At 40.2% G+C, this 57,671-nt stretch carries 59 protein-coding genes and 2 pseudogenes (2 of these 61 only partly in view); 30 read left to right on the top strand and 31 right to left on the bottom strand.

Going from position 1 to position 57,671, the window contains the following annotated elements:
* The 5 genes from L0B17_RS06240 to L0B17_RS06260 all read left to right on the top strand — a co-directional run.
* A protein-coding gene (locus tag L0B17_RS06240; protein ID WP_235088401.1) for a SirB2 family protein crosses the window boundary here: on the top strand, positions 1-20 show its 3' end. It extends 376 nt beyond the left edge of the window; the window shows 20 of its 396 coding nt (coding positions 377-396); the start codon falls outside the window, past its left edge; the stop codon is at positions 18-20.
* 10 nt (positions 21-30) lie between these two features.
* A complete protein-coding gene (locus tag L0B17_RS06245; RefSeq protein WP_235088402.1) occupies positions 31-819 on the top strand; it encodes a transglutaminase family protein in 789 nt (262 codons plus the stop codon).
* A gap of 176 nt (positions 820-995) precedes the next feature.
* Positions 996-2,243, top strand: a complete 1,248-nt coding sequence (locus L0B17_RS06250) for a DUF819 family protein (protein ID WP_235088404.1) — start codon at positions 996-998, stop codon at positions 2,241-2,243.
* Positions 2,244-2,260: 17 nt separating this feature from the next.
* Positions 2,261-3,112 carry a 3-deoxy-8-phosphooctulonate synthase gene (kdsA, locus tag L0B17_RS06255; protein WP_235088405.1) on the top strand — a complete coding sequence of 284 codons (852 nt, stop codon included), beginning with the start codon at positions 2,261-2,263 and terminating at the stop codon, positions 3,110-3,112.
* Positions 3,113-3,197: 85 nt separating this feature from the next.
* Complete coding sequence (locus L0B17_RS06260; RefSeq protein ID WP_235089630.1) at positions 3,198-4,070, top strand: DMT family transporter; 873 nt, start codon at positions 3,198-3,200, stop codon at positions 4,068-4,070.
* 59 nt (positions 4,071-4,129) lie between these two features.
* On the opposite strand, the gene L0B17_RS06265 is transcribed toward L0B17_RS06260, so the two are convergent.
* Complete coding sequence (locus L0B17_RS06265; protein WP_235088407.1) at positions 4,130-5,062, bottom strand: ketopantoate reductase family protein; 933 nt, start codon at positions 5,060-5,062, stop codon at positions 4,130-4,132.
* Between the two features lie 16 nt (positions 5,063-5,078).
* Positions 5,079-5,444 carry a VanZ family protein gene (locus tag L0B17_RS06270; protein WP_235088408.1) on the bottom strand — a complete coding sequence of 122 codons (366 nt, stop codon included), beginning with the start codon at positions 5,442-5,444 and terminating at the stop codon, positions 5,079-5,081.
* 152 nt (positions 5,445-5,596) lie between these two features.
* Between L0B17_RS06270 and L0B17_RS06275 the strand changes: the two genes are divergently transcribed.
* Positions 5,597-6,082, top strand: coding sequence for a YajQ family cyclic di-GMP-binding protein (locus L0B17_RS06275; protein ID WP_226413779.1), 486 nt, complete (start codon positions 5,597-5,599; stop codon positions 6,080-6,082).
* Positions 6,083-6,139: 57 nt separating this feature from the next.
* Here the strand turns inward: L0B17_RS06275 and L0B17_RS06280 are convergent, their stop codons facing one another.
* The 4 genes from L0B17_RS06280 to L0B17_RS06295 form a co-directional block, all read right to left on the bottom strand.
* Positions 6,140-7,534 (bottom strand): AmpG family muropeptide MFS transporter, encoded by a 1,395-nt coding sequence (locus L0B17_RS06280; RefSeq protein ID WP_235088410.1) that lies wholly within the window; start codon positions 7,532-7,534, stop codon positions 6,140-6,142.
* A 130-nt stretch (positions 7,535-7,664) separates the two neighbouring features.
* Positions 7,665-7,997: a hypothetical protein gene (locus tag L0B17_RS06285; protein WP_235088412.1), complete on the bottom strand. Its 333-nt coding sequence runs from the start codon at positions 7,995-7,997 to the stop codon at positions 7,665-7,667.
* 314 nt (positions 7,998-8,311) lie between these two features.
* Positions 8,312-8,911: a peptidylprolyl isomerase gene (locus L0B17_RS06290; RefSeq protein WP_235088415.1), complete on the bottom strand. Its 600-nt coding sequence runs from the start codon at positions 8,909-8,911 to the stop codon at positions 8,312-8,314.
* Positions 8,912-8,958: 47 nt separating this feature from the next.
* Complete coding sequence (locus L0B17_RS06295) at positions 8,959-9,525, bottom strand: YajG family lipoprotein (RefSeq protein WP_235088417.1); 567 nt, start codon at positions 9,523-9,525, stop codon at positions 8,959-8,961.
* A 170-nt stretch (positions 9,526-9,695) separates the two neighbouring features.
* Between L0B17_RS06295 and L0B17_RS06300 the strand changes: the two genes are divergently transcribed.
* Both L0B17_RS06300 and L0B17_RS06305 read left to right on the top strand, forming a co-directional pair.
* Positions 9,696-10,721 (top strand): DUF2804 domain-containing protein, encoded by a 1,026-nt coding sequence (locus L0B17_RS06300; protein ID WP_235088419.1) that lies wholly within the window; start codon positions 9,696-9,698, stop codon positions 10,719-10,721.
* A 60-nt stretch (positions 10,722-10,781) separates the two neighbouring features.
* Entirely contained in the window at positions 10,782-11,684 is a 903-nt protein-coding gene (locus L0B17_RS06305) for a sterol desaturase family protein (protein ID WP_235088421.1), read from the top strand.
* Here L0B17_RS06305 and L0B17_RS06310 read toward each other — a convergent pair.
* Positions 11,674-12,807 (bottom strand): methyltransferase, encoded by a 1,134-nt coding sequence (locus tag L0B17_RS06310; protein ID WP_235088423.1) that lies wholly within the window; start codon positions 12,805-12,807, stop codon positions 11,674-11,676. The genes L0B17_RS06305 and L0B17_RS06310 overlap by 11 nt on opposite strands.
* 267 nt (positions 12,808-13,074) lie before the next feature.
* Here L0B17_RS06310 and L0B17_RS06315 point away from each other — a divergent pair, with 267 nt between their 5' ends.
* Together L0B17_RS06315 and L0B17_RS06320 are read left to right on the top strand one after the other, a co-directional pair.
* The gene (locus L0B17_RS06315; RefSeq protein ID WP_235088425.1) at positions 13,075-13,485 is read left to right on the top strand and encodes a hypothetical protein; all 411 of its coding nucleotides are present in this window, start codon (positions 13,075-13,077) and stop codon (positions 13,483-13,485) included.
* Between the two features lie 276 nt (positions 13,486-13,761).
* Positions 13,762-15,558, top strand: coding sequence for an ABC transporter transmembrane domain-containing protein (locus L0B17_RS06320; protein WP_235089634.1), 1,797 nt, complete (start codon positions 13,762-13,764; stop codon positions 15,556-15,558).
* Between the two features lie 183 nt (positions 15,559-15,741).
* Here L0B17_RS06320 and L0B17_RS06325 read toward each other — a convergent pair whose 3' ends face one another.
* The gene (locus L0B17_RS06325; RefSeq protein WP_235088427.1) at positions 15,742-17,340 is read right to left on the bottom strand and encodes an AMP-binding protein; all 1,599 of its coding nucleotides are present in this window, start codon (positions 17,338-17,340) and stop codon (positions 15,742-15,744) included.
* A gap of 580 nt (positions 17,341-17,920) precedes the next feature.
* On the opposite strand from L0B17_RS06325, the gene L0B17_RS06330 reads away from it, so the two are divergent.
* Complete coding sequence (locus L0B17_RS06330) at positions 17,921-20,485, top strand: TonB-dependent receptor plug domain-containing protein (protein WP_235088428.1); 2,565 nt, start codon at positions 17,921-17,923, stop codon at positions 20,483-20,485.
* Between the two features lie 74 nt (positions 20,486-20,559).
* Here the strand turns inward: L0B17_RS06330 and L0B17_RS06335 are convergent.
* Together L0B17_RS06335 and L0B17_RS06340 are read right to left on the bottom strand one after the other, a co-directional pair.
* Positions 20,560-21,884 (bottom strand): annotated as a pseudogene (locus tag L0B17_RS06335) (IS4 family transposase).
* A 145-nt stretch (positions 21,885-22,029) separates the two neighbouring features.
* Entirely contained in the window at positions 22,030-22,596 is a 567-nt protein-coding gene (locus L0B17_RS06340; protein ID WP_235088430.1) for a thioredoxin family protein, read from the bottom strand.
* A gap of 77 nt (positions 22,597-22,673) precedes the next feature.
* On the opposite strand from L0B17_RS06340, the gene L0B17_RS06345 reads away from it, so the two are divergent.
* A complete protein-coding gene (locus L0B17_RS06345; protein ID WP_235088431.1) occupies positions 22,674-23,291 on the top strand; it encodes a LysE family translocator in 618 nt (205 codons plus the stop codon).
* Positions 23,292-23,414: 123 nt separating this feature from the next.
* On the opposite strand, the gene L0B17_RS06350 is transcribed toward L0B17_RS06345, so the two are convergent.
* Together L0B17_RS06350 and L0B17_RS06355 are read right to left on the bottom strand one after the other, a co-directional pair.
* Positions 23,415-23,768, bottom strand: a complete 354-nt coding sequence (locus L0B17_RS06350; protein WP_235088433.1) for a DUF3144 domain-containing protein — start codon at positions 23,766-23,768, stop codon at positions 23,415-23,417.
* A gap of 68 nt (positions 23,769-23,836) precedes the next feature.
* Complete coding sequence (locus L0B17_RS06355; RefSeq protein WP_235088434.1) at positions 23,837-24,379, bottom strand: prepilin-type N-terminal cleavage/methylation domain-containing protein; 543 nt, start codon at positions 24,377-24,379, stop codon at positions 23,837-23,839.
* 82 nt (positions 24,380-24,461) lie between these two features.
* On the opposite strand from L0B17_RS06355, the gene ung reads away from it, so the two are divergent.
* A complete protein-coding gene (ung, locus tag L0B17_RS06360) occupies positions 24,462-25,127 on the top strand; it encodes a uracil-DNA glycosylase (protein ID WP_443019941.1) in 666 nt (221 codons plus the stop codon).
* 59 nt (positions 25,128-25,186) lie between these two features.
* Here the strand turns inward: ung and ispB are convergent, their stop codons facing one another.
* A complete protein-coding gene (gene ispB / locus L0B17_RS06365; RefSeq protein WP_235088437.1) occupies positions 25,187-26,158 on the bottom strand; it encodes an octaprenyl diphosphate synthase in 972 nt (323 codons plus the stop codon).
* A gap of 554 nt (positions 26,159-26,712) precedes the next feature.
* Here ispB and rplU point away from each other — a divergent pair.
* The 6 genes from rplU (at position 26,713) to L0B17_RS06395 (ending at position 30,381) form a co-directional block, all read left to right on the top strand.
* Positions 26,713-27,024 carry a 50S ribosomal protein L21 gene (rplU, locus tag L0B17_RS06370; protein ID WP_235088445.1) on the top strand — a complete coding sequence of 104 codons (312 nt, stop codon included), beginning with the start codon at positions 26,713-26,715 and terminating at the stop codon, positions 27,022-27,024.
* Positions 27,025-27,040: 16 nt separating this feature from the next.
* Positions 27,041-27,295 (top strand): 50S ribosomal protein L27, encoded by a 255-nt coding sequence (gene rpmA / locus L0B17_RS06375; RefSeq protein ID WP_006080527.1) that lies wholly within the window; start codon positions 27,041-27,043, stop codon positions 27,293-27,295.
* A gap of 308 nt (positions 27,296-27,603) precedes the next feature.
* On the top strand, positions 27,604-28,779 hold the full coding sequence (gene cgtA, locus L0B17_RS06380) for an Obg family GTPase CgtA (RefSeq protein WP_235088461.1): 1,176 nt from the start codon (positions 27,604-27,606) through the stop codon (positions 28,777-28,779).
* A 16-nt stretch (positions 28,780-28,795) separates the two neighbouring features.
* On the top strand, positions 28,796-29,398 hold the full coding sequence (locus L0B17_RS06385; protein WP_235088463.1) for a threonine/serine exporter family protein: 603 nt from the start codon (positions 28,796-28,798) through the stop codon (positions 29,396-29,398).
* Between the two features lie 14 nt (positions 29,399-29,412).
* Complete coding sequence (gene folA, locus L0B17_RS06390) at positions 29,413-29,916, top strand: type 3 dihydrofolate reductase (protein ID WP_235088471.1); 504 nt, start codon at positions 29,413-29,415, stop codon at positions 29,914-29,916.
* Between the two features lie 63 nt (positions 29,917-29,979).
* Positions 29,980-30,381: a DUF3718 domain-containing protein gene (locus L0B17_RS06395; protein ID WP_235088473.1), complete on the top strand. Its 402-nt coding sequence runs from the start codon at positions 29,980-29,982 to the stop codon at positions 30,379-30,381.
* A 181-nt stretch (positions 30,382-30,562) separates the two neighbouring features.
* Here L0B17_RS06395 and L0B17_RS06400 read toward each other — a convergent pair whose 3' ends face one another.
* From L0B17_RS06400 to lptD, 7 genes and pseudogenes are all read right to left on the bottom strand, one after another.
* A complete protein-coding gene (locus L0B17_RS06400; protein WP_235088475.1) occupies positions 30,563-32,584 on the bottom strand; it encodes a HAMP domain-containing methyl-accepting chemotaxis protein in 2,022 nt (673 codons plus the stop codon).
* Between the two features lie 86 nt (positions 32,585-32,670).
* Complete coding sequence (locus L0B17_RS06405) at positions 32,671-33,510, bottom strand: symmetrical bis(5'-nucleosyl)-tetraphosphatase (protein WP_235088477.1); 840 nt, start codon at positions 33,508-33,510, stop codon at positions 32,671-32,673.
* A gap of 4 nt (positions 33,511-33,514) precedes the next feature.
* Positions 33,515-33,895, bottom strand: a complete 381-nt coding sequence (apaG, locus tag L0B17_RS06410; protein WP_235088485.1) for a Co2+/Mg2+ efflux protein ApaG — start codon at positions 33,893-33,895, stop codon at positions 33,515-33,517.
* A gap of 66 nt (positions 33,896-33,961) precedes the next feature.
* Positions 33,962-34,774 (bottom strand): 16S rRNA (adenine(1518)-N(6)/adenine(1519)-N(6))-dimethyltransferase RsmA, encoded by an 813-nt coding sequence (rsmA, locus tag L0B17_RS06415; protein WP_235088493.1) that lies wholly within the window; start codon positions 34,772-34,774, stop codon positions 33,962-33,964.
* A gap of 24 nt (positions 34,775-34,798) precedes the next feature.
* Positions 34,799-35,781: pseudogene (pdxA, locus tag L0B17_RS06420) on the bottom strand (4-hydroxythreonine-4-phosphate dehydrogenase PdxA).
* A 9-nt stretch (positions 35,782-35,790) separates the two neighbouring features.
* A complete protein-coding gene (gene surA / locus L0B17_RS06425) occupies positions 35,791-37,095 on the bottom strand; it encodes a peptidylprolyl isomerase SurA (protein ID WP_235088495.1) in 1,305 nt (434 codons plus the stop codon).
* Positions 37,096-37,247: 152 nt separating this feature from the next.
* Entirely contained in the window at positions 37,248-39,548 is a 2,301-nt protein-coding gene (gene lptD / locus L0B17_RS06430; protein ID WP_235088496.1) for an LPS assembly protein LptD, read from the bottom strand.
* A gap of 144 nt (positions 39,549-39,692) precedes the next feature.
* Here lptD and L0B17_RS06435 point away from each other — a divergent pair, with 144 nt between their 5' ends.
* The 5 genes from L0B17_RS06435 to L0B17_RS06455 all read left to right on the top strand — a co-directional run bounded on the left by L0B17_RS06435 (position 39,693) and on the right by L0B17_RS06455 (position 43,925).
* Positions 39,693-40,748, top strand: coding sequence for an aminoglycoside phosphotransferase family protein (locus L0B17_RS06435; protein ID WP_235088498.1), 1,056 nt, complete (start codon positions 39,693-39,695; stop codon positions 40,746-40,748).
* Positions 40,748-41,455, top strand: a complete 708-nt coding sequence (gene murU / locus L0B17_RS06440; RefSeq protein WP_235088499.1) for an N-acetylmuramate alpha-1-phosphate uridylyltransferase MurU — start codon at positions 40,748-40,750, stop codon at positions 41,453-41,455. The genes L0B17_RS06435 and murU overlap by 1 nt, the downstream gene beginning before the upstream one ends.
* A gap of 41 nt (positions 41,456-41,496) precedes the next feature.
* Entirely contained in the window at positions 41,497-42,270 is a 774-nt protein-coding gene (gene djlA, locus L0B17_RS06445; RefSeq protein WP_235088500.1) for a co-chaperone DjlA, read from the top strand.
* A 61-nt stretch (positions 42,271-42,331) separates the two neighbouring features.
* A complete protein-coding gene (locus tag L0B17_RS06450) occupies positions 42,332-42,949 on the top strand; it encodes an outer membrane protein (RefSeq protein ID WP_235088501.1) in 618 nt (205 codons plus the stop codon).
* A gap of 22 nt (positions 42,950-42,971) precedes the next feature.
* Positions 42,972-43,925 (top strand): D-2-hydroxyacid dehydrogenase, encoded by a 954-nt coding sequence (locus L0B17_RS06455; protein ID WP_235089636.1) that lies wholly within the window; start codon positions 42,972-42,974, stop codon positions 43,923-43,925.
* Positions 43,926-44,127: 202 nt separating this feature from the next.
* Here the strand turns inward: L0B17_RS06455 and purT are convergent, their stop codons facing one another.
* Positions 44,128-45,303: a formate-dependent phosphoribosylglycinamide formyltransferase gene (gene purT / locus L0B17_RS06460; RefSeq protein ID WP_235089637.1), complete on the bottom strand. Its 1,176-nt coding sequence runs from the start codon at positions 45,301-45,303 to the stop codon at positions 44,128-44,130.
* 222 nt (positions 45,304-45,525) lie between these two features.
* On the opposite strand from purT, the gene L0B17_RS06465 reads away from it, so the two are divergent.
* Together L0B17_RS06465 and L0B17_RS06470 are read left to right on the top strand one after the other, a co-directional pair.
* A complete protein-coding gene (locus L0B17_RS06465) occupies positions 45,526-45,942 on the top strand; it encodes a DUF3302 domain-containing protein (protein ID WP_235088503.1) in 417 nt (138 codons plus the stop codon).
* Positions 45,942-47,084 (top strand): HlyD family secretion protein, encoded by a 1,143-nt coding sequence (locus tag L0B17_RS06470; protein ID WP_235088505.1) that lies wholly within the window; start codon positions 45,942-45,944, stop codon positions 47,082-47,084. The genes L0B17_RS06465 and L0B17_RS06470 overlap by 1 nt, the downstream gene beginning before the upstream one ends.
* A gap of 83 nt (positions 47,085-47,167) precedes the next feature.
* On the opposite strand, the gene L0B17_RS06475 is transcribed toward L0B17_RS06470, so the two are convergent.
* Positions 47,168-47,737, bottom strand: a complete 570-nt coding sequence (locus L0B17_RS06475) for a DUF4136 domain-containing protein (protein ID WP_235088507.1) — start codon at positions 47,735-47,737, stop codon at positions 47,168-47,170.
* An 85-nt stretch (positions 47,738-47,822) separates the two neighbouring features.
* Between L0B17_RS06475 and L0B17_RS06480 the strand changes: the two genes are divergently transcribed.
* Positions 47,823-48,134: a DUF1289 domain-containing protein gene (locus L0B17_RS06480; RefSeq protein ID WP_235088508.1), complete on the top strand. Its 312-nt coding sequence runs from the start codon at positions 47,823-47,825 to the stop codon at positions 48,132-48,134.
* Here L0B17_RS06480 and L0B17_RS06485 read toward each other — a convergent pair.
* The 7 genes from L0B17_RS06485 to L0B17_RS06510 all read right to left on the bottom strand — a co-directional run bounded on the left by L0B17_RS06485 (position 48,131) and on the right by L0B17_RS06510 (position 53,650).
* Complete coding sequence (locus L0B17_RS06485; protein WP_235088511.1) at positions 48,131-49,402, bottom strand: ATP-binding protein; 1,272 nt, start codon at positions 49,400-49,402, stop codon at positions 48,131-48,133. The genes L0B17_RS06480 and L0B17_RS06485 overlap by 4 nt on opposite strands.
* 16 nt (positions 49,403-49,418) lie before the next feature.
* Positions 49,419-50,132: a response regulator gene (locus tag L0B17_RS06490; protein WP_235088512.1), complete on the bottom strand. Its 714-nt coding sequence runs from the start codon at positions 50,130-50,132 to the stop codon at positions 49,419-49,421.
* On the bottom strand, positions 50,132-50,494 hold the full coding sequence (locus tag L0B17_RS06495) for a DUF3019 domain-containing protein (protein ID WP_235088513.1): 363 nt from the start codon (positions 50,492-50,494) through the stop codon (positions 50,132-50,134). The genes L0B17_RS06490 and L0B17_RS06495 overlap by 1 nt, the downstream gene beginning before the upstream one ends.
* A gap of 59 nt (positions 50,495-50,553) precedes the next feature.
* Positions 50,554-51,045, bottom strand: coding sequence for a MipA/OmpV family protein (locus L0B17_RS18090; RefSeq protein WP_268834035.1), 492 nt, complete (start codon positions 51,043-51,045; stop codon positions 50,554-50,556).
* Between the two features lie 11 nt (positions 51,046-51,056).
* The gene (locus L0B17_RS18095; protein ID WP_268834040.1) at positions 51,057-51,377 is read right to left on the bottom strand and encodes a MipA/OmpV family protein; all 321 of its coding nucleotides are present in this window, start codon (positions 51,375-51,377) and stop codon (positions 51,057-51,059) included.
* 243 nt (positions 51,378-51,620) lie between these two features.
* Positions 51,621-52,211: a TetR/AcrR family transcriptional regulator gene (locus L0B17_RS06505; protein ID WP_235089639.1), complete on the bottom strand. Its 591-nt coding sequence runs from the start codon at positions 52,209-52,211 to the stop codon at positions 51,621-51,623.
* Between the two features lie 14 nt (positions 52,212-52,225).
* Positions 52,226-53,650, bottom strand: a complete 1,425-nt coding sequence (locus tag L0B17_RS06510; RefSeq protein WP_235088514.1) for a coniferyl aldehyde dehydrogenase — start codon at positions 53,648-53,650, stop codon at positions 52,226-52,228.
* 204 nt (positions 53,651-53,854) lie between these two features.
* Between L0B17_RS06510 and L0B17_RS06515 the strand changes: the two genes are divergently transcribed.
* Entirely contained in the window at positions 53,855-54,286 is a 432-nt protein-coding gene (locus L0B17_RS06515; protein ID WP_235088515.1) for a universal stress protein, read from the top strand.
* A 230-nt stretch (positions 54,287-54,516) separates the two neighbouring features.
* Here L0B17_RS06515 and L0B17_RS06520 read toward each other — a convergent pair whose 3' ends face one another.
* Both L0B17_RS06520 and L0B17_RS06525 read right to left on the bottom strand, forming a co-directional pair.
* The gene (locus L0B17_RS06520; protein ID WP_235088517.1) at positions 54,517-56,094 is read right to left on the bottom strand and encodes a PH domain-containing protein; all 1,578 of its coding nucleotides are present in this window, start codon (positions 56,092-56,094) and stop codon (positions 54,517-54,519) included.
* Positions 56,095-56,184: 90 nt separating this feature from the next.
* Positions 56,185-56,694: a PH domain-containing protein gene (locus L0B17_RS06525; protein WP_235088521.1), complete on the bottom strand. Its 510-nt coding sequence runs from the start codon at positions 56,692-56,694 to the stop codon at positions 56,185-56,187.
* A gap of 169 nt (positions 56,695-56,863) precedes the next feature.
* On the opposite strand from L0B17_RS06525, the gene L0B17_RS06530 reads away from it, so the two are divergent.
* Positions 56,864-57,475, top strand: coding sequence for an alpha-ketoglutarate-dependent dioxygenase AlkB family protein (locus tag L0B17_RS06530; RefSeq protein ID WP_235089641.1), 612 nt, complete (start codon positions 56,864-56,866; stop codon positions 57,473-57,475).
* Between the two features lie 175 nt (positions 57,476-57,650).
* Positions 57,651-57,671 carry the 5' portion of a BolA family protein gene (locus L0B17_RS06535; protein ID WP_235088529.1) on the top strand. 279 nt of this gene lie beyond the right edge of the window, so 21 of the gene's 300 nt are visible here — the first part of the coding sequence; the start codon lies at positions 57,651-57,653; the stop codon falls past the right edge of the window.

Consider the following 57,671-nt stretch of genomic DNA (forward strand, 5'->3'; position numbering starts at 1 on the left):
AAGTCGTATTAATGGGTTAATTGATTTTTAATGGCAAAACTTCAACTTGATGATGCAGTTTCTATTCCTGAAACTGCATTTGAACTATCGGAACATTTAGGTTTTTCTCGTGCACAGCCCGCTTTATGGGCTTGGTATGAAATAGCAGGCTCAGTATTGAGTCATTATGTTGTTGACCAAGAGGTGCGACTACAAAGATTACTTAACTGGTTTTATAATGATTTAGGCTTTCAAGCACGCGAAGATTATTTCAGCGTGGAGGCGGCTGATCTTTGTTATTGCGTATTAAAACGCCAGGGAAATAGTACTACTTTGGCGACATTACTCGTGTTGTTAGCTAAGCAATTGGATTTACCGCTTGAGGCGGTATTATTACCTGGTCAAACGGTATTACGTATCTTATTGAATGATAAAATCCGTTATTTTGATTCATTAACGGGTAAAGAGTTAAGCCGGCATCAATTGCATTCTTTAGTTCGAGGTGAGCTAGGCAATGCGGCTAAGTTAAAACCAAGCCATATAAAGCCGGTATCTTTGAAGCGTTTAATCAGCCGTATGCTGCATGAGTTAAAAGCGGGTTGCATTGTTAGCCAAAAATTTGAACAGGCAATGGAATGTTGTAATTTACTGTTGCAATGGCATCCTGATGATGTGCACTTAAATCGTGAACGTGCTTTTATTGCGCAGCAACTAGGTTGCATTAAAGTGGCTATGTCTGACTTACAGCACTTTATTGATAATAGCCCACACGACCCTGTGATTGAGTTGGTTAAGATGCAGTTAAAAGAGCTAAGTCAGCATTCACAAATATATCATTAATATATCAGGCTCACCTGAGCCTGGTGATTGATATATAGCAAAAAACAAACGTTAAATATTGATCTACCACGTCCGTTAAACAGTCATAAATAAAAACGATTATAAACAAATAAAAACAATAAAATAACCATAAGCGATTTTCGCTTTCTATACTCATTTGCAAGGGAGAAAACTGCATGACAACGTCGGCAATGGTCACAAATGATGCCACCGCGCTGGGTTTACTAGCCGTTATTCTTGGATTCGTGTTCTACACCAGCTCTTCGCCACATCCATTTTGGCAAAAATTTTATAAATTTATTCCTGCGCTTTTATTGTGCTACTTCTTGCCTTCATTACTGAATACATTTGGGGTAGTCGATGGTCATACCTCTCAATTGTATTATGTTGCATCACGTTATTTATTACCGGCGTGTTTGGTTTTACTCATTTTAAGTGTCGATTTAAAAGCGATTTTAGGGCTAGGTCCTAAAGCCGTGATCATGTTTTTAACCGGCACTGTGGGTATTGTTATCGGTGGGCCGATTGCGTTATTACTGGTGTCATTTATTGACCCAACGCTGATCGGCAACAATGGCCCTGATGCGGTTTGGCGTGGTATGACAACCTTAGCCGGTAGCTGGATTGGTGGCGGTGCAAACCAGGCTGCAATGAAAGAGATTTATAGTGTTGGCGGCGAGATCTTTTCGGTAATGGTAACCGTGGATGTTATCGTCGCGAACATTTGGATGGCAGTGTTATTATTTATGGCCTCTAAAGCCAAAGAAATCGATGCCAGAACCGGTGCCGACACCCGTGCCATTGAAGTTTTAAAAGCTAAGGTAGAGAAATATCAAGCTGAAAACGCTCGTATTCCTAGTCAACGCGATTTGATGATGATTGTGGCTGTGGGTTTTGGTATTACCGGTTTTGCGCATTTGGCCGCAGATTTTCTTGGGCCATTTTTTGAAACTAATTATCCTTGGACAGCAGATTACAGCTTAACTTCTAAGTTTTTCTGGTTAGTGGTTATTGTGACCACGATTGGTCTAGCGATGTCATTTAGCCCTGTTAGGCATTTAGAAGCCGCGGGCGCATCGAAAGTAGCAACAGCATTTTTATACATCTTAGTGGCAACCATTGGTTTACACATGGATGTCACTAAAATTATGGATACCCCTATTTACTTTTTAGTGGGCATTGTTTGGATGTTAATTCATGCAGGCTTTATGCTTTTAGTGGCTAAATTAATTAAAGCACCGTTGTTTTATATGGCGGTGGGCAGTCAAGCAAACGTTGGCGGTGCAGCTTCTGCTCCTGTGGTTGCAGCAGCATTTCACCCTGCACTGGCTCCTGTAGGTGTTTTATTAGCAGTATTAGGTTATGCATTAGGTACTTACATGGCGTGGCTATGTGGTCAGTTTTTACAAATTATTGGCGCGTAAAGCGTTAAGAAGGGCAAATGAATCAAAAAATCATTGAATTAGCTAATGGCACTCAAGTTGCCAACGACAAACCATTTGTTTTATTTGGTGGCATGAATGTACTTGAATCGCGTGATTTAGCGATGTCGATAGCTGAACATTATGTGGAAGTAACTCAAAAGTTGGGGATTCCTTACGTATTTAAAGCTTCTTTTGATAAAGCAAACCGTTCATCAGTGCATTCATATCGCGGTCCGGGTATGGAAGAAGGCTTGAAGATTTTTGAAGAAATTAAAAAAACCTTTAAGGTGCCAATTATTACTGATGTACATGAAATCTACCAATGTAAGCCAGTGGCTGAAGTGGTTGATGTGATTCAGCTACCTGCATTCTTAGCCCGCCAAACTGACTTAGTTGTCGCAATGGCAAAAACCGGCGCTATCATTAATGTGAAAAAACCGCAGTTTCTTGCGCCGCATGAAATGCGTCATATTGTTAAGAAGTTTAATGAAGCGGGTAATGACAACATCCTATTGTGTGAGCGCGGTAGCTGTTTTGGTTATAACAACCTAGTAGTTGATATGCTTGGCATGGATGAGATGAAGCAATCTGGCTACCCCGTTATTTTTGATGCTACCCATGCTTTACAACGCCCTGGTGGGCGCAGTGATTCAGCCGGTGGACGCCGTGCACAAGCAACTGAACTAGCCAGAAGTGGTATGGCATTAGGCATTGCCGGTTTATTTATTGAAGCTCATCCAGATCCTGATAACGCCATGTGTGACGGTCCTTGTGCTTTACCATTGCATCAATTAGAAAACTATTTGAAACAAATCAAAGCGGTAGATGACCTAGTCAAATCGTTTGAATATATAGATACCAGTAAATAGTTTATATAGAGAAAGCCCTGATTATCAGGGCTTTTTTATGGCTGTTTAATTGGCTTTTATACAACGTTTTATGGAGAAAACACGCATGTGGATCGCTTTTACTGTCCTAGCTGCATTTATGCAAGCGTGGCGCAATGCTTTTCAAAGTCAGTTAAGTCAAGACGTTAACATTGCCGGTGTTACGCTAGCGCGATTTATTTGGGCAGGACCTATCGCGGGTGTTTACTTATTGAGTTTGTATCAATGGCAACCTACACATATTCCTGATTTTAATCTAGATTTCATCCAATTTGTTATCGGGGCATCCTTGATGCAAATATTGGCCACAGGGCTAATGGTCAAGTTATTTAAAATGCAAAACTTTGCCGTTGGAGCAGGATTAGCAAAGAGTGAAGCGTTAGTTGCAGCAATACTGGGGGTGTTTTTTTTCGGTACTCAGCTGAGTTTATTAGGTTGGCTCGGGGTCATGGTTGGCGGTATTGCCATCATGCTGTTAAGTGCTAAGCAAGGCTTTAAACAACTGTCGATAAAAACCGTTTTACTTGGGCTAGCCTGTGGTAGTGCATTTGCATTAACTTCACTTTGGGTAAGAGAGGCGAGCTTACAGCTTGATGCGCCATTCCCCCACGCGGCAGCTTGGGTACTATTGGCCGTTATTAGCTTACAGACAGTCTTGTTAGTGGGTTACTTGCTGACCTATGATAAGGCAACCTTAATCGATTTATTCAAGCGGCCTAAGCTAACCCTACTGATTAGTGTTACCAGCTGTATAGGCTCAATTGGTTGGTTTACGGCGATGTCTTTACAGGCGGTGCCCTATGTTAAAACATTAGGCCAAATTGAAGTGTTTTTTATGATGCTCATTGCCAGTTTTTGGCTTAAACAAAAGGTCAAAATAAATGACATGTTAGGATTATTATTAATCGCTATCGCTGCCGTTTTGGTTATGTGGAGCTAACCTGGTTATGTTTATCCTACTTATTATGCGGCTTGTTTAGGTGCAAGGCATTTGCGATGTTAGCGATAAATCTCTAGGGCTTTAATGCGTTGCTGATTATTAACGTTAGCGGGCACGGCAATCTGATGCTGTGCAGCACGTTCAACCACGTAACCACTGATATAATCTATTTCAGTTTTTCGCAGCTGGAGAATGTCTTGATACATAGATGAGATGTTGTTAGCGGTTAAGTTTATGACTTTGTATACCATTTCTAGGCTAGCCGCTAGCGATAACGATATACCATCAGCTTTGGCTACCTCACAACACTCTGCCACGATAATGTTTATGTGCTCAGCAAAACTATCCTGTGCCAATTGGCCATTTTTGCATTCAAAAATAGCCGTAAGTGGGTTAATCGCGCAATTTATAATTAATTTTTGCCATAATGCGGTAATGATATCGGCGTGCCATGTCAGTTTAGGTATTGCTTGCGTTAAGCTGTCTTTAAGCGAGTCAGCTAATTGATGCCCTGTGTAATGTCCTACAGTTGTTTGGCCACTACCTGTATGAGTTACCTGCCATTGCGCATGTTTTAAAGCCCCATGTGAGGTTGTTGCTAAACTAAGGCCCATTTTAGGGTAATTTAAAAGATGCTTAGCGACATTTAAATGTGGTCCCATACCATTATGGAGCAGAATAATATGACAGTGGTTGGCAAGTCTAGGTAAGAAATGGCAGATCAGCTCATCGACTTGATAGGCTTTTACGCAAATAATAACCAGATCTAGCTCAGCGACTTCTGGGCTATCTTGGCCAAGTAAGGTTATTGTGTGATTATGGCTTGAGTGGGCAAGATCGGTAAATTGAAGTGTCTGCGAATCCGAGCTTAACTCGCGAGCGATTAAATAAACCTTTGCATCAGCTTGTGAGTTAATCTGGCTTGATAGCAAATTAAACATTAATTGGCCGATAGCACCAGCACCTATCACGCCAATTTTTTGTGTTGTCATCTCAAGTACTCGTTAATTAAGGTTTAGCGCCTTTATCTTTCAGTTTCTTATATTGTAGAAAGCTGAAATGAAACAAATAGAACAAAGCAATACCGACAAAGTCAGCAATCACGTCGCCTATTGATGCGCTTCGGTAAGGAAGCCTTGATTGAACTAATTCAATTAATACCGCATAGCTGGCTAATATGCCAAACAAGTAATACCATTTCGGTTTAAAGGCATAGTGGGCAAGAAAAGCGAGACCAAAAAAACTGCCTAAATGGCCGACTTTGTCCATATGTTGAAAAGACTGTGAATAGTTCGGCTTAGAAAATACTAAGTAGCTTGTTACTACCACAGCTATTAATAGTGCCAGTTTAAAAGCATTTCGATAATTGATCACAAGTATTACATCTGCCTTGAGGCTTATCTAAATTTGCCCCATGATAAGAAAACTACCGATTAAAGTCATCTATATTCCACTGTTATATCGCCAAAACTGAATATTTTGCGTTAAAATAGTCTAAATACCTCAAGCTTTATTAAAGGATCCCCATGCCATCAATGGATATCGTGTCAGAAGTTGACGAAGAAGAACTACGTAATGCGGTAGAAAACTCTCGCCGTGAAGTATCAGGACGTTTTGACTTGCGTGGAAAAGAGATTGATATTGATTTGAAAGACAATGTCGTTACCTTAAAATCAGAAGATGATTTTATCTGTAAGCAGCTGGTTGATATATTACGGATGCAGCTGAGTAAACGAAATGTTGACCCTTCATCAATGGAAGTTGACGATAAATCAGTTCACAGCGGTAAAACCTTTAGTTTAAAAGTAAACTTTAAACAGGGGATAGATTCATTAGTGGCTAAAAAACTGGTTAAAGCCATCAAAGACAGCAAGCTTAAAGTACAAGCGGCTATTCAAGGTGATTCAGTGCGTATTACCGGTAAAAAGCGCGATGATTTACAAGCTGTTATGCGTCTAGCTAGAGAGTCTGAACTTGGCCAGCCTTTTCAGTTTAATAACTTCAGAGACTAATTCTGTCGTAATAAAAAAACCGACATGAATGTCGGTTTTTTTATTGCTGCTTTTGGATCAACTCCCGTCATTTTGTGTTTTTTCAGCTTCTATCGCTTGGCGAGTATTTGCCCTATTAAGTAACGCGATTAACAGCAATACCGGAAAACCAATAAGACTCGCGGCAATGAAAAAGTTAACGTAGCCAAAAGCATTGACATACTCACCTGAAAATCCAGCAATAAATTTGGGGAATAGGATCATAATCGAAGACAGTAATGCATATTGGGTCGCGCTATAACCGCTGCTAGTTAAGTTTGACAGATAGGCAATAAAGGCCGCGGTAGCGATACCGGCACTGAAGTTATCGATTGAAATCGCGAAGGTTAAAAATGATACGTTGTAACCAATATAGGCCTGCCAAGCAAACAATAAGTTAGTCACAGCCACTAATAATGCACCTAAAAATAGAATCCGCATAGTGCCGTACTTCATCACTAGAATGCCGCCTGCACCGGCGCCGACTAGGGTCATAATTAAGCCATAAACCTTGCTTAAAAAAGCAATTTCTTCCTTGCTAAATCCCATATCGACATAAAATACGTTGGCCATTACGCCCATCACTATGTCGGAAATTCGATAACAAGAAATCAGCAGTAAAATTAGAATGGCTGTTTTGCCATATCGTTTGAAAAAGTCACTAAAAGGCAACACACTTGCGCTATATATCCAGGCAAAAGCTTTAGCTACACTATTGGGATAACGCTTGGCAAAATGTTGCTGTAACAGACGCTCTTTTTCATCGGCTTCTTTGGTATCGACCATGGGTTCTTTGGCAAATAATGCAGTGATAAGTCCTACGCTCATCATTAAAGCCATTATAAAGTAAGCTGTTTGCCAAGATTCAAGGCTGTAGCCTTGACTATCTGGTGACACCCAAGCGGCAATGGTTAATGCTCCAGCTGTAGAGACAATCATGGCGCTGCGATAACCAATTTGATAAGCGGCGGCTAATGCGGCTTGCATTTTCTCTGGTGCTGATTCAATTCTAAATGCATCAATAACAATATCTTGTGTGGCAGAGGCAAAAGCCAATAGCAGGGCACATATCGCCAAACGTTCAAGGTCTTCAATAGGGTCGCTTGTCGACATACCAATAATAGCGCCAATTAAACATAACTGAGCGAAGATCATCCAGCCTCTACGGCGGCCAAAAAAAGTGGTAAATAGGGGTAAAGATAATCGATCAACTAAGGGCGACCATGCCCATTTAAAAGCATAGGTAAGTGCTATCCAGCTAAAATAGCCTATAGCTGCCCTGTCAACACCAGCTTCTCTTAACCAAAAACTCAAGGTTGAAAATACCAGCATTAAAGGTAAGCCGGCGGAGAACCCGAGAAATAAGAGGATCAGTACTCGTTTATGATAATAAACGGAAAAAAGGTCACGACAACGATTTAATATATCTGACATGGATGCTGGATTAATGAGGCGATGGGGCTAGCTTACGGGCTGGACTGAAATGGTTCAAGCCATTGATTATTAAATTAGCTTAAATCAATGGCTCGGTTGCTAAAAATAACGGTAAATGTTGAACTAAGAGTTAAGGGCGAACCCCAATACAGCTTTGAGGCAAGCGACCACCAATATTAATATAATCACAGCACTCATTGACTTGACTGCGCAAGAACTGATCACCACGTAATGCCCAATCAGGCCATTTATCAAAGCAGTGCAATAGATGCCAAAAGACTTTCTCTGTATCCGTTTGTGGACATTCCACAGCCGGTGTGACTTCTGTTAAATGTTGCCACTCTTCGAGTACATCCCACATATAGAGTTGAATTTCTTTGTATTCGAGTTGGTTACTTAAGAAAGCTTTACCATAGTATGCTAGCTGAGGGGCTTTGGTCTCAATAAAATCGTTAGCTGTCATAAAACGTCCTTGAAAATGAATGCATAAAGAAACAGCATTTGAAGTATGTTTTAGAGTATAGACGTAAAACGCTAAAACGATAGCAAAGCACTACAGAATTAATGTTTGTTAAATTATAGATTATTTATGTTTTATTTTAATATGTTGCAGTAAGTGACTTAGCTTTCACCTGTTTATTTAGATAAATAAAATTAATCTATGAATTGATTGGGTCGATAGCGCGCTTTTAGACAAAAACGCGTCATCAAAACTATGTTGTAGTGTCTATCAGGATTTTGGCAGAAAGCCGATAATCTACAATTTAAGGAATTAAACTAACGAGTTTGTAATGTCGCTTTTTTTAAAATGACTTTATTTACTGGCACATCTGGCCAATTCAGGGTGGTATTTTGTTCTGTTGGCACCAGTGAAATGGCTTCGAGCACATCCATTCCTTCAATAACCTCACCAAATACAGCATAACCCCAGCGACGTTTAGACGGATCGAGTTTTTTGTTGTCAGCGACATTGAAGTAAAACTGACTATTGGCTGAGTGCGGATCGTTATCGCGCGCCATGGCGATAGTGCCTAAGCCATTGGATAGACCGTTGCCTGACTCGTTCACCACAGATGCCATTGATGGTAGCTCTTCTAATGCGGAGTTGATGCCACCGCCTTGAACAACAAACTCCGCAATGACACGATGAAATAAGGTGTTGTCATATTCACCTTTTACAACATAAGTTAAAAAGTTATCCACTGTTTTTGGTGCCCGAGTTCGGTCGAGTTCAACGACTATGTTACCCATAGAGGTTTCTAAGGTGACTTTGGGATAAAGCGTATCGGGTTGAATATCGACTGCAGCCAGGGCGCTAAAGGTTGTGAATAGTAATATAGACACTGCAGCGGTAACTGAACGAAATTTAGCAAACATGAATAGTCCTTCTTTTTTCACTAATTAATCTGTCAACTTTAGTTTTTTTAGTTATTTAAAAATTGGTGTAACTCATCATCATTAAGTATTTCAGTGGTTAATTTATCAATTAGTTTGTTCATTTCCAGTTCTAATGTGGCGAAATCAGGACTGAATGAGTCTTTAAAATAACCGTTGCCACTGAAGCTTTTCGTAAACTCTTGGCGTGAATTTGACGCTTTAACATTCATTACCAAACGTGTTTTTGCTTCGTAATTTAAGGTGTTATTGATGACATTCGTGAGTAAATATTCTAGTTGAAACTCGACCTGCTTACTGGCTGCAGGATCGACAACATAACCCGCCTTACGCATCCCATCTCTAAAAATGGCGTCAAGCTGTGCTCTAATAGGTTCACTAGAGCTGACTAATCTAGGGGCTTGAGGGGCTTGGTCGAGTTGAACAATAAAGCTTTTTGAGCGGGTATCAAGCATATCAATGCTGATCGCAGTATCATTCGTTGTATGTAAACTAACGGCTCCAAGAGCTGGGTTTAATGCAATATGAGTAGGCTCATGACTAGCACAAGCAGTTAATAACAAAATACTTAATAAAGCAGGAATTGTTTTTTTCATGATGATGCTTAAAAATCATTGTGTTGATAGATTATCACTAAAGGATAACAGAAAATGTGGGTTTTAACATGATCGGCAACGTGTTGGGTAAATGATTTATCTTGGTTGACAATTTTATTTTATCAGGTCAAGTTAACAGTCATAATAATGTTAAATAATATGGACCTAGTATGCAGCTTGTTCAGCCGCAATTTGCCCCTGAAAGTTTAATTGGTCATGATGGGCAACCGGTTTTTGGTCTATTTGATGGAAGTGTTGAAAACTTAAATGTAAAAGCTTTTAAGTACTTTAATGAAATGGATAAGCCCGCCTCGTTTGTAGCAAAGCATTTTGATTTTAAACAATTCCAATTTGTCAGCATTGTCACTCAGCGTTATATTTTAGGTTTGGCCATTGCTGATATTCGTTATGCCGCTTCAAGTTTCTGTTATTTATATGATATTAAAGCCAACCGTTTAGTGCAATCTGAATGGTTAAGACCGTTTGGGTTGGGGTGCACATTAAGTGCATCTGCTTGTCAGGGAACGGCCAAAATTGGTAGTAAGTTGCATCATTTTGAGTTTGTGATTAAAGACGGTCAGTGGCAGGTTAATATTCTATTAACGAATATTCAAGCCAAGCTTACTTTGTCGCCTCCAGCATTAAGTTTACCCCTCAGTTTATCCACCCCGACTGGTTATAATGGCTGGACCTATACCCAGAAACATAATGCCTTAGCGGTGTCTGGTGAGTTAACTATTTTCAATGAGCCGCAGCCATTGCTCAATGCTTTAGCCAGTTATGATTTTTCAGCGGGTTATATGCGGGCAAAAACCGCATGGCGCTGGGCTTCCATCAATGCGTTAACTTCCCAAGGAGCCATAGGATTAAATTTGGCCGCAGGTGTTAATGAAACCGGCAATACTGAAAATGTCATGTGGGTAAATGGTCAACGTCACTTTCTAGGTGCTGCTAACTTTATTTTCAACCGTCAGATTAGTGATGACTTTTGGCAGATATCGACTAATGATGGCCAAGTCGATTTGACTTTTAGGGCGCTAAATTGCCGTAAAGAGAAACTGAATCTTGGTTTTATAAAGAATAATTTTCGTCAATATATAGGTTATTACAGCGGTATATTGATTGATAATGATGGCATCAAATATCACTTACATAATCAATTAGGGTTAGCGGAAGACCATTTTGCAAAATGGTAATGGCTTGCGGGTAATTTGATTAGCGATTTAATAATTTTAAGAATACCTACGGACGATTAGATGGATTTTAACTGGTTAATATCTCACCCTGAAGTGCTGTTGTTAGCACTTGCACCGCTATTTTTTGTCTGTATTTTACTTGAATGGCTGGCTCGACATCGCTTGCCTGCAAATGCTCAATATCGCGGTGTTGAAGTCGCGTGTAACTTTGCCCTAGCGGCAATGCATCAAGCCACGGATTTACTGGCTGGGTTACTGATTGCAAAAGTGTATTTATGGTTATTCGATTGGCGCATGTTTGATATTCAAATGACGGTGGTCAGTTTTATTGGTTTGATTATCGCGCAAGATTTTTGCTACTACTGGTTTCATCGAGCCAGTCATCGTATTCGTTGGATGTGGGCTGCACATGTGGTACATCATAGTTCTGAAAATATGAACTTTAGCACTGCTTTTAGACAAAGTTTAATGTACCCATTGGCGGGTATGTGGCTATTTTGGTTACCATTGGTTGTCGTTGGTTTTGACCCTAACTGGGTGGTATTTGTGGTGTTATTAAACCTAGGCCTGCAGTTTTTTGTTCATACCCAAGCGATTAAGTCTTTAGGTTTTATGGAGTATATATTTAATACCCCTTCTCATCATAGAGTCCATCATGGTCGTAATCCGCAGTATATTGACAAAAATTACGCAGGAGTATTGATTATTTGGGATAAGCTTTTTGGTACATTCGAGCCCGAAGTTGACACGGTTGAATATGGTATTACTAAGCCAGTGAATAGCTTTAATCCATTAACGGTAACCTTTGCTGAATGGCGTGATTTACTCGCAGATATGAGTCAGCCTAATTTAACTTGGCGGCAAAAAATTGCGCTGTTATTGTCACCGCCGCAAGCTAATATCTCTATAGACGTTAGTGATTCAGACAAAAAAACACTCAACGGCGAAAAACCTACTGTTTAATGGCGTGCAAAATAACGAATTTATCATTTGATGCAAAGGTGGTGCAGTTTTTGAAAATGCGTTTTATTTTGACGTGGTACTCTAAATGTCGATTACCCACTACGTGTAACACGCCGCCAGTTGACAACTTGCGGTACGCGTCTAAAAACATCTGCCAAGCAATATGGTCAGTAATCGCTTCACCCTGGTGAAATGGTGGATTACATAGCACTAAGTCAGGCTCAACCTCGCCCAGATTGGTCAAGCAGTCATCCCAGTGAAACTCTGCGGTAGCGTTAAGTTTATTCGCATGAAAGTTAATTCGGCTTGATTCAACAGCCATTTCAGAATCATCGACAAAATGGATGTTTGCGTTGGGATAAAGCTGTGCAGCTCGTAGCCCTAAAATGCCATTGCCGCAGCCTAAGTCGACAATGGTATGGTACTGACCTTGAGGCATGTTATCTAACATAAAGCGGGCACCAATATCGAGTTTATTGGCGGCAAACACATTAGTTAAATTATTGATGTTTAACCCTAGTTCTGCTACTTGCCAGCTTATATCTTGCGGTAAGGACCTTATTAAACCATCGGCTATGCAAGAAATCACTCGCGTTTTCTTCCAGGTTAAACTGGCTGACGCAGGACCTAAGTTTTTACTAATCACATCAATAATCGATTTGTTAATTGATTTCGCTTTCGCGCTAATCAACACTTCAACCCCCTGCGGTAACACATGGGATAAGCGCTGTAATTGATGGGCGAAATAGCTGAGATTTTTAGGTAATTTCATCAACACCAGTTGGATAGTAGATGGCAGTAACTCTCGGCTATTAAAATACTCAATATGGTTTGAGTTTAATTGATTATCTGCCAGGTTTTGCTGTGCACCCAAAAGGCTTGTTTTGGCATCGGTTTCAACCACCAATGGCCAGGTATCATTTATCGCCGTTAGCGCACATTGTAATGCCCCAAAACTGTCATTAATAATGGCGGTCTTAACCGGCTTTTGTTGGTTTTCAATAAGGTGTTTTATCAGGTGTTCATCACCAGCATCCCAAGCCTGAAGATTAGATTCTTGCTTTTTAGGGTAACGAAATAAGGTGAGTTCGATACCTTGGCAGGAAAATTGGCTGGTTGTCATTGATGTTACCCAAGAGTGAATGCATTAAAGCCGTTAATTATCGCAGTTAAGGCGTGAGATTGAAATCACTGGTTTGTATATTGGATTAAATCGAGGGCAATATCGATGGGAATGCATGCTAGCTTAGTGCTAGATGATCGGTTTTGATAATCAGCTTGATATACAAACTCTTTACCTGTGTCGAGGGGAAGTATGAGCAGCTATGATTGTATTTAAGCCATTGACTGAGTAACATCTGCTAAAACGGAATACATATAAAGGATTGATATGAAAGGTGCTGGTGGAACATCAGGTGGAATAGGCTCATTTTTTATTGGCTTAGTTATGATGAGTGGTGGCTTTTACATGTTGCTCAAGGCGATTAAAGTGACCAGTTCATTCGGATTAAGTCATAGCCTATATAGTGTAGGTAGCATGAACCTGACCAGCGGGATGATTATGATCCCCTTTATGTTTGGTGTGGGTTTGATGTTTTATAATGCTAAAAATATTTTTGGCTGGATACTCACCTTCGGTTCTTTGGTTGGGTTAATTTTTGGGGTGATTAGTTCGATTAATTTTCGTTTCACCCATATGAGTGCATTCGATTTAATTGTTATTTTGGTACTAAGTGTCGGCGGCTTAGGTATTTTTCTACGTTCACTTAAAGCGATTGAAAAACGTTACCCTGAAGCATAATCAGTCAAATAAGACGGCATTGAAGCCTAGAGTAGCAAACTAATATTGCCAAGCGGTTAGATTAGGCGTGGCACTGAACTGATAATTGTTAATAACTTGTATGCCTATGTCGTGTTACAGCCATTATCCTGCAGTGGCTGAATTACGCTGGTGGATAATAGATCTACAACTTTACGATTTATTGCTAGTATCGTGTCATCTTAATTTGGTTGGTAGGCTATTACTGTGACAAATACTACGGCAGGCAAGACTTCTACCTCCCCTTTATCGAGTGGTATTTCTTTGGCATCAAATGCAGTTTCATCCTCCAATACTGTAAAAACTTATCGCGTATTACCCTGGATCCTTGATTTTCTAAAACCGTATAAAGTGAAGGTATTTGCTGCAATTGTGTTTTTGTTTATCGGTTCACTTGCCTGGTTATCTTTAGGGCAGGGAGTTAAGTTAATGGTGGACGAGGGCTTTATTGCTGATAACGCCGACCGATTAAATCAGATTATGTTATTTATTGTTGGCATTACTATTATCAGTGCTAGTGCAGTTTTCTGCAGATTCTACTTAATGACCTGGCTGGGTGAGCGAGTCAGTGCTGATATCCGTTTAAGGGTTTATTCACATTTATTGACTTTATCACCGGCTTTTTTTGCTTCACAACGCACCGGAGAGGTTATTTCTCGCTTTACCGCTGACAGCACCTTGATACAAAGTGTTGTAGGCTCAAGTTTGTCTATGGCGCTACGGTCATCTGTGACGGTTATTGGCGGTATTGTGATGATGGGCTTTACCTCGGTAAAGCTGACCGGATTAGTGTTGCTTGCTGTGCCATTAGTATTGGGGCCAGTGGCCTTTTTTGGCAATAAGGTCAGACGATTGTCTCGAGAAAGCCAAGATAGAGTTGGTGATTTAGGCGCCTATATTGACGAAACTTTACATGAAATACACACAGTGCAAGCATACACCCATGAGCCACAAGATAAGGCGGCTTTTGCTGAGCGTGTTGAGGCGGTAATGAGCGTAGCTAAAGGGCGAATTAAATATCGTGCTTTATTGATTGCTACTGTGATGTTTTTAAGTATTTCAGCGATAGCTTTTGTGACCTGGGTTGGTGCACAGGATGTTATGTCTGGTAGCATATCTGCGGGTGAGCTATCAGCCTTTATGTTTTATGCGGTGATGGTAGCGGGTGCGGTTGCAACCATCAGTGAGGTGTTCAGCGAAATTCAGCGTGCTTCGGGGGCGACAGAGCGCTTAATCGAGCTTAGCCAAACGCCTGTGGATATTGTGCAGCTTGCTACTCCAGAACAATTAATGGGTCAAACTCGTGGCGCGCTATCATTATCGGAGTTGGTGTTCGCTTACCCAGCAGAGCCTAATACTGATGTGATTAACCATTTAAGCGTCAATATTCACCCTGGTGAGCGGGTTGCTTTAGTGGGGCCAAGCGGTGCAGGTAAAAGTACTTTATTTGAATTGCTATTACGCTTTTATCAGCCCCAATCGGGTTCGATATCATTAGATGGTATTGATATTGCCAAGCTGTCTTTAATTCAATTGCGCCAACAATATGCGCTTGTACCACAGGAGTCAGTTATTTTTGCCAGTAGTGTGTTAGAAAATGTGCGTTACGGTCGAATTGATGCAACTGAGGAAGAAGTTAAACAGGCATGTATTGCCGCCAAAGCCGATGAGTTTATTGTTGATTTCCCTAAAGGCTATGACACTTATCTAGGCGAACGTGGAGTGCGCTTATCCGGTGGACAAAAACAACGAATTGCCATTGCTAGAGCTATATTAGCCGACAGGCCGGTATTGCTATTAGATGAAGCGACCAGCGCGCTGGATGCGGTCAGTGAGGTGAAAGTAAAACAGGCGTTAGAGACATTAATGGTTGATCGCACCACACTGATAATTGCACATCGGTTGGCAACTGTGATTAACGCCGATCGCATTTTAGTCCTCGATAAAGGTCAGCTTGTGGCATCAGGAACACATAATCAATTAATGCAATCTAGTGAGCTATATCGAGAATTTGCCAGTTTGCAATTACTGACTGAGCAGCCAGATTGTGCTTGATATCAGGGTGCCATTGAGTGCGAGCTTGAATAAGCAATAGCCACAACGCCTCGATTCAATCATTACCCAATAAAAAAGATGCTAAGGCATCTTTTTTATTGGCGCTTGTTTATCAAGTGCTTGGTTATGTACTTCTTATTAAGTATTTTTTAGGTACTTTTGATTCTGGGGCTAGTGTTACAGCTACTTGCGTAATTCTCTGCGTAAAATTTTACCTACAGTACTTTTAGGTAACTGAGTGGTAAACTCAATAATTCGAGGGATTTTATAAGCGGTAAGTTGAGTGCGACAGTATTGTTTAATGGTCTCCTTGGCCGCGTCGAGATCTTGGTCAGGATCTTTTAACACTATAACCGCTTTAATCGCTTCACCAGAACGTTCATCCTCGACACCCACAACCGCACATTCCATCACTAGCTCATGCCCTGAAATAATATCTTCTACTTCATTAGGATAGACGTTAAAACCAGAGACAATAATCATGTCTTTTTTACGATCAACTATGGTGTGATAACCATCCTCTGTTGCTATGGCTATATCACCTGTTTTAAAGTAGCCGTCCTCAGTCATAACACTGGCGGTTTCTTGTGGTTTATTCCAATATCCAGACATAACCTGAGGGCCACTGACTGCGAGTTCACCCGCTGTACCAATGTCCACTTCGTTATCATTTATGTCCAAGATTTTAACCTTGGTGTCTAAAACTGGTTTGCCGATAGTGCCTAAGCGTTGATGCCCTGGCGCATTTAAGCTGACCACAGGCGAAGTCTCTGACAAGCCGTAACCCTCTGATATCATGCAGCCAGTAGTTTGTTGCCATAAATTTGCAGCAGCGCTAGTAAGCGCTGTTCCGCCTGAAATGGTAATGGTCATATGACTAAAATCGAGCGCTTTAAACTCTGGCTGGTGGCATAAGCCAATAAACAAGGTGTTAAGGCCTGCAAATCCAGTAAAAGGATAAGCTTTCATGGTGTTAATTAATCCTGCTATATCTCGAGGATTAGGGATTAACACCGAGCATCCACCCGATTCAAAATACAGCACTAAATTCACCATAAAGGCGTAGATGTGATAAATCGGCAATGGAGCAACAAAAATATCTTTACCTTCACTCATAGTACTGGCGATTCTTGATTTAACTTGCCCTGAGTTAGCCAATAAATTGCGATGAGTGAGCATGGCACCTTTTGATAGCCCGGTTGTGCCGCCTGTATACTGTAAAGCGATTAAATCGGTCTGGTTCGGTTTTACCGGGGTAAAGCCACACTCGCGACCTTGAGCTAATAATGTATTGAATTCAATATTGTTGATGGCTGTTTGGGGATGAAGTTGTGGAGCGATCATATCCAATGCATTCGTTGAAATGACATATTCAATAGCCGTTGATTCTACAACGTTTTCTAATGTAGGCAGTAGGTCTGATAACACGACTAACGCTTTTGCGCCAGAATCATTATATTGATGGATTAACTCTCGTTCAGTATACAGTGGGTTAGTATTCACTATCACAAAACCGCCACGAATAATACCATAAGCGGCAATGACAAACTGAGTGATATTAGGTAATTGAACGGCGACACGATCACCAGGCTTCAAATTAGTGCAGTTTTGCAAGTATGCCGCAAAGTCTCGAGAAAGCTGTTCAACTTCGGTAAAGGTGATGTTTTTTCCTAGGCAAGCATAGGCGGTTTTATCGCCAAATTTAGCGCAGCTTTGTTCGATCAAATCAACGATAGATGTGTAGCAGCTTAGGTCGAGGGTTGAGTCAGCATCATATGCCATGGTATTCACCTTTATTAGTTTTATAGTTATGTCGGTTATAGCGGTAGGTTAATAATCAAACGAGTGTTTAGATTAGAGTGCTTTTAGCCATCAGGTCAATGAAAACTTATTTTAGCCATGAAGTGGCAACTTATCATCTATGTTGATGTATTTAAGTATATTTGCTCTATTTTTGTGCTTGTTACATTTGTGGACTAAGTTTCACCAATCAACTACGGATTTCTAGGCAAGTACATAGTTGTTTTTTTTGATCACAAATATTTCACATTAGCATTCACTTAATTGTAAGTTTTTATTTCTAGCTTGTTATATTGGTTCTTGAGTCAAAAAAATTGATTTATTTCTAATTTTTTTAAATTCGTTTTTAAACATGGGGTTGGCTCATTTTTTTGAGTTTTTGCTCTAAAAATACTGTTTTTTAGTCCATTAATTGCTAATAAATGTTGGCAATTGTTCTTTTCTTGTTATAAAAATGTAAATAGAGATGATGATAATTCATTTTGGGAGAGACGATTTCTTCTACAGGGAATGTTAGGGAATGGTGTTCAAACCATAAAATAATAATGACTGAGAACATAAAATGACCATTAATAATAAAAGCAAATTCGGTAAAAGCTCATTGAGCTTAGCTGTGTCAATCGCATTATCAGGTTCTTTACTAAGCGCTCAAGTGTATGCAGCTGATGAAGAAGTTGTTCAGAAAAAAATTGAAAAAATGGCCGTAATTGGCTCTCGTTCCGCCCCCCGTTCAGTGGGAGAGTCGCCAGTTCCTATTGATATTATTAGCAGTGATGATTTAAAGAAAAATGGCTCAACTGACATGATTGATATGTTAGTGACGTCGGTACCTTCTTTTAACTCTCGTGCTCAGCCTATTAGTGATGCTGCCAGCCTAGTGCGTCCAGTTAACTTACGTGGTTTGCCATCAGACAGTACTTTAATTTTAGTTAACGGCAAACGTCGTCACCGTGCATCTGTTATTGCATTCCAAGGTGGCGGTATTAACGATGGTGCTCAAGGGCCTGATATTTCAGTTATTCCCAGTGCCGCATTAAAGCAAGTAGAAGTATTACGAGACGGTGCTGCGGCGCAGTACGGTTCTGATGCAATTGCTGGTGTAATGAACTTTGTGTTAAAGGATAGCGCTGAAGGTGGTTCAATTTCAGCGACTCAAGGCCAGTACTATGAAGGTGATGGCACGTCGACCACTATTGACGCTAACATTGGTCTACCGCTAACTGACGATGGCTTTGTAAACTTAACGGCTCAATACAAAACAGCTGATGCAACAAGTCGTAGCGTTCAACGCCCTGATGCTGCTGCTATTTTGCTTGCGGGTAATACTGACATTCCAAATCCAGCTCAAACATGGGGTAATCCAGAAATTAAAGATGATTACACTATCTTCATTAACTCTGGTTTTGACATAAACGATAAACACAGTCTTTATGCCTTTGGTAACGTATCGTCACGTGATGCCGTCAGTGGTTTTTACTACCGTAATCCACATAACCGTGGCTCTGTGTATTCAAATGATGATGGTGAAACTTTATTGGTAGGTGATGTCGGCCTGGCAACTAACGGCGTTGCATCATGCTCATGGGTAGGTAATGTTGCGGCAAATGTGCCAAACGTATTAAATACTGCCTCATACCAAGCTATGGCTGCCGATCCTAATTGTTTTTCAATGAACCAAGTTCGTCCAGGCGGATATACGCCACAATTTGCTGGCACAATTGAAGACATGTCATTTTTTGCTGGTATTAAAGGTGAAGTAGCAGATTGGGACTATGATGCAAGTGCAGGTACAGGCTCTAACAAATCAACCTTTAGCTTACGTAATTCATTAAACCCATCGTTAGGTTTAGATACGCCAACCGATTTTGAAACCGGTGCGTATGAGCAAGTAGAAACAACGGTTAACCTAGATTTTTCACGTTTGTTTGACGTGTTTGAAGGGTTGAATTTTGCCACAGGGGTAGAGTGGCGCGAAGAGTCATTTGAAATTACAGCGGGTGAGCAAGCATCATGGGAAGCGGGTCCTTATGCTTCACAAGGCTTCAATATTGGCTCACACGGCTTTAAAGGTTTTGGGCCAGAATCAGCAGGGATAAATGATCGCAGTAACATCGGTGTTTATGTTGATGCTGAAGCTTATTTAGGTGAGAAATGGTTAGTTGGCGCAGCACTGCGCTATGAAGACTTCTCAACCTTTGGTGATACGCTTAACTACAAGTTAACTGCCCAATATTCAGCTACCGATGATTTAGCCTTCCGTGCGTCACACAGTACGGGTTTTCGTGCACCAACCGTTGGACAAGAAAACGTTGTTAATACACAAACCTCAATCGTTAACGGTGATTTGATTCAGTCATTCATTGCACCACCGACAGACCCACTAGCGGCTTACTATGGTGGTGAAGTGTTAACTCCAGAAGAGTCGGTCAGTTATGCGTTAGGTGCTGTATATCAAAGTGGTGATTTCTTCTTAACAGTTGATTATTACACGATTGAAGTGACGGGACGTATTGCTCAGTCTAGCCAGATAACTGTTGAAGCGGCTGATTATGATGACCTTCGAGATCTTGGTGTTGAGTTTCCTGAGTTAATTTCTGCAGTGACGTATTACAGTAATGATTTTGATACCACCACCCAAGGTGTTGATGTTGTAGGATCATATGATACTGAGTTGTTAGCGGGTGACACCAAATTCAGCTTAGCTTATGGTTGGACTGATACGAGTGTCGATAAATATAATGAAGATACGACAGATGCGGGCAAAGTTCGCCGTTTAGAAGATGGTATTCCAGCGCACCGTGCCACATTAACTTGGGGGCAAAACTGGGATGATCTAAGCATGAATTTACGTGCTAACTATTTCGGTGAGTACTATGCAACCCATGCCGATGATACGTCTGCTTGGGGGTCTGAAATGGCCAGTTCAGCAGTAACATTCGACTTAGAAGTGAGCTACACAGTGATGGATAGCTTAACCTTCTCAGTGGGTGCAAATAATCTATTCGACCAAGAAGCACAGAAACTTAAAGATGGTACTTTAGGTGAGTTAGGTGCGGTTTACTATGAAAGTGGCCCATTTGATTACAACGGTGGTTACTACTACGGTAAAGTTAACTACCGCTTCTAGAAAAAGCTTAAGGGCTTAATTAATTTAAGCTCTTAATTAATTGCTAATAAAAAGACTGCCTAGGCTAATGCCGTTCACTTAAGGTGAGCGGCATTTTTTATTTTTGCGACTGGGTAGCCATTTTTACTGACTTTTAAGCACCTTGGATAACTTCTTTCTCGTTTTCCTTCCAGCTTAAACTGCTTGGCATTTCTCTCTATATCTAAAATAAACCTCGGAACATTTCCTGGTGCATATAACGGCATATTAGTGAGTTGATTGATAATATGAGATGAAGCATCTCGAAAACTCAGCTGATTTGGAAATACATTTTTAAGCGATTTCGCCATTAAAATCATTTTATAACGTATTAAATTATAAGCTAATAATAGTCCCCATAGCTCTTGATTTATTAACTCTGGAAGATTGCTTCTCAGCGTAAATCGACTTTCTAACATATATTGTTTCATTTCTCGATAACCCAGCTCTATCTCCCAGCGATGTGTATATAAATCAACTATTTCTGCACCGGATAGGCCATAACATCAAGCATTGAACTCAGAATGTTGACCTGTTTACCTTTTATCTGACGAGTGGTTAATCTGGCTTCTATTGTTAATGGTAATTCAGGGCGTTTCTTTCTCGATTGAGGCGTTGTACTTAACCTGACAAGCTTATCGTGCTTACCTAAACTGCGGATTGTTTCATATTGAGTGCCTTTTTTTAACGGTAATAACCAATGGGTGTTGACGCCTTTAGCCTGCCAATCGTGTAATAAGCCTAGCGAGTAAAAGCCTTTATCAAACAAGGTTAAGCTGTTGTCGGGTACACTTTTGATAAGCTTAGCCGCTAAGTTCATTTCATTTTCAGCCACACTGTCAAAGACGCTATCAACCAGTAAATGACTACTCAGTTCCATCATACAAACCATGCGCACTTGAGGGTAACCAGACTCACTTGATTTGTTTGCTGTGCGCGCAAAAGCTGCACTATTCTCTTTCGTTTCAGGCGTTCTCCAGACTACGCCATCAACGCCAAAGAGGTTCAAACCGCACCAATGAGGATGTTCAGCACGTTGATGCCATGTGGCCGCTGAGCGATGAAATATATCGCGAACCACATCACTGCCAAGCTTTTTTCTGGCCTGTGTGACAGCACTTCTCGCCACATAATCAACCTCTTGTGGCAGCACAATATCAAGCTTGTTAATCAATTGACGAACGGATTCAGTGCGAAATAAAGACATCCCAATAACAGCCCAAACCATAGCGTCCATGGGGAGTTTTCGACGTCTTAATGTGGCAACACCATTGGAGTCTAGACAAGATTGAATAATATCGGGTTCAAGGACATCAGCAAGAGATGAAAATTCGGTGAGTCGGTTAATTGAAGTGCGAGCAAGTGCTTCTGAAAGTTCCATAAAAAAATCCGATAATAAAGATTATCGGATTTTGACAGACTAAAAGGATCGGTCAATAGATCGGTATATTTTTTATCACTTCAGTTCTTAACTGATCGGCATTACTGCCTAGGCAGTCTTTTTTGATGTCTACGAAGCTTTAAATTTAATTCGCCATATCCAAAGCTTGATAGACATGCCTAATCTCTAACACTTTAGGCAGCTCTATTCCATCTGGATAGGCTGGGCCATAGACTTTGTTGTATGGCGTACCAGCGGCACCTTGAATACCCATATACTGCTCAATAACAGTATCAGCCTCAGACCAATTCCCCTGCATTAAAATAATTTTGTCTGTCATTAAAGTATTAACCACTTGTTCGCGATGAAGCACATTAGCTTTATTCGTTTGGCAAGGGACACACCAATCAGCAGTAATATCGACAAAAACAGTAAAGCCTTGCTCTACATAGGGAATTATTTTTTCTGGCGCGAGTGGCTGCCAATAGAGACTTTGATATGCTTGATAGTCTTCGCCTTTATTAACAAAGGCAATAATACTGGCAAGACAAAACGCTAGGCCCCCTAGAACGAAAATAACCGCCATAGGGATAGCTTTACCTTTGAGTTTTGCGAATAATAACCCCGCAATCGCTAGCATTAACGATATAAGTAACAATGAAGCAATAATAGACATGGCGGTGCTTAAGTAAGGGGATCTTACAAATAGCATATCAAGATTTGCTTAATTTGGTGTTAATGTCCGCAGTAATAATAGTGCAATTTATATTAGAGCAAGTAAGGATAAGTATGAGTTTTACAACTTGGTTAGGGTTACTCGCCATTTGTTGCCTAGGAGCAATGTCACCAGGGCCAAGCTTAGCTATGGTAGTTAGGCATACTTTAGGCGGTAGCCGTTTACACGGTATTGTTTGTGCTTGGGCACATTCAATTGGTATTGGGATTTATGCTTTAGTGACCTTATTAGGGCTTGCTGTAGTGCTTAAAGCATCGCCCTTGTTGTTTAATACAATTGCGATAGTTGGCGCATTATACCTGGCTTGGATCGGTATTCAGGCGTTGCGTTCTAAAGGTGGTATGCAACAAAAGCTCGCCGCTGGACATAAAACGAGTTTACTAGCTGCCGCGCGTGATGGCTTGGCTATTTCATTGTTTAACCCTAAAATTTTACTGTTTTTTTTGGCGTTATTTAGCCAGTTTGTATTAGCCGCAGAAACTTTAGCTGGGCAAACATTAATTATACTCACTCCTTTAATCATTGACGGTCTTTGGTATACCTTGATTGCAATTATATTATCGCATTCAGCGGTATTACCTAGGTTACGTGAAAAAGCGGTATGGATAGATAGGGTATCAGGAGTGGTACTTATTGTGCTTGCTGGGCGAGTTATTTTTACCTTGGTATAACGACTTGCAGCATAGCAGTGCGTTACATTTTTAACGTACTGATAATTTGGTATTAATGTTAACGTTTTGAAAGGTGAAAATAATGCCATCTTGTTTAGGTGACATTATTTTCAATTCAATGATTTATCCTTTGAAAACTTGCACACTGTCATCTTGTGCTGGTTCATTTTCAGCTTTAGAGATTGGAGGGTGCTTAATGTGATCTTCTAAGTTTTCATTTAGCATGAGTTTATATTCATTGGCAAACCAAGCTAATGCATTGTCTTTTTCTGCCGCTAAGTCAGATGACTTTATTGCAGCCTCAAATGCATTGTAGCGAGAGGCTGCATAACGTAATGCGGTGCCAACTTTACCAATATCATTTTCTGTCTGGCCGATTTGATTGGCTAGAGCAATAAATTGATCTGCTAGTTGATATATAGTTGTCGCGCTTTGTGTGTCAGAAGCTACGTTTTGAGGTGCAGATTGTTCAGTCATAAGACTCCCTTGATAGGTAATGTAAAATTATTAGTGTACCGAGTTTAAAAATAGAATTCAGTTAAAACTTAACTATTAGGTTCTGAATCTGTGATGACTTGCCCATTACGAGAATCATAATAAATCGAAAGGGTATTTAACTTGTTATAGAAGAAACGGCATTGGTCGGGATTGATATAAGTGACCCTGTATTCGGTCGCTGTTGAGTTTAAACTGGTCGATACGCTAGGTGAGTCTTGTAAAATAGTATTCCAAACAGAAATACAATCGTTAGTATTATTGAGGCGAGGTGAACTTTCAAATGGTGGATAGCTTTGTGCAGGGTATCCCCATAGGTTCATATAAAGCTGACCATTAATTCCGGCATTTTCGTATATTTGTAAATTGTCAGCGGGCCCAGAGTTCCCCATAGCAGCCCATTTGATATGTGCAAGACTAATCCCTGATGCAAATGAGCCACCAGTACCTTTGACATTAGATACATAGGCATCTTGTTGTAGGTTAATAAACTTAGGCAAGGCTATTACAGCTAGAATAGCTAAAATAATAATAACAGTGATTAACTCAATTAAAGTTAAGCCTAGTTGTTGCCGAGTCGTCTTAAACTTCATAATACTCAATAAACGATTTATAATAGCGGTACTCTAAAGTAGCTGATGTAAATTAGCAATTTCCCCTAAAAGTTTGAGGGTGTTGAAAGTGAAAAGTTGGTCTGTATTTATCAAGAATGAACAACAGCAGGACTACTTTATTCGTTTAAATCAATTTCTGATTGATCAGCAGTCAATGAACAAAGTCATCTTTCCTCCAAAGGCCGATATTTATCGTGCTTTTGAATTAACTCCAATAGAAAAGGTAAAAGTGGTGGTGATTGGGCAAGACCCTTATCATGGCGAAGGGCAGGCCCATGGGCTGGCTTTTTCTGTTAAGTCAGGGGTGAAAGTTCCACCGTCACTGGCTAATATTTACAAAGAGTTAGCACAAGATATAGTGGGTTTTTCGCTTCCATCACATGGTGATTTAACCCATTGGGCTAAGCAAGGTCTGTTAATGTTAAATACCGTTTTGACTGTTGAGCAATCTTTGGCGCACTCACATGCTAAAGCAGGCTGGGAGGTGTTTACCGATCATGTATTAGATTATCTTAATCATTCACAGCAACCGCTTATATTTGTGCTGTGGGGAAGTCATGCAATCAAGAAGGGGCGTCTGATTACCCGTGAACATCATACTATTCTAAGTGGTCCTCATCCGTCACCATTATCGGCATATCGTGGCTTTTTTGGATGCGGTCATTTCTCGAAAATAAATCAACAGCTTATTAAAAATGGTCAAGAGCCCATTGATTGGCAGGTATAAAAAAGCAGTAACAATTACTGTTACTGCTTTTTTAGCGGTTTGTTATAACTTAACATATCTTAGTGCTTACGGTTTACCGATAAGTGAGCAAGAGCAATAAGGGCTTGTTTATAATCGGTATCGGGTAATACGATTAATGCATCAATCGCTTTTTGTGCCTCTTGTTCAGCTCTCTTTTGGGTGTATTCAAGCGCCCCAGATTGATGTAAGGCTGCCACTATTTGATCAATTGCTTGGGTGCCATCACCTTTTTCTATGGCGACTTTGATTAACGCTTTGGCGGTGTCATCGCCATGTACCATCGCATAGATTAATGGCAATGTAGGCTTGCCTTCCGCTAAGTCATCGCCAATATTCTTACCTAACTCACCAGTTTTTGCAGTGTAGTCCAGTAAGTCATCGGTTAACTGAAATGCAGTGCCTAAATATTTACCGTAATCGCCAAGCGCTTGTTGCCATTCTGATGGAGCATCCGCTAACACGCCAGCCAGTAATGTAGCCGCTTCAAATAGTTTGGCTGTTTTACAGTAAATGACTCGCATATAGTTTGCTTCAGTCGTCTCGGGGTCATTACAATTCATTAATTGCAGCACTTCCCCTTCTGCCAACACATTGGTTGTGTCAGCCAGAACTTTTAATACATGCATACTGTCGAGTTCAGTCATCATTTGAAAAGAACGGGTATAGAGAAAGTCTCCTACCAGTACGCTCGCGCTGTTGCCAAATAGTGCATTAGCCGTTTCGCGGCCGCGACGTAATGTGGACTCGTCGACAACATCATCATGTAATAATGAAGCAGTATGAATAAACTCAATAATAGCGGCTAACTTTACATGCAGTTCACCCTGGTAGTTTACCGATCTAGCAGCAAGGATTGACAATAAAGGACGTAGACGTTTTCCGCCACCATTTATAATGTAGAAGCCTAGTTGGTTAATTAGGGCTACATCAGATTCAAGTTGCTTATAAATAAGTTGGTTGACGGATTGCATATCTGAGTCAGCCAACTGACGAATGGCGGTTAAATCCATAATACTCTCTAATTTATTGTGGAAGACATTAATGGTCTTTCTATTTGGTGCGCATCTGGGTTCATATCTTACAGGAGAAACGCGCTGTTTTTCAAAGTTGTTATTACTAATTTTGAAACTTGTTACTACTTAAACTCAATTTCTAAAATGTGTGCCTGTGCCATTTTTTTTAGTTACTTCATTAATGCAAAAGAAAAGAGCAGATCTAATATGCTAAGAGGGCAAATGAGTCAGTGCTTTTCAGGATAAATTTAGGTAAAATCATTTCAAAATCCGGTGAAGATAACACAGGAAGATTTTAGCGCTACTCTTAAACTATTATAATGAGTGTTTTTGCGAGGTAGTTAAGGCAATTGTACTTAATGTTTATACAATATTCAGTAACTAGTAGTGAATATTGTGCGGTAGTGACGGCTTTTTAATTTGAATCTGAATTAACACTTGCCAGTATTAAATTCTTCGCGTAGAATCCGCGCCCATTGTCATTAAAAGTTTTTTAGCACCTATTCTCGTAAGATCGGGTTAGAGTGTTAGTCATTTGGAGTGAAATAGCTATGTACGCTGTTTTTCAAAGTGGCGGAAAGCAACACCGTGTTGCTGAAGGTCATACAGTTCGTCTAGAAAAAATTGAAGTTGCTACTGGTGAAACTATTGAGTTTGATCAAGTTCTATTGGTTGCTGATGGTGAGAACGTTCACGTTGGTGCTCCTCTAGTTGCTGGTGGTAAAGTTGTTGCTGAAGTGGTTAGCCACGGACGCGGTGAGAAGATTACTATTCAAAAGTTTAATCGCCGTAAGCATCACGAAAAGAAAACCGGCCACCGTCAGTGGTTCACTGAAGTTAAAATCACTGCGATCAGCGCATAATTTAGGAGTCTAACTCATGGCACATAAAAAAGCTGGCGGTTCTACTCGTAACGGCCGCGATTCAGAAAGTAAACGTCTTGGTGTTAAGCGCTTTGGCGGTGAATCAGTTTTAGCAGGTAACATTATTGTTCGTCAACGTGGTACTAAATTCCACGCTGGTGTAAATGTAGGTATCGGTCGTGACCATACTTTATTTGCTCTAACTGACGGCAAAGTTAAGTTTGAAGTTAAAGGTGCTAATAACCGTAAGTTTATTAGTATCGAAGCTTAATTCTTTAACTAAGCTAAAATCTAAAGCCCTGCCTCTGGTAGGGCTTTTGTGTTTTTTGTTATTGGTTTTGGACCGATAGCAAATTATGTCTAACCTTACGTTATCCTGTTGGTTTTAAAGCAAGAGTGAACTGAGTGATTAGATAGATCTATTTTTTGCAGCAAGCGGAAGATGTATTTTCCATACACCACGCTTTTCTGCCCCCTGATATTTACTGTATTTAGGGTTATAATTAGCGCCAAGGTTCTATCGTACAACAAGGTCACTTGCCTTGATGTTATTAGATGATTGGAGTGTTAGGAGTCCGTATGAAGTTTGTTGATGAATCCAATATCCGTGTAGAAGCCGGTGACGGTGGTAGCGGCTGTGTTAGTTTTCGCCGTGAAAAATATGTACCGGATGGTGGTCCTGATGGTGGTGATGGTGGTGATGGTGGTAGTGTCTTTTTACAGGCAAACGAAAACCTGAACACCCTTATTGATTATCGCTTCACTCGTTTTCATATGGCTGAACGTGGTACAAATGGCCGAGGGCGTGATTGTACTGGCCATGCTGGTGCAGATCTAGTGTTACAAGTACCTGTAGGTACACGTGCTATAGATCAAGAAACCGAAGAAGCATTAGGTGACTTAACAAGCCATGGGCAAAAGCTGCTAGTGGCGAAAGGTGGCTTCCACGGTTTAGGCAATACACGTTTTAAAAGTAGTACTAACCGTGCGCCACGTCAAAAAACTCTTGGTACGCCAGGGGAAGTGCGCGAAATAAAGCTAGAATTACTTTTATTAGCCGATGTAGGACTGTTAGGTTTACCTAATGCGGGTAAATCGACATTTATACGCTCAGTATCACGTGCTACGCCTAAAGTGGCCGATTACCCCTTCACGACACTAATACCAAACCTAGGGGTTGTTAACCCACGCCCTGGTCAAAGTTTTGTTATTGCTGATATTCCGGGACTGATTGAAGGCGCTGCAGAAGGTGCAGGCTTAGGTATCCGTTTTTTAAAGCATCTTGAACGTTGTCGAGCACTGCTACACATTATTGATATCAACCCTATTGACGGCAGTGATCCGATTGATTCTGCTAGAGCTATTGTCGGTGAATTAGAGAAGTATTCTCCAAAGCTTGCCGCTAAGCCTCGTTGGATGGTATTTAATAAAATCGACCTATTGCTTGAAGATGAAGTAAAAGAAAAAGTCGCTCATATTATTAAAGAACTCGCTTGGGAAGGCGAAGTTTTCACTATGTCAGCTTACAATCGCCAAGGTACTGAAGAGTTAAGTATTAAGTTGCTTGATTTCATTCAAACATTGCCTATTGGTCAAGACGACCAAGATGACGAGCAGGAGGTTGAGTTTAAGTGGGATAATTATCATCAAGCTAAAGATGACAGTATCAACGAAAATTACGATGATAGTGACGACTTGGATGATGATGATTTTGATGAAGATGACTATGATGTTGAAGTGATTTATCAGCGTTAAGTTGTAAAGGATTACTGTGTACGCGGACAACCAAAATGATATTACCCGTTTAGTTGTCCGCAGCGCGCAATTGCTATTGGCCTATGGCGCTGTGTCTGATTTAATTGAAGAACTGAGTCAGCGCCTAGGCAAAGCTTTAGGGCTTGTTAGTGTTGAACTGACTATCTTATCTAATGCTCTTGTATTCACCAGTCTGGCTCGAATTCAACCTAACACATTCCCTGTAAAAGTCGTTACCCCTGTTATCGGACTGTCCTGTGCTAGTCTTTACCATTTATTGGCTGGTGATAAGATAGCCTGTTTAGTGGCGTGTATCGTCTCATCGATTGGTAAGAGTGTTAGACAGTTTCTTACTAAAAGACAATTTAATTTATTAGTTAGTTTTTCAATTACCGCTTTTATCACTAATACTGCGGCCATCATTCATATGCTCGCCGAAACTTACGTTTCCAATACTGTTACAGCACGTACCCAATTAACGCCTCAAAACCAAATCAGCCCAGAGTTAAGTGAGCAAGTGACTGTAAGTGGGTTTGAAATGGTTTTCATTGTGGCTGCAGTGGCTGTAGGGATAGCATTACCCAGTTTAGTATATTATCGCAATCGTCCCATTATTTAATTAGAGGATTCATCATGCGTATCGCAATGATTGCCGCCATGGCTAACAATCGTGTTATTGGTAAAGACAATCAAATGCCATGGCATTTACCTGAAGACTTAAAGCATTTTAAAGCAATGACATTATCTAAGCCTGTGGTTATGGGGCGTAAGACCTATGAGTCAATAGGGCGTCCATTACCCGGAAGGCATAATATTGTTATTACTCGACAATCTAATTATGCACCGGATGGGGTCACCTGTGTCGGTAATTTTGAGCAAGCGGTTGCTGCCGCAGGTGAATGTGACGAATTAATTATAATGGGTGGCGGTCAGCTATATGCTGAACTACTCTGTAAAGCAGATGTATTATATTTAACTCAAATTAACTTAGATGTTGAAGGTGATACTTATTTTCCTGAGTGGGACGATGGCAGCTGGCTATTGAAACAAACTCTTACAGCAACAAATGAGCATGGATTGCAATATAGCTTTAACACTTTTGTTAAAAACTGTAAACTTGCTCACGAGTTACCCTGAAGCTAAATACAATCACCAAGATGAGCGTATTAAGATAAAATAATAAATTTAAAGGAGTGTCAGATGCGTTTAATGCCTGTGGCGATAGCCGTCCTGATTGCAGCATCTTCTGTGTCAGCCCCTGCTGTAGCGAACACTGATCAGTTAGTTGCTAATATATGTGATTATGTAAAGTCAGACGATAAGAACCGTTTACGTAAAAAGCTGAAAGAGGCTCGTGTAAAATTACGTAATATATATTCAGGTGTAAGTTGTGATGGCAGCAGTTTATTGCGTACTGCCTACAATTCTAACGCGAATGACGTAGGTGAGTTTATTGCTAAACGTTTACCTGCATCAGATCTTTCAACTGCTGAAGCCGATGGTTCTTCTATTATCGACTGGGCAAATGCTAATGGTCATAGTGGTAGCCCTATCACTGCAGCGATTACAGATCGCTTAGGTGGCGGTGCTGGTGAGGACTAATCGTTAAGATTATTCAGCATCTACAATGTTAATTTAAAAATACCGACTCATTAAGTCGGTATTTTTTTTGATTCAAATTTAGCTGTAAATTGACGACTGATAATCGATCAGTTCTTCCACAAATTAACCAACAAAAAAGGCCTTTCGGCCTTTTTTGTTGGTCAGATACACTTTATCTGAATTAGACTTTAAACTCTTTAACTGACGATTGTAGCTCTTCCGCTAGCACTGCTACTTGATGGCTTGATTGTGCTGTTTGCTCCGCCCCAGAAGATGTTTCTTCTGATATAAGGGCAATATGCTCAAGCTTCTCAGACACCTGCTGGCTAACTAGATTTTGCTCTTGTGCGGCGTGAGCGATATGGGTACCAGAGTCATAAGCTTTATGAACTGACTTGATAATTGTCTCAAGGGCTATGTTAGCCTGTTCATTCTTATCGACACAGCTATTAGCTTGTGAGCGACCCAGTTCCATAACCGCAACGGCTTGTTGAGCACCTTGCTGTAATACTTCAATCATCAACTGAATTTCTCGAGTTGAGTCTTGGGTACGTGAAGCAAGACTACGAACTTCATCGGCGACTACTGCAAAACCACGACCTTGTTCACCAGCTCGTGCTGCTTCAATAGCAGCATTTAATGCCAATAAGTTAGTTTGCTCTGCAATACCACGAATAACATCTAAAATAGAACCAATAGAAGCACTGTCGGTATGAAGTTTATTAATGACCTCACCGGCTTTAGTGACTTCATCTGCTAACGCTAAAATAGTCAACTTACTTTCATCAGCAAGTGAGCGCATGTGTTGGGTTTCTTGGTCGGCTTGTTTTATTTGCTCTAGCGCTTGATCTGCACTCATTGACACTTGCTGAGAGCTTGAACTTAACTCTGTTGTAGCCGTTGCAACTTGATCTACCTGACTTTTTTGCTCCTGAATACCAATAGTCGTTTGCGCTGTTATTGCTGAGGTCTCTTCTGCTGCCGCAGCAAGTTGATTTGAACGATCTAGAATCCCCATTATTAAACTACGTAAGCTATCAACTAAACGGTTACAGTTTTTCGACAGTTCTGCAAATTCATCGTGGCCAGAGTCATCCAGTTTATGAGTTAAATCACCTGAAGCTAGTACATTAAGTGCTTGGTTTACCTGTGCTAAAGATTGTTTTAATGGTTGGACAACCATATAGCTGACAAAAAATGCGACAAAGATAGCAAATAGTACTACAACCATGGTTTTTACTTCTGCAGAGTCAATCACATCTATTGCTTCGTTAGTGATCTGGTTAGTAAAACTATCAATGGCAGCGGCAAGCTCTGTCATTTTTGTATTAACTATTTTGATTTTAACTTGGATATCAGTTAGCGCAGCCGCTGATACGACTTCGTGCTGTAACTGCTGCTTTTTTAGATTGATTATTGAATTGTTGCCCGATAATAATGTAAATACTTTATCTGTTTCTGCATTAAGATCGGCTAATGTACCACTGTCAATAATATCTTGACCCTGTAGGCTTATATGACTTAATTTCCCTTTTGCTTCACTGACCATGAAATCTAACTCTTTAATAATCAGATCATATTTGTTGCTGTCAGTGACCGCTACGAGGTCGTATACCGTAGTGATTAAATTGATAAATGTGCTGTCAACAATATTAGCGGATGAAGCTATGCTTCTTTCTACTGAGTCTTCGCTCGATTCTAAATCTGTTACATCGAGTAAAATAGAAGATGCATCGTCAGCCGCATTTTCTATATCACTGCGCATTTTCAATGCCTGTTCTTGTTTAGATAAAGCTTGCTGTCTTTCGCTGAGCATTTTATCGGCGACAGCTTCATACGCTAGATAAGCTGACTTTAATTGGTTTAACGGTTGTGAAAGTTGTTCTTGCTCGGAAATTAAGTTTGTTAACTTACTGAACTCAGATTGGAATTTCTTATTTTCGCTGGCAAGATTTTGCTCAATAGTTGGAATTTTTGAAGAGTGATCACTGTAATAACCCAAAATAGACTGAATTTGTTGACTACTAATATTTTCACTTAATAAACTAGTATGTGCCAAAGCGGGTAAGTTGACTTGTTTTAAGGTTTGGGTGCCTTTTTTGATGCTGTTATTACCTAATAATGTGACAACGCCAAATATAATTAGTAATAAAGTTAAGACAGAAAAACCGCCTATAACCCTAGTGGCCACTTTAATTTTCATATGTTTCTCCAACCTATTATTATTTTATCCCAACAGCGAGGACTTTGGTATTCAGGTACTTTTAAATCCGATAGTAGTTTATCGGCTTATTTGTTATTTAGTTTAACGTTAAATAAATTATTTTGGGTAATTTTTTCATTTGTTTCAAGGTGCCACAGGGTTAAATGTTCACCCCAACAACATCCGGTATCTAAAGCGTGTAAATGTGGTGCTGATGTCTGTCCCATTAATGCCGCCCAATGACCAAAAACGATTTGATAAGGTTTTTGTAACGACGATTCAAAATCAAACCAAGGCTTTAATATATTATCTTTGAGTTGCTGTGGTGGTAGCTTACATTCAAACTCTAAACTCGTATCGGGATGTAAAAAACGCATCCGTGTGAGGGCATTGATACCATATATAGTTCGTTCAATGCCGTTAAGGTTATTGCTCCAAGCATTAGGCTTATTCTGATACATCTGGCCAATAACATTCGTCAAGTAATCTGCTTGTTTTAGCTGTTCACTAATCGTTAAACTCTCAGATAAAAGTGTGTCTAAATTCCACTGAGGAGGCACACCCGCATGACTCATTATAAGGTTATGTTCTGGTAGGTGACGTACTAAGGGTTGCTGCCTTAACCAAGTGATCAGCTTATGACAGTCAGGCGCTTCGAGCAATGCCTGTAAATGATCATTTGGGTTAGCACGTTTTATTTTGCCATGAATTGCCATTAAATGAAGGTCGTGATTACCTAATACTACCTTGCCGCTGTTTTGTAGTGATTCAAATAATCTTAAGGTTTCTAATGAACCTGGCCCGCGGGCAACTAAGTCACCCACGGCCCACAGGATATCTGTTGAAGGGTTAAAGCTAACTTTTTGCAATAGTATTTGCAGTTCTTCAAAACATCCTTGGATATCGCCGACAAAATAATTGGCCATAACTTTATTGAAGCAACCCTGGTACGGCTAGTCTGAAAGTGGGAATGATAGCTGAAAATAATCTGCCATCATTATAAACCATACCGTATGAGCCTTCCATAAAGCCAATAGGAGTTTCTAACATTGTTCCACTTGAATATTGGTAAGCGGTATTAGGCGCAATGGTAGGGGTTTCTCCTACAACGCCAGGCCCTTTTACTTCACTTTTATCGCCATTGGCATTAGTGATGATCCAGTGACGATCTTTTAATGTGACCGCTTGATCGCCTACATTGATTATGGTGATTGTGTAGGAGAATAAATATTTTTCATCTGCTACGTCAGACTGGTGAGCAAGATACTCTGTGTCGACTTTAATTTTTATTGGGGACTCTGCTTGACTCATAGTTGAAATATTTCGTCCTTAAGCAAAGGGGCATACTCATTGAACATGCCCCTTAAGATGAAGTGGTTAAGTTGATATTTTTTTATCTATATATAAATTAGCCATTGCAACATATTGTTGCACACTGATTTGTTCAGGTCGCAGGGTTGAATCTATATTAAGTAAGGCAAAGTCTTCATCATTGATCATGCCTTTTAAGTTATTACGTAATGTTTTACGGCGCATGTGAAATGCGGTTGTACACAGATGGCGCATTACGGTGACATCTTTGCATGGCCAAGGTTTTTGCTCATAAGGCAATAAACGTACCACGGCTGAGTCTACTTTAGGCGCTGGAGTAAAGCAGTGTGGCGGCACTTCTAGTACTGGTACCACTTGGCAAAAGTATTGCGCCATTACAGTCAAGCGTCCATAAGCTTTACAGCCTGGGCTAGCTGATAAGCGTAATACTACTTCTTTTTGAAGCATAAAATGCATGGTTTCAATATATTCAGCAAATTCAAATAAATGAAACATTAAAGGCGTTGAAATGTTGTAAGGTAGATTACCAAACACTTTCATTTTTTTGCCTTCTTGTCTGAGCAGATTAAAGTCAAACTGTAGTGCATCACCTTGGTGAATCGTCAGTTTATCTTTTAATATTGGATGTGTTTTTAAACGTTCAACTAAGTCACGATCGAGCTCTACTACCGTGAGGTTATCTATGGTGTCGGCAACCGGTTCTGTCAGTGCGCCTAAGCCTGGCCCAATTTCGACCATAACATGGTCATTATCAGGGGAAATAGCACCAACAATACTGCTTATCACACCTTCATCAGTTAAGAAATTTTGTCCAAATCTTTTTCTGGCTGTGTGGCCTAAATGTACTTTATTACTCATTAGCTTAATTACTCATTAGCTTAATTACTTACTCTTATCAATCATTTCAATGGCTTTATTTAATGCGCAAAATAAACTGCCACTATCTGCTTGTCCGGTGCCGGCTAGATCGAGTGCTGTGCCGTGATCTACAGACGTTCTAATATACGGTAAACCTAATGTGATATTGACTGATTTGCCAAAACCTATAGATTTAAGCACGGGTAACCCTTGATCATGATACATAGCTAATACAACATCAGCTTGTTCAAGATATTTAGGTTGAAATAATGTGTCGGCTGGAAGTGGCCCGACGATATCCATACCTTGCTGACGTAACTCATTTAAGGCCGGTATGATGATATCAATTTCTTCTCGACCTAAATGACCATCTTCACCTGCGTGAGGATTTAAACCACAGACAAATATTTTAGGTGAGCCTAAACCAAATTTACTGAGCAGTTCACGGTGTAAAATGCTAATAATGTGGTGCAACCTGTCTCGGGTAATGGCTTTTGCCACATAGGCGAGTGGTATATGGGTTGTCATTAGTGCGACCTGCAACCAGGGGTTGCTAGCATCATTACTACATCAGGGCAATTTGCCTGTAATGCAAAGTACTCGGTGTGACCACTGAATGAAATACCTGCTTGATTAATGATGCCTTTGTGGACAGGGCCGGTGACAACTGCATCAAATTCTTTTGACATGTTTTTTTCACCGACGCACTTAAGTGTTTCTACAACGTAGCGACTGTTAGCTTCGTTTAGGACACCGCACTCAACGGCTTCGGCCAGTTTAAATGGCAGAATAGTTAATGTGCCAGCTTGTTGTGCTTTAGCAGGTAGCGCCGAGTTATACAGCTGTAGTTGTAGCGGTAAATTAAGTAATTTGGCCCTATCTAATAATAATTGTGGATCAGCACAAACAACTAGCTCAGCAGGCCAATCCTGCTGAGCTAGTTTGATGACTATGTCAGGGCCGATACTCGCCGGTTCACCTGGCGTTATCGCGATACGTTTGATCATTGTGAGTTATTAGCCTCGTATATTTTCAGGCTCGAATACTTCGATGTAAGCGTCACTGCGCATTTCATCTAACCAGTTTTGTAATTCCTCGTTAAATTTACGACGGAAGATTAATTGGTGTGCTCGATTACTATTAAACTTGTCTGTTGCATCTGTTTTTCGGCGTTCTTCTAACTTAACTATGTGCCAGCCGTGAGTGGTGCGAAAAGGTTCACTGATTTCGCCAGGCTTTAAACTTGTGAGTGTTTGGGAAAACTCTGGGACATATAAGCTTGGCTCAGCCCAACCTAATTCACCACCTTTGGCTCCTGAACCTGGATCTTCTGAATATTGACGAGCTAATTTATCAAAATCTGCTGCGCCACTGCGTATTTCTTTTAAGAAGTTTACTAGCATGGCTTGCGCACGGTCTTCAGATAAAATTGGTGATGGTTTCAATAAAATATGACGTGATTTAACTTCCTCTATTTCTTGAGTTTGTAATCCACGAGTATCCATTACTTTAATGATATGAAAACCAGATCCTGATTTTATTGGTCCTAATATATCGCCTTTTTTAGCGTCGACAACAACTTCTGCAAACAAGGTCGGCATTTCATTGATGTTCATGTAGTCCCATATGCCACCTTCAAGCGCTTTAGGTCCTGATGAAGATGCTATTGCAGTACTGCGGAAGTCTTCACCTTCATTTAGGCGTTTTAAAACAATGTCTGCTCTGCGGCTTGATAATTCAAGTTGCTCACTCGTTGGGTCGTTTGGGATCTCAATTAAAATATGACCAATTTGAAATTCAACATCTTTTAAGCCTTGTTCTTCAATGAGTTTTACGAGACTGTTAATTTCTTGAGGTGACACTTGAATGCGACGCTGTACTTGAATTCGTTGAATTTCACCTAAAGTGATTTCTTCGCGAAGTTGTTCACGATATTGGCTAAAGCTCATCCCTTCAGCTTCAAGTTGCTGCTGCATCTGATTTACAGTAATTTTCTGTTCTTTAGCAATATTCTCAATTGTTTGATCTAATTGAAGATCGCCAATAGATAAACCAATGCGTTCAGCGGTTTGCAGTTGCAAACGGGTTAAGATTAGGCGTTCAATAATTTGCGTACGTAAAGCTTCATCAGAAGGTAGCGTTTGATTAGATGCTTTAGCATTTGCTGAAACTGTCGCAATCATATTGCTAATTTCGCTTTCTAAAATAATACCATCATTTAATTGAACGGCTACGCTGTCTAACGCTTGCGGGGCTGACAAAGCTGATTGGCTTATTGTCAGTGCAAATAAAGCAAAAAAAAGTTTCTTACTGTGTTTCATCCAATAAATCCTTGACACTTTTATTCTGATATTTGGGGGGAAGCCCAAATCTATTGTTATCGTTTTTGCGAGTTAATCTTAATTAACTTAACATAGGACTACGCTTTTTAATCTTGGTTCAGCAATTTATCATAAGCTACCATAAAAGCGGCTTAATTCCTTAAGTAAAGTGGCTTGCGGTAGTTAAATAAACCTTCATTTAACATATCTTCAACCCCGAGAGGTCCTGAACCACCTAAGCCTTTGATGACAAAGTTGAGGTAAATACCTTTGTCAAATTCTTCACGCCCATCGATACTTTGTGATAAATCGTCATCATAATTTGTTTTGATGCGGTAATGATAACTTAAACGCACAGCCCAGCAACATGACTCATATTGAACACCTGTATAGGTTTCAACGCTACGAGATTCGTTTAAGTCATAATACCAATTACCGACAAAATATAAGTTATCGCTAATCGGCCAAGATGTTCTAAGACCAGCTTGAGAAATACTGACACGGTCATTGGTGTTGGTGTTGAGAAGATCTGGCACGTAACGATAACTAAATTGCAGCAATTTATCGTTACTGGGGCGATAATCTAAAGTGACTTCATTTTTTTTATTTTTACCATTTTCGGTATCATGTTGAACAGAACCACTAATAAACCAATCCTGATATAGCTGAGCATCGAGCTCAGCAGCTAAAATTGATGTGGATTCTGTTTCCTGTAAGTGTAGATTTTCACTTAATACTTTTGATTCGTCAAAATAGAGAGTTTGGCCTAAGCTGAATTTAAATTTTTCAAAATTTAGCTCATCAAAGAACCGAGTCGTGAATCCTAAAGTCAGTTGATTTGCATCTGCAATGCGGTCTAAGCCAGAAAAACGCCTATCTCGAAATAAACCAAAGTAATCTTCCTGTAATTGAGCTGTGTCATAAATACCAATGTTTGTTTGGTCTTCATAACCCACATACAGGTATTGGAACTGAGGCTCTAATGTTTGTCTTAATTGACTATCAAACATGGTTGCCGGGCGTTCAAAGTTTATTTGACCTAACACCCGAACCTGAGGAATTGTTCGACTTACTGATTCGTCAAAGTCGGTATCGAGTTCGGTAAGTTGCTGCCAATATTGGGTCTGCATAAGTTTGACCTCACTGGTTAAGCTGCCAGCAGGTCCCTGAATGGGTAGCGTTAAACTTGGCACCATATGTAAGCGTGTTGCTGTTGAATATTCATCGTGTTGATGACGAAAGTTAGTCAATTCTGAGTTAAATTTAAAATCGATACTATTGAAAAAATCAGTTTGACGATAGTTGAAATTTAATTGTGGCATGACTTGATAGGGTAACTCGTCTTCGCCCAGTACTTTTATGTCTTGTACCCGCATATTGAAGTCCCAGTTTTGCTCAAAGTAACTGGCTTCACCAATACGTGATAATTGATTGTCTGTTGAGCGATTAACATCGGAATTTAAGTCATTGAAATAGTTGTTATCAGATACATCGGTATAGTTTGCTATAACTCGCCAATTGTTATTTAGTGCGCCTTGGTGGCTCCAATGGTACAAATAGCGATCAGGGTTGTTAAATAGTTTACGGTCATTACCTAAGTATTCGACATTCATTTGACCATTTTGTTGTTCACCAGCAAGATAGCGGAACTCTGTTTTAGTAAATAGACCCCGTGATGACATGATATCTGGTGTGAAGGATAAGTCATATTCTGGTGCAATATTCCAATAATATGGCACACTCAATTGCACACCATTAGTTGTACTGGTGCTGAATGCTGGAAATAAAAACCCTGATTTGCGTTTATCTGATACAGGAATCGTCATGTAAGGGATATACAAAACGGGAATATCTGCAATACGCAGTTTGGCATTCCATATCTCACCCCACTCCTCTTCGCTGTCAATTTTAATCATGTCAGCTTCAAGCAACCATGATTGGTCACCTGGTGGGCAAGTGGTAAAGTTAGTACCAGATAGGATTAAGTTATTCTCGGAGGTTATCTGTAACCGCTTAGCATCGCCATGAATTTGTTGGCCATTAAGCCAATATTCAGCACCTTCTAAATTGGCACTGCTACTGCTCATTTGCGCTTGCAGAGAGTCAGCGGTAATGGTGAATTGCTCATCTTTGAAAATGAGATTGCCATTAGCATTTAGTTGCTGTTTTTGCTGGTCTAAAATCGCTTCGTCAGCGGCAATGTGTCTTGTTCCCTGACTAAAACTAACGTCTCCACTAAAGTGCGCTTTGTTTTCAAAAGAGGCCGATGAGTCGTCTGAAATAATGACAATATCGGTATCTTGAATACCCGTTAGCTTTTCACGATCACTAAATGAGCGAGAGACAGGGGGCTCGACTATACAAAGTTGAGGGGCTTCCTCTTCTACATTAGGTGCCTGAGCAAACACGTATTGAGGTAACAGGCATAAGGCCAGAAGATATCGGATCTGCATTATAGTCAAATAATTATGAATTCTTGTTCTGGAAAGTTTGGGTTAATAAAGAAGTTAGCCGCTAGAAAAAACAATCAATTCTTTAGCTGTTTCCAAATGTTATGCTGGCTATAATAAAGCAATTTTTGTTGAAGAGCCATTGAGATGAGTCAAACAGATTTAAGATTATCCTTATTATCCTCTTGGTTAAACCAGTATTTTGGTCAAGAAGTAAACGTTTCGTTAATTTGTGGTGATGCCAGCTTTAGACGCTACTTTAAGCTGACTGTAAATAACAGCCATTACATTGTCGCTGACTCGCCTATTACTTTAGTGCCTATTGCGCCATTTATCGCTATCGCGAAGGCATATCGTCAAGCGGGTGTATTAGTGCCTGAAATTGTACATTACTGTCTAGCACAAGGTTTCGTGTTGCAAACCAATGTCGGTGATGAGCAGCTACTATCCATTTTGCAAAACGATAATGTCACAGCCTACTATCAACAAGCGCTAGATTTACTCGTGCCCATTACTGGTGTGACTCAATACCATGATGCAGATGGGAACATCCAATCATTACCTTATTACGATAGTGTGTTTGTTGAAAAAGAATTAACTATCTTCACCGAGTGGTTGATTGGGGCTCATCTTCAGTATGATTTGTCACAAGTGGAACGTGTCATGTTAAAGGACAGTTTTCAGCTGTTGATCGCCAATGTAGAGGCTCAACCTAAAATGGGCATGCATCGTGATTTTCACAGTCGTAATTTGCTTATTAATCATGATATTCCCGGCCTAGAACGCCTTGGCGTGATTGATTTTCAAGATGCTGTGATGGGACCGGTAACCTATGATGCGGTGTCGCTGCTACGTGATTGTTATGTCCGGTGGCCTGAAGAAATAGTTAATTCACTAATGCGTTATCATTACGACTTAGCTATAAAACACGGATTAGTTGAGCCTAATGTCGATTATTTCGTTTATCAACAATGGTTTGATTTGATGGGGCTACAGCGTCATATTAAAGCTGCGGGTATTTTTGCGCGATTAAAGTTACGTGATGGGAAAGCAGGTTATATGGCAGATATTCCTTTAACATTGCAATATATAGTTGATATAGCGGGGCGTTACCCTGCACTGAAGTCGTTAAGCGATTGGGTTGAGCAGGTAGTGTTACCAAAGGTACTTGCAAAAAATTCCACTTTAGAAGGCGGTCTCTAATGAAGGCGATGATTTTAGCCGCAGGGCGTGGTGAAAGATTAAGACCACTGACTGATTTAATGCCTAAACCTTTGGTTCAGGTTAATGGCAAGCCTTTAATTGAATACCATTTGGAGAAGCTGGCTGAATGGGGCATTACTGACGTTATTATCAATCATGCATGGCTCGGGCATATGCTTGCTGAGTCATTAGGTAATGGTGAACGCTGGGGACTGTCGATTCATTATAGCGCGGAGGTCGAGGCTTTAGAAACCGCAGGCGGGATAAAAAATGCTTTACCTTTATTAGGTGCAGAACCTTTTTTATTACTAAATGGCGATATTTTTATCGACGAATTACCGGATATAGAAGCCGCATTCGCTGTGGTTAAGCAACGAAAAGCTGACGCTTATATTTGGTTGGTTGATAATCCATCACATCACGCTCAAGGGGATTTTTGCCTTACTCCTTCCAATATGACGGTTGAGAGTGCCCCTGCGCTAGTGGCCTTAGATGGCAGCACACGATTCACTTATAGTGGAATGGGTGTGTACCATCCGAAAATGTTTACTGAGCTTGCCAGCGGGTCACAACCCTTGGGGCCATTACTTAGGCAGTCAATTGCACAAGCACAAATTTATGGCCATTGTTTGACACAATATTGGTGTGATGTCGGCACTGTTGCTAGATTAAATGCGTTAAATGCACGAGTAATGTCGTTATCCTAATGTTTGGATAACAAATTTTTTAAAATATAACGGAACAGTCAATGCGAATTTGGGGCAAGGTTTTTGGGTTTATCATTGGGTTTATGTTTGGCAGAATTGCTGGCGGCATAATGGGCCTTTTTTTAGGACACCTTTACGATAAGCGTCAACGTTTATCGGGCTTAATACAACAAGCGGGCGAGCGACAAGCGACTTTTTTTAATGCCACCTTTGCTGTTATGGGCCATGTTGCTAAAGCATCAGGCCATGTAACCGAAGCAGATATTCGTGTAGCGACGTTATTAATGGATAAAATGCAGCTTTCTGGTCAGCCGCGTGCTGATGCCCAAGCTGCATTTCGTTCAGGTCGCCAAGCAAACTTTGATTTATTTCAAACATTAGCTGATTTTAAACGGGTTACTCAAAACCGGCATGAACTGCTACAAATGTTTTTAGAGATCCAAATTCAAACTGCCTTGTCAGATGGTGAGCTACAAGCAAAAGAGCAGCAAGTGTTGGCTATCATAGCTGAGCAGTTAGGGTTATCTAAGGTATTAAAAGATTTGCTTGCTCGCTGGCAAGCAGAGTTTCAACATCATCAATCAGCCCAAGGCAGTAAAATGCCACTAAACGATGCTTATTTAGTGCTTGGCATGGTTGAATCTGACACGGATCAACAAATCAAACGTGCTTACCGTAAACTGATGAATGAACATCATCCAGATAAACTGGTTGCCAAAGGGTTGCCGGAGGAAATGATGATGTTAGCCAAAACCAAAGCACAAGATATTCAAGCCGCTTATGAAACGATTAAGGCCGCTAGAGGTATGCGTTAGTTAAATGGCTATATTCAGCGGTGATAGTAATGGAAACATCTACACAGGAGTTGTGCAAAACATGAAGCAATTACAGTTAGTTTGTATGGCCGCTTTTGCATTGATGAGCACAATGAGCGTTGCTGAAATATTTGTAGCCCCTTTTGGTGGTTATAGTTTTGCTAGTAACGGGCTAGAAGTCTCAGTTAATGATGCTCAGACTAATTTTACCGAGTTAAACATCACTGAGAGTAGCAATGTAGGTTTAATGTTAGGTATAACGACTCAAGACCCAGGCAATATGTACTTCTTATATAGTCGTCAGGAGACGGATTTGCGTCAAGGTTCATTATCATCAGATAAGTTAACTGAACTCGAGGTTAATTATGTCCACCTTGGGGGAACATTGTATTTTCCAAATGGCAATTTGAAACCTTATATTACAGCCAGTGCAGGTTTAACCCAACTTCGCCCAAATAAAGAATATTCAAGCGAAACTCATTTTTCTATGGGCATTGGCGGTGGTATTGCCTATGAAGTGACTCAAAATGTTAGCGTGTTTGCTGATGTGCGCGGCTATGCTACTTTCTTAAATTCAGACAGTGGATTGTTTTGTAACCCAGCTAGCTGTGTATGGCAGATAACGGGTGATTTAATGTGGCAAAGCCAAGCCAATATTGGTCTTGAGTTTGCATTTTAATTCGACTATTTAAAGGTAGATGATGAAAATAGTAGTGCTAGATGGATTTACGTTAAATCCAGGTGATTTAAGCTGGCATGAATTGTCGGAGCTAGCGCCATGCCAAGTTCATGATCATACCTTAGCTGATGATGTGGTTTCTCGCTGTCAGGCGGCAGAGATTATTTTAACCAACAAAACCTCAATAACAGCGGATATTTTAAAACAACTTCCTGATATAAAATATATTGGTGTGTTAGCTACCGGCACAAATGTGGTAGACCTTGCCTATGCCAAGTTACGGGGCATCATTGTGACAAATGTGCCAGCCTATGGTCCAGATGCTGTCGCTCAAATGGTGTTTGCTCATATTTTGCATCATACCCAGCAAGTTGCCCTGCATGATAAAGCTGTGAAGCAAGGTCTATGGGCTGGGCAGCGTGATTTTTGTTTTACTTTATCTCCATTAATGTCGCTTAAAGGTAAAGTGCTTGGGTTAATTGGTTTTGGTGACATAGCCCAGCATGTGGCACAAATTGGATTGGCTTTTGGGATGAAGGTGTTAGTTCATACTCCTAAAGCGAAAGCTGGACTTGCTCAAGGTATAGCGTGGTGTGAGTTGGCAGTCCTACTCCCTAAAGCTCAATTTCTATCACTTCATTGCCCTTTGACTGAGGTGACACATCATATGATCGATGCATCGACTTTAGCCAAATTACCCAGTAATGCATTAATAATAAATACTGCCAGAGGCGATTTGATAAATGAGCAAGATTTAGCCGACTGGCTTAATCAAGATAAAGGTTTTGCTGCAGTAGATGTGCTGTCAAGCGAACCCCCTCAAATAGGTAATCCATTACTTAGCGCTAAAAATATTACAATCACCCCTCACATAGCCTGGGCAACAAAGGAAGCCAGGCAAAATTTAATGAATATTGCGGTGAATAATTGCCGCCAGTTTATGTTAGGTGAACCTGTAAATGTTGTTAGTAGCTAGTTTGGTTCTGTCGTTCAACCAGCATATTTATAACTAGAAAAACGGTGACTTTGATAAAGTTGTTGATGTGTTTAAGATGAAGGTCTTTGATTCACACGATATCAATGTCCGCCATATTAAACACTAATATGACGGACATAAATTAAAGTGATACAACTTAATGGTTAACTAAAAGATGATGAAAAATAAAGCATAATAAGAGTTATAATATAACCTTAATTGCTTCTGCAGCCTTTTTGGCCTTTTCGATAGCATTTTCTATACTGGTATCTTTAGCTAAGGCTACGCCTAAACGCCTACGTCCATCAATATCGGGTTTACCAAATAATCTCAATTGAGTATCGGGTAAGGCTAACGCTTTTCCCATACCTTGATATCGAATGTTATCCGATTTTCCTTCCGCTAGAATGACTGCTGAAGCCGCAGGACCAAATTGCTCAATTTTACCGATAGGTAAGCCTAAAATAGCTCTCACATGTAAGGCGAACTCTGATAAATCTTGGCTAATTAATGTGACTAAACCAGTATCGTGTGGGCGAGGGGATACCTCAGAGAAGTAAACCTCGTCGTCTTTAATAAATAACTCAACGCCAAAAAGTCCGTATCCGCCTAATGTTTTAACGATTTTCATTGCGACAATTTGCGCTTGTTCTAACACATGATCCGGCATAGCTTGCGGCTGCCATGATTCACGATAATCGCCATCTTCCTGCCTATGCCCAATAGGTGCGCAAAAATGGATCCCATCGATTGCGCTGATTGTGAGCAAGGTAATCTCATAATCAAAGGCAATAAAACCTTCAATGATCACGCGCCCTTGACCGGCACGTCCACCTTGCTGGGCATAATCCCAAGCCGCTTGAATATCATCAGCAGATTTAAGCACGCTTTGGCCTTTACCTGATGAACTCATTACGGGTTTGATCACACACGGGAAGCCAATTTGTGCGATTGCCAAGTTCAGCTCTGTTAACGTGTCGCAGAAAAAATATGCTGACGTAGGTAAGCCTAATGTCTCAGCGGCTAATCGACGAATGCCTTCTCTATCCATGGTTAACTTTGCCGCTTGTGCACAAGGAACCACGTTTAATCCTTTAGCTTCTAATGCTAATAAGGTATCAGTTGCAATCGCTTCAATTTCAGGGATAACAATATCGGGTTTTTCTAATTCAATTACAGCGGATAAAGCCGCCCCATCGAGCATGTTAATCACATGGCTACGGTGGGATACTTGCATGGCTGGAGCGTTAGGGTATCTATCGACACCTATCACTTCAATGCCAAATCGCTGCAATTCAATCGCAACTTCTTTACCCAGCTCACCGCATCCAAGCAACATGGCCTTTACGGCATCAGTGCAACCTGGTGTGCCTAATATCTCTAATGACGAAGTACTCATATTAACCCTTGTTCAGTGTTTTATAATAAGAACAGTTTACCTACTTTAGAAGAGGTTTTGCTATTACTTTACGGTAAAATATGTGAAGTAATACGTTGAATTTTCTTGTTTAGCTCATTCTTAACATTAAACAAACATTGTAAATTGTCAGTAGGCGTGTAAGATTTATTATTATCAGATTAAATATGGCCTGGAGGCTAAATGTTTTTAGATTACTTTGCGTTAGGGATATTGTTTTTTGTCGTTATTGTTATTTTTTACGGCATTATTGCTATTCATGATATTCCCTATGAGATTGCTAAAAAACGCAATCACCCGCAACAGGATGCTTTGCATATTGCCGGATGGGTAAGCTTGTTTACCTTGCATGCCATTTGGCCGTTTTTATGGATATGGGCCACGTTATACCGTGAAGATAGAGGTTGGGGATTTTCAGATAGCCGTCAAAGGGAGCTAATTCTTGAAGGCGAAGTAAAAGAACTTATTCAGAAAGTGACTCAATTAACACTGAGATTAGACCAGGCAGAAAGTAGCAAAGTGGCTAAAGCAAATACCTCAGCAGCGGTTGATGTAAATGATGAGCCTCAAACCAAGCCAGTTAATAAGGAGAACAAATAATGGATTTACTCCTTATTTTGACCTATGGCGCCATTTGTATCGCCGTTTTTAAAATATTCAAAATTCCACTTAATAAGTGGACTGTGCCAACAGCCTTACTAGGCGGCGTAGTGTTAATAGGTTCATTGTTGTTATTAATGAACTATAACCATCCCTATACTAAATTTACTCGAGAGTATTTCGTTTCTATTCCTATTACTCCAGCGGTGAAAGGGATTGTGACTGAGGTGAATGTTCATCCTAATACCCCCGTAAAAGAGGGGGATATTTTATTCAAAATAGATCCGACACCTTATGCTGCTACGGTTAAGCAAAAACAAGCTGCACTTAAAGAAGCTGAACAACAGGTTCCTCAACTGCAAGCCGCCTATGAAGCGGCTCATGCTAAACTAGAACAAGCGCAGGCTGATTCAACTCGTACTGAATCAGCTTATAGACGCTATGAAGAAGGACGTAAAAAAGGTGGTCGTAACTCACCGTTTACCGAACTTGAATTAGATAACCGTCGTCAACTCTACATAGCGTCATTAGCACAACGTGATGCAGCAAAAGCAGATGAACTTCGCAGCCGTTTAGCATTTGAGTCAAATATTAATGGGGTTAATACTAAGGTTGCTGGATTGCAAGCTGAGCTGGCGAAAGCGCAATTTGACTTAGAAAAAACCATTGTGCGTGCGCCTGCTGATGGTATTGTCACTCAATTGGCTTTACGCAAAGGGATAATGGCAGTGCCTATTCCATTGCGTCCAGCGTTAACTTTTATTCCAGATGAGGAACGATATTTCGCGGGTGCTTTTTGGCAAAACTCTTTACTGCGTTTAAAAGAGGGCGACGAGGCTGAAGTGATTATTGATGCTGTGCCTGGTGTGGTATTTACAGGTAAAGTTGCCAAAATACTGCCTGCTATGTCTGAAGGCGAAGTGCAGTTTAGCGGTAGCTTACAGTCATCGAGTAGACTATTTCAACGTGGTCGAGTATTAGTATTAATCGATCTTGATGAGAATGCGCTTCTTGATGGCTTACCGGCAGGTATTGCAGGACAAGCGGCTATTTATACCGATCACTTCAGTCATGTCGCAGTTATGCGTAAAGTATTACTGAGAATGCAGGGGTGGCTAAATTATCTGTTTGGCGACCATTAATGGCGAATAGGTTTTAAGGTATTTTGGTTAAATAAAAACGTCCGCATTTGCGGACGTTTTTGTATCGAGTCAATCATTACTGTTCAATTTTTTGGTGGGAATTGCTGCAGAATATGATAAACGGTCTCGGCAGTTTTGTTGGCTTTATGCTCACCACCTTCTTCAAAATCATATTTGTCAGTACCGCGCCAAATTAGCTTATTTTGCTTTGGATCAATAATATCTATTTGAATAATCTGTACTTTAGCGCTATCACTGCCCAGGGGAACCCCAATACTGGTGCCTACGCTTGCCCCTCCACCGCTTCCCCAGCTTCCTGTGCCTAAGCCAATTGAAAGGCCTGAGCTTTTAGGCTTTTCTTCCGTTTCAAAGGCAAAGCTGACTGAGAAATCTGCTTGGTTATCAGTTTGAGTAAAACCTTGCTTAACCAATGCATCAGTAATGTTTTGTTTTACCCGTTGAACTGTTAGTGGGTCATCGCTGTTGGTAACATTGATAAGGTTGAAGCTTTGTAATTGGCTAAAGTCATAGTTAATATCATAGTCATTTTTAGGCGTACTTTGGCAGCCTAAAATAACTAAGCTTGCTATCAATAATATCGATTTAGAGAGAAAGTGGTGTAAATTTTTCTGCGGTATAATTGGCTTTATCATAATAGATGGCTCCAAAAAGTGTACAGTTTTACTACAATTGATATAACCTTAACTATATCGTCAATTGGTTAACTACGCTCTAACTATGGAACAATTAAGTTTTTTTGCCATTCCTAGTCCCTGTGTTGGTGTCTGTCAGTCAGATACTAAAGGGTATTGTACTGGGTGTTTTCGCAGCCGTGACGAGCGCTTTAATTGGATGAGTTTCTCTGAGCTACAAAAGCAAGATATTGTGCGTTTATGTGTTGCGCGGCGAAAACGGCGCCAATATGCTTTATTCAAATCGCAAAAATTACTGCAACAACAGCAACAAGCGAACAGTAATAATCAGTTTGATTTTGATCAAGTTGATGAAATGGATTTACTGGGAGACTTAAGTCAGTTTGAGCTAGACTAGTTTTTTGCCATTATTATAGGCCAGCTTAAGGTAAATTCAGTTTTGGTCTGATTACTTGATATGGTTACATTTCCCTTATGGCGCATCATAATTCGTTTGACTATGGCCAGGCCCAAACCATGACCTTTATTGCCGTTATGTTGAGATTGGCTACGATAAAAAGCATCAAAAATATAAGGATGATCTTCTACCGGAATGCTAGGGCCGTCGTTGTTAACGGATAAGTAGACTTTATGTTGATCCGTTTTTAGATTGATTTGAATACGTGATGTAGCATAACGCTGTGCGTTTGTAACAAGATTTTGTATTGCCCGTTCGACCAATGACCCTTCACCTTTAATATAAATTTGCGTCATGTTAGTAAGATTTAATTCAATATCATGATCACTTAAATCTTCAAGCCTGAGGATCAGTTGTTTGCTGATGTTGACGAGTTCGCAATTTTCTAAAATAGGCTCGATTTGCATTGTTTCTAGACTGGCGTAGGTAAGTAACTCTTGCAGTAAACCTTCCATCTCTTTGATGTCAGTTTGCATCCCCTCTAAAAAATCAATGCGTTGGTTAATATCGCTATTAGGTAGACAATACTGTGGGAGTAGAGCTAGTGCGAATTTAAGCCTTGCTAACGGTGTTCTAATTTCGTGTGAGACAGCATTAGTTAAATGTTTTTGGTTATCAATTAAACTGCTAATGTGTTGCGCCATATCATTAAATGTCAGCGCGAGAGGGGCTACTTGAGATCTTGCGTTAAGCTCTATACGGGTATTCCAATTAGCTTCACCAAATTTTTTGGTGGCCATACGCAGTATTGTTAAGTCCCGTGAAAGAGGCCATACCCATATTAATGCAACCAGTGCGAGCGAGGCATAAAACACGATAGTAAATATCCCGCGTAATTGGCTACGGGGTTCAATATCAAACGGCCCAGCCACAAGCACTTGCTCACCTACCGCAATAAACTGCAATTGTTGCTCATTTGCTTCAGTGGTTAATATCCGATTATGCGCAAGCTGTATCTCACCATTTAAGGCAATTTGATTTCGTTGAAGTAGCTGTAATGGAAAAGAGTGTTGAGCGCTTATTGCATCCAGCAGCGTTTGCCTATCGGCTTCTGATTGCTTAGATAAAATCAATGCTAACGCAATAAGCGGGGTATCGACATCACCACTGTCATCGACATGGTTTTGCCATAGGCTATCTAATGTCCAGCCTATCCCTAAAAAGCTTAAACTGAGTAGCAGATAAAGGCTGATGAATAAACGCTTCATTTTAGTGTGTTATCGCTTAGCTATTCCATGCATCTGGTGCAAACAAATAACCTTGTCCCCACACTGTCTTAATTCGGAATGGTGTTTCAATACTGTCCCCCAGCTTTTTACGTAGACGAGATGTGCGAACATCAATTTTACGATCTTTGCCATCAAAATCGATGTTAAGTAAGTATTGATAAATATATTGACGGCTTAACACTTGACCAGCTTGTGAAGCTAACAGCCATAATAGTTCAAATTCATGGTTGGTAAGGTCTACTTGTGTATCGCCTAAACGAATTGTTTGAGTATGCGGATCAATACTGAGTTTACCAAAGTTAAGACAATGAGATTCTGGTTTATTAGGCAGCGCTTGGCGACGAAGTAAATTATTAATTCTAGCCACTAATAATGCTGGTTCAACGGGTTTTACCACGTAATCATCTGCGCCTAATTCTAGCCCTTTAATTTGATCTTCATTGGTGCCCAAAGCACTCATTAATAAAATAGGGCCAGAAAAATAATCAGGCAACTTTTCACATAAACTGAAGCCATCAAGTCCTGGTAACATAATATCAAGTAGAATAATGTCAGGCTTGTAGCTGATTAAGCGTGTCAATACAGTGTCACCGCGACGTTCTACTTCAACATGCATATCATGTGTTTTGAGATAATCAACAATGAGATTCGCAAGCCGGATATCATCTTCAACGAGTAACACTCTGTGGGTAGATTGTAGTTGGGTCATTAAAATAAGCTCCAAGGATTCCGGTAGCGTCTTCTTATTTGTCGAGAGGACGCTTTATTGACCTTTAATTTGACGCCCGCAAGCGTGAGGTTGTCGTGTTTGCTTACGAGTATAAATTGGATATCTTTATCGGTTTTTATGGTTAAACTGACCGATTTTTCGTTTAGATTGTCCGAACACCATCGCGGTATGCTTGGGTAATCTGAAATAATACATACCAGCTCTTTATTGGCTACACTCCATGTTAATAACAGATCGATTTCACAGTAATCAAATTGATCATCAGTGAGACAAAAGTTAGGCGTAGCATTAAGTCGCACTTGATGTTTTAGAGGTTCTGCTGCTGTAGAAGAAACACTCATAAACAACATCAATATACCAACAAACAGATATAACCTGCAGATAGGATAATGTTTCAAAATTAAAACCTATAAGCTGCGCCAACAAAATAACTTTGACTGTTATCTTGATTGACTAATGGACTATCCGTTATTTCATCTGACAAAGCAGTGTAACGATATGCCATTATAATATTCCATTGTTCATTAATGATGTAGCGGGTAGTGAGTTCCATGCCAGTATTCCAGCCTGAACTAGCTTGGTATTGTCGGCTCCAATAACTATTCTCGCTTTGTCGAACACCATAATAATATTGAATGACTTTAGCACTTTTCCAGTCTGCTCTTAGGGTTATGTCAAACACCCATTGCTTAACCGCTAAATCATAATTCCAACTTATATGTGCAGTGTCACCATTGTGAACATTGAACATGTCATGGGCATAAGCCACTTTAAAGAAACCTAAACGAGCATAGTAGAAAGCTTCAAGACCACCGTAAAAGGTGAATTTTCGGCTTTCAAGATGATTAAAAACTTTAGGTTCACTGGCTCTGGATAATGACGAAAACCCCATAGGCATAATATTTAAATTGTCAGCAGTACTTCGGCTAAAAAAAGGTTACTCGGGTCCCAATCATAAAAGAAAGCTCTGTCATCACTGTAGCTGGTGACGAGATTGATCGAGTACTTTTCCGCTTCTTGTAAACTATAACCAAGGTTGCCATTATCAAAAAACCATTGCTCGCCGTAATAGGCTATCGATGGTAAGACATACAGCGGAATATCATCATAATCTTGTAACGGGTTAGTTTTTTGGCCAAAACCTATGGCGACAGATATGTCCCACTCTCCTTGAGTGATGCAGTCTCCTGACGTTAAGCAAGGAAGATCTGTTTCAGCTTTCACGGTCAAGTGGGTGCCGAAAATCAGTATAAAAATAACTACATGGATATATTTAAGCATAGATGACGGCTTAACCTTGTATATGTTTACTATTCAGATGTTGATGTTTAACGTTATTGGAACTTAGTCATGAATTTTTGAACACGTAATGAACAGTATGTTATCACTATCTTTCCATTGCATTAATAACTAACCCTTGCTTGATACAAAGTGTTACGAGTGAAGGGGGTTTAAAAAAGGTAAGGTTTAGCTTTTAATTGCTTTCCAGAACAATTGGAAACTCGCTTGCCGATAAAAATCATCATGCCCTAGTTCAGGGTTGTCAGTAAAAAAGCGGATAGCGGCTAAGTATTGTCCATGACAGTTTTCAAGTAGCAAAGGGAGCGGGTAGTGGCTAATGATATTTTGTTGTTGACCTTGTTCAATTAAATCGACAACAAACCCTAATATGCTATTCATTGCTTGTTGACGAGTTAGCGCATCAATTTCTGCCGAAAGCGAAAACTGCAGAAAAAATCTTTGCTTTAGTGGGTGAGTAATTGCCCAGTCAATCGCATTTTGCCATAGGTTATTAGCATCCTGTTGTACATCATCTACAAATGGCGTGTTACTGATTATTGCATCAGCAAAATCTTGCTTAATATCGAGAAAGAGCTGATTGATAATACTATTTTTAGAAGGAAAGTGATGAAACAAAGTGCCAGTGGCCACGCCCGCAGCTTTAGCTATGGAAGCTGTTGAAGTCGCATGAAAACCTTGATGGACAAAAAGCGCTAACGCAGACGCTAAAATAGCGTGTTTCTTGTCTGTTTGTCTGTTAGTTGCGCTTTTAGTCATCACAAAGGGTATTCCTAACGTAAAAAGAACTTCATTAGTATTTTCTGAATTACAGTGCCGTAAGGCGGATGGACTAAAATGCCCGAATTGATTTTGCCACTATTCAATACTGTTTTGGCATGACTAAACGTCAGAAATCCTTCTTTACCATGATAATGCCCCATACCTGATGGACCAATGCCACCAAATGGTGCGTCATCAGCAGCGACATGAAATACAGTATCATTGATACAAACACCACCAGAGTGAGTGTGATGTAAAATATGATGTTGAGTATTACTGTTAAAACTTAATATATACAAGGCAAGTGGACGATCGCGTTGATTCACATAACCTATGGCTTCATCTACTGACTGGTAACCGATTATCGGTAAAATTGGACCAAAAATCTCATCCTGCATAACCAACATATCAGCATTCACATTGGTCATTAATTGCGTCGCGAGTTTTCGTTTACCTGCAGATACTGTACCAGTAGACGCGGATATCACGTTTGCTCCCTTTGTCTTTGCATCATCAATCACTTTAGTTAAGCGTTCAAATTGACGATCATTAATGATATTGCCGTAATCTGGATTACTGTCAAAATCAGGATACATGTTGTTAAATCTTGCTTGATAAGCTTGGATAAACTCGGCAATTTTATCTTCAGGACAAAGCACATAATCAGGAGCCACACAAATTTGACCCGCATTTAAACATTTACCAAAAATTAATCGCTCTACCGCAGTTTCAATAGGCATATCAGGTGCAATAATTGCAGGTGATTTTCCGCCAAGCTCTAAGGTCACTGGGGTGAGGTTTTCTGCAGCAGCGCGCATTACGTGACGACCAACAAGGGTGGAACCTGTGAATAAAATATGATCAAAAGGTAGCGCGGAGAATTGAGCTGCGATATCTGCTTCACCTTCTACTAGTACCACTTCATTTTGATTAAAAATCTCGGCTAATAAGTCACGTAACACTTGATTAATGTGTGGCGTGAACTCAGACATTTTTAACATGGCTCGATTACCCGCTGCAATAGCGGTGATCAATGGACCAATCGATAGCATTACAGGGAAATTCCAAGGCACAATAATACCTACCACACCTAGCGGCTGATATTGTACGGTAACTTTAGAGGGGGACAGTAATAGACCTGCGTGACGCTTACTGGGCTTCATCCAAGACTTAAGATTTTTCAAAGTGTAATTAATATTATTGATACACGGCATGATATCGGAAATGACGGTATCGTTTTCTGAACGATGACCATAGTCTTTATTGAGTGCATCAACTATTTTTTGCTGACTTTGCAACAGCGATTGTTTTAGTTGTTTAAGTTTATTCACCCTAGACTCATAGCTAGGTGCAGGCATGGATAAATATTGACTGCGTTGGCACTGAAGTAATTGCTGTAATGGTGACAATTGCGAATGTTCAACGGCCATATTCATAAAGTAACTCCTGCTAAAATAATCGAAATTGTGGTTAAATATAAACCGACTGATTAGTCGGTCTAATATTAGGGGCATTTTACTACAGATGCAATAATTGTTGATAATTTGACCTAAGCTATTTAGCTATTGCGATAACAGACTACACTTAAAATAATTACAGCACAGAGGTTTAAAAAGTGCTTTAATTTTTAAGGAGGAGTTATGCGAACTAAAACTATTTTATGGCCGACAGATTTTTCTGAAACGGCATCTCATGCGTTGCAATATGCGATTGAAATGGCCAATATGTATCAAGTTGGCATAAGAATTGTGCATGTGGTTAATCAGCCTTTTGGGGATGAAAATTATATGATTCTAGCAGTAACCGCTGAAGATCTGGCTAACAGTATGGAGCAGGTAGCTGCAGAGAAAATGCACTCTTTACTCGCTAAACTCACTACCAGTATGCCTGTTGAAACGGTTATTCGCAGAGGTGACGCCGTAACCGAAATAGTCGCTGAAGCTAATTCAGGTGATATCGGTATGGTTGTGATAGCCAGTCATGGTCGCACAGGTTTAGCCCATTTTTTACATGAGAATGTTGCTGAGGCAGTAGCTAATCAAGCAAGTTGTCCGGTACTTGTGGTCAAATAGTTCAGTTGTTAACTTTGCTGCAGTTGCTTATTGATACCATCTATTATCTAAAGGCAACGAATATGAGTACCGAAATTTTGCCTGTTCAGTAAATTTGGTTGCTGTCGATAAAACATGGCTTGAATACAAGATGACTGATGTAAATGATAAGTCAGATAATAAGATGACTGTGCCACTGTAGTCAGCGGCACAAGTTATCTTTTTAGAGTTTGAGTCATACTTGGCAATGGCTAAATCCACTGCTGATATTGTGTGCAAACAGTGTTTAATGACCTAGCTACTAATGTGTTTGCCACCTGAATAGGTATATATGGCAGTGTGATAGTGCCACTTGCTAAGCCTAATTCTAAATAGGCAAGTTGTTGTGTTTTTTGCCTTGCTGTTTGAATGATTTTCACGTGCTGTATTTTTTCAAAAGGGATCCGTTTCCAATCTCGACCTAGTAATCCGCTGTGTTGCCAAACCGCATCTTCCTCTAACACATATCCCCATCGCTTATAGCGAATATAAAGTAGTACGCTCACAGAGATGGCTGCTATAAATGCGACCTCAACCAATTTAATGTCTATATCCAAGATAAAAAATAGACCGAGTAAAATACTGAAGGGAATGAATGGCAGCCATATTCTTTTATATAGCCAAGTAATATTAATCCCAATGTAATCAGTGGGTAATTTTATAGCTGAAGTGCTTAATAAGGGTAACTTACTGAATATAGGTTCTATTTCAGCGGTTTTAACCGAAGGAATAAGCATATGTTGTTTGGTTTTTTCCTCCACTTCATTACCTTTAACTTGCTTTAAAAATAGTGTCCAGCGGTTTACAAAACGCGCTAATAGCGGTTGCTGAAAATGGACTACTTGAATACGTTTAATCGCTAATGCATCTTGCTGATGGGCAATAACGCCACCACTTCGCAGTAATGTTTGTTGGTGTTTATCAAGTGCGTAAGGATGATATTTCAGAACCGAAGCTAAAATCGAAATCATTGAAAAAAGCACGTAACCCAAAATAAATAAGCCGACTACCATTATTAATTGCAACATGAAATTGTCATGGGTAGCTTGGTTTACCCATTCAATCAATGTGTTTATTAGAGGGGACTGAGCGACTTTTTCCCATTCGATTTGTCCTGCCACAGGCCCTGCTATTATGGCAAACCAAATAAAGTTGTTTTGATAAAAACCAAATAGTATAAGCTCTTTCAGGCTACGCTTTACGATAGGTTGACTTAACGGTGTCGATTCAACTGCCATGTTATCATCTGCACTACCGATATTTTCTACAGTGTCGCTAACATGGTTTAGCTGCAATAAATGCTGTTTAAGGATCTGTGCATGTTCAGCATCCAGTGCGCTGAGCTTAGCTTCATCTTTACTTGAACCCGCTGTTTCAATCACCAAGACTGCTAATTTAAGTGGCTTAAAATAAAAAGGTTGTTCAAAGCGAATATTTTGAATTCGAGTAAGAGGAATTTCATCTTTTTTAGTGAAAAACAGTCCTCGTTTAACATCGAGTTGCTCGGTGTTTATCCTGTAACGAAATTTTCGCCATTGAATAAAAGCAAATGAAGTTAATAAAATGAGTAAAGCGATAAGACCTTCAATAACCCAAATAATAGATACATCATTGCTCCAACCAGCATAAAAAACGGGGATTAATGCATAACTGTTACTGAGAATGCTTTTTAACGATCCAAACACAAAACTTAGTATTGACCAGGGTGACAGTGCTTTCCAATCGCTTAAACTTGACTGTGTATTGGTGTTGGCTTGTTCATCTGCGTTGGGTGGTTGAGCATCAGGCATGTTCAGACCCCAAGTCAGTATTTAGTGCTTTAGGCTCAATTTTTTGGTTTTCAGCAGCTTGATGCAATAAATGCTGGCGAAGATGCTCTGCTATATTAGCAGGTAGCCCGGTAAATTTATTTCTGCTTCACCCGATCCTGCACTGAAACATTTCAGTGTAATAAGCTGATATTTTCGCTCAAGTGGCCCCTGAGATAAATTCACATGTTGCAAACGTGTGTAGGGTAAAGCGGTTGTTGATATCCAAAACAACCCCTGGCGCATAATAAATTCATCTTTAAACACGCCATAACAAACCGTTAATGCTTTTAGGTAGGTTAATCGACTCAAACCTATTACTAGGGCAATGATAATAGATAAGGCAAGCATTTTACTGAACAATTCTAACGGGGATACCAGTGTAATCAATAAACTGATCCCTATGGCGATCGCACTAAATATGACAGCACTTACGTAAAGTTGTAGCTTAGGATAGTTATCATCGACTTTAGTCAGCACTAAATCCTGCAAAGAAGTCAGTTCCGTAGGAGTTAAGAGATTACCGTGGTCATAGCCTTCTAGATTTGCTGAAGCTTGACTGTGCATATCTGGATTAGTCATTATTTATCATCAGTTATTAAAACTTGAAATACACTATATCGACATTTTATGTCACATGATAGGGCGTGATGAGTTGTGGTTTGTATATTTGTAATCAGTATCTATCAATGATTATTAACACTTTTAGATGATAATTAGGTGCTTTAAATAGTGGAGTAGAGTGGCAAAAATGACCTTAGATTTATTTACCAAGCTTGATCCCAACATTCAGTTACCGCCAGTGATTTATCAGCCCAGTTTTCTGTCTGGGCGTCAGCAAAGGCTGTTATTACAAGAAGTAAGTGATTATCCTTTAACTAAAATTGAAATTGAAGTGTATGGTAAGAAGCACTTTATTCCACGCACTCAGGCTTGGTTTGGCGATGAAGGATGTGATTGTCGATATTCTAAAACCTTGATCAACCCTTTACCTTGGCCACCCGTTTTATCAAAGTTACGCCAAACACTGTTACAAAAGTGCCAACTTGATTTTAACGCAGTATTGGTTAATCAGTATGCTAACGGGACTGAATGTATGGGCTGGCACAGTGATGATGAGCCAGAAATTGTGGCAAATAGCCCTATAGCATCAATTACCCTTGGAACATGTCGTGACTTTATTGTGCGCAACAAGGCGACTCAACAAAAAGTGTCATATGCTTTGCAGGCGGGTGATTTGTTTATTATGCAACCTGGCATGCAACAAACTTGGCAGCACTCTTTGCCCAAGCGTTTAACGGTCAATACCCCAAGGATTAATTTTACTTTTAGGCAAATTACGCCGTACTTTTATCAGGCGTGAGTAAATTTAATTTAGTCAGTGACGTTAATTGCATTTGTTAACAGCGTCTTCAGTTGGCAGTGCGTCCTTGGTTTAAACATTAACGCAATCAAGTTAACATTTATTGTCACAGCGTTTGACGTTTATGTTTCAACCCAGTACTCTTCGATTTTTAAGAACCCAAGAGTAGGTCGCTATGTCAGTTGCACAGACTATT

The organism is Shewanella sp. OMA3-2 (genome assembly GCF_021513195.1).
Taxonomy (GTDB): Bacteria; Pseudomonadota; Gammaproteobacteria; order Enterobacterales; family Shewanellaceae; genus Shewanella.

Coding starts and splice junctions, on each gene's coding strand:
- L0B17_RS06245 (WP_235088402.1), top strand. CDS start 31: ATGGCAAAACTTCAACTTGATGATGCAGTTTCTATTCCTGAAACTGCA.
- L0B17_RS06250 (WP_235088404.1), top strand. CDS start 996: ATGACAACGTCGGCAATGGTCACAAATGATGCCACCGCGCTGGGTTTA.
- kdsA (WP_235088405.1), top strand. CDS start 2,261: ATGAATCAAAAAATCATTGAATTAGCTAATGGCACTCAAGTTGCCAAC.
- L0B17_RS06260 (WP_235089630.1), top strand. CDS start 3,198: ATGTGGATCGCTTTTACTGTCCTAGCTGCATTTATGCAAGCGTGGCGC.
- L0B17_RS06265 (WP_235088407.1), bottom strand. CDS start 5,062: ATGACAACACAAAAAATTGGCGTGATAGGTGCTGGTGCTATCGGCCAA.
- L0B17_RS06275 (WP_226413779.1), top strand. CDS start 5,597: ATGCCATCAATGGATATCGTGTCAGAAGTTGACGAAGAAGAACTACGT.
- L0B17_RS06280 (WP_235088410.1), bottom strand. CDS start 7,534: ATGTCAGATATATTAAATCGTTGTCGTGACCTTTTTTCCGTTTATTAT.
- L0B17_RS06285 (WP_235088412.1), bottom strand. CDS start 7,997: ATGACAGCTAACGATTTTATTGAGACCAAAGCCCCTCAGCTAGCATAC.
- L0B17_RS06290 (WP_235088415.1), bottom strand. CDS start 8,911: ATGTTTGCTAAATTTCGTTCAGTTACCGCTGCAGTGTCTATATTACTA.
- L0B17_RS06295 (WP_235088417.1), bottom strand. CDS start 9,525: ATGAAAAAAACAATTCCTGCTTTATTAAGTATTTTGTTATTAACTGCT.
- L0B17_RS06300 (WP_235088419.1), top strand. CDS start 9,696: ATGCAGCTTGTTCAGCCGCAATTTGCCCCTGAAAGTTTAATTGGTCAT.
- L0B17_RS06305 (WP_235088421.1), top strand. CDS start 10,782: ATGGATTTTAACTGGTTAATATCTCACCCTGAAGTGCTGTTGTTAGCA.
- L0B17_RS06310 (WP_235088423.1), bottom strand. CDS start 12,807: ATGACAACCAGCCAATTTTCCTGCCAAGGTATCGAACTCACCTTATTT.
- L0B17_RS06315 (WP_235088425.1), top strand. CDS start 13,075: ATGAAAGGTGCTGGTGGAACATCAGGTGGAATAGGCTCATTTTTTATT.
- L0B17_RS06325 (WP_235088427.1), bottom strand. CDS start 17,340: ATGGCATATGATGCTGACTCAACCCTCGACCTAAGCTGCTACACATCT.
- L0B17_RS06330 (WP_235088428.1), top strand. CDS start 17,921: ATGACCATTAATAATAAAAGCAAATTCGGTAAAAGCTCATTGAGCTTA.
- L0B17_RS06340 (WP_235088430.1), bottom strand. CDS start 22,596: ATGCTATTTGTAAGATCCCCTTACTTAAGCACCGCCATGTCTATTATT.
- L0B17_RS06345 (WP_235088431.1), top strand. CDS start 22,674: ATGAGTTTTACAACTTGGTTAGGGTTACTCGCCATTTGTTGCCTAGGA.
- L0B17_RS06350 (WP_235088433.1), bottom strand. CDS start 23,768: ATGACTGAACAATCTGCACCTCAAAACGTAGCTTCTGACACACAAAGC.
- L0B17_RS06355 (WP_235088434.1), bottom strand. CDS start 24,379: ATGAAGTTTAAGACGACTCGGCAACAACTAGGCTTAACTTTAATTGAG.
- ispB (WP_235088437.1), bottom strand. CDS start 26,158: ATGGATTTAACCGCCATTCGTCAGTTGGCTGACTCAGATATGCAATCC.
- rplU (WP_235088445.1), top strand. CDS start 26,713: ATGTACGCTGTTTTTCAAAGTGGCGGAAAGCAACACCGTGTTGCTGAA.
- rpmA (WP_006080527.1), top strand. CDS start 27,041: ATGGCACATAAAAAAGCTGGCGGTTCTACTCGTAACGGCCGCGATTCA.
- cgtA (WP_235088461.1), top strand. CDS start 27,604: ATGAAGTTTGTTGATGAATCCAATATCCGTGTAGAAGCCGGTGACGGT.
- folA (WP_235088471.1), top strand. CDS start 29,413: ATGCGTATCGCAATGATTGCCGCCATGGCTAACAATCGTGTTATTGGT.
- L0B17_RS06395 (WP_235088473.1), top strand. CDS start 29,980: ATGCGTTTAATGCCTGTGGCGATAGCCGTCCTGATTGCAGCATCTTCT.
- L0B17_RS06400 (WP_235088475.1), bottom strand. CDS start 32,584: ATGAAAATTAAAGTGGCCACTAGGGTTATAGGCGGTTTTTCTGTCTTA.
- L0B17_RS06405 (WP_235088477.1), bottom strand. CDS start 33,510: ATGGCCAATTATTTTGTCGGCGATATCCAAGGATGTTTTGAAGAACTG.
- apaG (WP_235088485.1), bottom strand. CDS start 33,895: ATGAGTCAAGCAGAGTCCCCAATAAAAATTAAAGTCGACACAGAGTAT.
- rsmA (WP_235088493.1), bottom strand. CDS start 34,774: ATGAGTAATAAAGTACATTTAGGCCACACAGCCAGAAAAAGATTTGGA.
- surA (WP_235088495.1), bottom strand. CDS start 37,095: ATGAAACACAGTAAGAAACTTTTTTTTGCTTTATTTGCACTGACAATA.
- lptD (WP_235088496.1), bottom strand. CDS start 39,548: ATGCAGATCCGATATCTTCTGGCCTTATGCCTGTTACCTCAATACGTG.
- L0B17_RS06435 (WP_235088498.1), top strand. CDS start 39,693: ATGAGTCAAACAGATTTAAGATTATCCTTATTATCCTCTTGGTTAAAC.
- murU (WP_235088499.1), top strand. CDS start 40,748: ATGAAGGCGATGATTTTAGCCGCAGGGCGTGGTGAAAGATTAAGACCA.
- djlA (WP_235088500.1), top strand. CDS start 41,497: ATGCGAATTTGGGGCAAGGTTTTTGGGTTTATCATTGGGTTTATGTTT.
- L0B17_RS06450 (WP_235088501.1), top strand. CDS start 42,332: ATGAAGCAATTACAGTTAGTTTGTATGGCCGCTTTTGCATTGATGAGC.
- L0B17_RS06455 (WP_235089636.1), top strand. CDS start 42,972: ATGAAAATAGTAGTGCTAGATGGATTTACGTTAAATCCAGGTGATTTA.
- L0B17_RS06465 (WP_235088503.1), top strand. CDS start 45,526: ATGTTTTTAGATTACTTTGCGTTAGGGATATTGTTTTTTGTCGTTATT.
- L0B17_RS06470 (WP_235088505.1), top strand. CDS start 45,942: ATGGATTTACTCCTTATTTTGACCTATGGCGCCATTTGTATCGCCGTT.
- L0B17_RS06475 (WP_235088507.1), bottom strand. CDS start 47,737: ATGATAAAGCCAATTATACCGCAGAAAAATTTACACCACTTTCTCTCT.
- L0B17_RS06480 (WP_235088508.1), top strand. CDS start 47,823: ATGGAACAATTAAGTTTTTTTGCCATTCCTAGTCCCTGTGTTGGTGTC.
- L0B17_RS06485 (WP_235088511.1), bottom strand. CDS start 49,402: ATGAAGCGTTTATTCATCAGCCTTTATCTGCTACTCAGTTTAAGCTTT.
- L0B17_RS06490 (WP_235088512.1), bottom strand. CDS start 50,132: ATGACCCAACTACAATCTACCCACAGAGTGTTACTCGTTGAAGATGAT.
- L0B17_RS06495 (WP_235088513.1), bottom strand. CDS start 50,494: ATGAGTGTTTCTTCTACAGCAGCAGAACCTCTAAAACATCAAGTGCGA.
- L0B17_RS18090 (WP_268834035.1), bottom strand. CDS start 51,045: ATGGGGTTTTCGTCATTATCCAGAGCCAGTGAACCTAAAGTTTTTAAT.
- L0B17_RS06505 (WP_235089639.1), bottom strand. CDS start 52,211: ATGACTAAAAGCGCAACTAACAGACAAACAGACAAGAAACACGCTATT.
- L0B17_RS06510 (WP_235088514.1), bottom strand. CDS start 53,650: ATGAATATGGCCGTTGAACATTCGCAATTGTCACCATTACAGCAATTA.
- L0B17_RS06515 (WP_235088515.1), top strand. CDS start 53,855: ATGCGAACTAAAACTATTTTATGGCCGACAGATTTTTCTGAAACGGCA.
- L0B17_RS06520 (WP_235088517.1), bottom strand. CDS start 56,094: ATGCCTGATGCTCAACCACCCAACGCAGATGAACAAGCCAACACCAAT.
- L0B17_RS06525 (WP_235088521.1), bottom strand. CDS start 56,694: ATGACTAATCCAGATATGCACAGTCAAGCTTCAGCAAATCTAGAAGGC.
- L0B17_RS06530 (WP_235089641.1), top strand. CDS start 56,864: ATGACCTTAGATTTATTTACCAAGCTTGATCCCAACATTCAGTTACCG.